General features: G+C 43.2%; 52 protein-coding genes and 3 pseudogenes (1 of these 55 running past the window's edge). 38 read left to right on the top strand and 17 right to left on the bottom strand.

Going from position 1 to position 57,671, the window contains the following annotated elements:
* The 4 genes from cysK to H8S54_RS03645 all read left to right on the top strand — a co-directional run.
* A protein-coding gene (cysK, locus tag H8S54_RS03660) for a cysteine synthase A (RefSeq protein WP_021925264.1) crosses the window boundary here: on the top strand, positions 1 to 508 show its 3' portion. It extends 422 nt beyond the left edge of the window; the window shows 508 of its 930 coding nt (coding positions 423-930); its start codon lies off the left edge, out of view; the stop codon is at positions 506 to 508.
* A 268-nt stretch (positions 509 to 776) separates the two neighbouring features.
* On the top strand, positions 777 to 1,601 hold the full coding sequence (gene larE, locus H8S54_RS03655) for an ATP-dependent sacrificial sulfur transferase LarE (protein ID WP_186900948.1): 825 nt from the start codon (positions 777 to 779) through the stop codon (positions 1,599 to 1,601).
* Positions 1,602 to 2,040: 439 nt separating this feature from the next.
* Positions 2,041 to 2,694 carry a type 2 periplasmic-binding domain-containing protein gene (locus H8S54_RS03650; protein ID WP_178105247.1) on the top strand — a complete coding sequence of 218 codons (654 nt, stop codon included), beginning with the start codon at positions 2,041 to 2,043 and terminating at the stop codon, positions 2,692 to 2,694.
* 232 nt (positions 2,695 to 2,926) lie between these two features.
* On the top strand, positions 2,927 to 3,874 hold the full coding sequence (locus H8S54_RS03645; protein WP_186900947.1) for a sensor histidine kinase: 948 nt from the start codon (positions 2,927 to 2,929) through the stop codon (positions 3,872 to 3,874).
* A 149-nt stretch (positions 3,875 to 4,023) separates the two neighbouring features.
* Here H8S54_RS03645 and H8S54_RS03640 read toward each other — a convergent pair whose 3' ends face one another.
* Positions 4,024 to 4,593: a TetR/AcrR family transcriptional regulator gene (locus H8S54_RS03640; protein WP_021925260.1), complete on the bottom strand. Its 570-nt coding sequence runs from the start codon at positions 4,591 to 4,593 to the stop codon at positions 4,024 to 4,026.
* Positions 4,594 to 4,746: 153 nt separating this feature from the next.
* On the opposite strand from H8S54_RS03640, the gene H8S54_RS03635 reads away from it, so the two are divergent.
* The 9 genes from H8S54_RS03635 (at position 4,747) to H8S54_RS18070 (ending at position 16,819) form a co-directional block, all read left to right on the top strand.
* Positions 4,747 to 7,308, top strand: a complete 2,562-nt coding sequence (locus H8S54_RS03635; RefSeq protein WP_330385726.1) for a glycoside hydrolase family 3 C-terminal domain-containing protein — start codon at positions 4,747 to 4,749, stop codon at positions 7,306 to 7,308.
* 42 nt (positions 7,309 to 7,350) lie between these two features.
* Entirely contained in the window at positions 7,351 to 7,854 is a 504-nt protein-coding gene (locus H8S54_RS03630; protein WP_021925258.1) for a GtrA family protein, read from the top strand.
* 351 nt (positions 7,855 to 8,205) lie between these two features.
* The gene (locus tag H8S54_RS03625; RefSeq protein ID WP_173767079.1) at positions 8,206 to 9,597 is read left to right on the top strand and encodes a S1C family serine protease; all 1,392 of its coding nucleotides are present in this window, start codon (positions 8,206 to 8,208) and stop codon (positions 9,595 to 9,597) included.
* Between the two features lie 203 nt (positions 9,598 to 9,800).
* The gene (locus H8S54_RS03620) at positions 9,801 to 10,508 is read left to right on the top strand and encodes an HAD family hydrolase (protein ID WP_186900946.1); all 708 of its coding nucleotides are present in this window, start codon (positions 9,801 to 9,803) and stop codon (positions 10,506 to 10,508) included.
* 194 nt (positions 10,509 to 10,702) lie between these two features.
* Positions 10,703 to 12,688, top strand: a complete 1,986-nt coding sequence (locus H8S54_RS03615) for a diguanylate cyclase domain-containing protein (protein ID WP_173767081.1) — start codon at positions 10,703 to 10,705, stop codon at positions 12,686 to 12,688.
* 42 nt (positions 12,689 to 12,730) lie between these two features.
* Positions 12,731 to 14,212, top strand: coding sequence for a sensor histidine kinase (locus H8S54_RS03610; RefSeq protein WP_173767083.1), 1,482 nt, complete (start codon positions 12,731 to 12,733; stop codon positions 14,210 to 14,212).
* Positions 14,209 to 15,240 carry an ABC transporter substrate-binding protein gene (locus H8S54_RS03605; protein WP_021925252.1) on the top strand — a complete coding sequence of 344 codons (1,032 nt, stop codon included), beginning with the start codon at positions 14,209 to 14,211 and terminating at the stop codon, positions 15,238 to 15,240. The genes H8S54_RS03610 and H8S54_RS03605 overlap by 4 nt, the downstream gene beginning before the upstream one ends.
* Entirely contained in the window at positions 15,215 to 16,372 is a 1,158-nt protein-coding gene (locus H8S54_RS03600; protein ID WP_243176621.1) for a response regulator, read from the top strand. The genes H8S54_RS03605 and H8S54_RS03600 overlap by 26 nt, the downstream gene beginning before the upstream one ends.
* Positions 16,373 to 16,819: a helix-turn-helix domain-containing protein gene (locus tag H8S54_RS18070; protein ID WP_330600073.1), complete on the top strand. Its 447-nt coding sequence runs from the start codon at positions 16,373 to 16,375 to the stop codon at positions 16,817 to 16,819. It abuts the gene before it with no gap.
* Positions 16,820 to 16,825: 6 nt separating this feature from the next.
* Here H8S54_RS18070 and H8S54_RS03595 read toward each other — a convergent pair whose 3' ends face one another.
* Positions 16,826 to 17,917 (bottom strand): GntR family transcriptional regulator, encoded by a 1,092-nt coding sequence (locus tag H8S54_RS03595; protein WP_021925250.1) that lies wholly within the window; start codon positions 17,915 to 17,917, stop codon positions 16,826 to 16,828.
* 483 nt (positions 17,918 to 18,400) lie between these two features.
* Between H8S54_RS03595 and H8S54_RS03590 the strand changes: the two genes are divergently transcribed.
* The 4 genes from H8S54_RS03590 to H8S54_RS03575 all read left to right on the top strand — a co-directional run bounded on the left by H8S54_RS03590 (position 18,401) and on the right by H8S54_RS03575 (position 23,125).
* Entirely contained in the window at positions 18,401 to 19,384 is a 984-nt protein-coding gene (locus tag H8S54_RS03590) for an ABC transporter substrate-binding protein (protein ID WP_173767087.1), read from the top strand.
* A 146-nt stretch (positions 19,385 to 19,530) separates the two neighbouring features.
* A complete protein-coding gene (locus tag H8S54_RS03585; RefSeq protein WP_021925084.1) occupies positions 19,531 to 21,048 on the top strand; it encodes a sugar ABC transporter ATP-binding protein in 1,518 nt (505 codons plus the stop codon).
* Entirely contained in the window at positions 21,048 to 22,109 is a 1,062-nt protein-coding gene (locus H8S54_RS03580) for an ABC transporter permease (RefSeq protein WP_186900945.1), read from the top strand. The genes H8S54_RS03585 and H8S54_RS03580 overlap by 1 nt, the downstream gene beginning before the upstream one ends.
* Complete coding sequence (locus H8S54_RS03575) at positions 22,106 to 23,125, top strand: ABC transporter permease subunit (RefSeq protein ID WP_186900944.1); 1,020 nt, start codon at positions 22,106 to 22,108, stop codon at positions 23,123 to 23,125. Before H8S54_RS03580 ends, H8S54_RS03575 begins: the two co-directional genes overlap by 4 nt.
* A 105-nt stretch (positions 23,126 to 23,230) precedes the next feature.
* On the opposite strand, the gene H8S54_RS03570 is transcribed toward H8S54_RS03575, so the two are convergent.
* A complete protein-coding gene (locus H8S54_RS03570) occupies positions 23,231 to 23,782 on the bottom strand; it encodes a prolyl-tRNA synthetase associated domain-containing protein (protein ID WP_186900943.1) in 552 nt (183 codons plus the stop codon).
* Between the two features lie 245 nt (positions 23,783 to 24,027).
* Between H8S54_RS03570 and H8S54_RS03565 the strand changes: the two genes are divergently transcribed.
* The 3 genes from H8S54_RS03565 to H8S54_RS03555 all read left to right on the top strand — a co-directional run bounded on the left by H8S54_RS03565 (position 24,028) and on the right by H8S54_RS03555 (position 27,129).
* On the top strand, positions 24,028 to 24,588 hold the full coding sequence (locus H8S54_RS03565; protein ID WP_021925080.1) for a TetR/AcrR family transcriptional regulator: 561 nt from the start codon (positions 24,028 to 24,030) through the stop codon (positions 24,586 to 24,588).
* Between the two features lie 156 nt (positions 24,589 to 24,744).
* On the top strand, positions 24,745 to 26,712 hold the full coding sequence (locus H8S54_RS03560) for an oleate hydratase (protein WP_186900942.1): 1,968 nt from the start codon (positions 24,745 to 24,747) through the stop codon (positions 26,710 to 26,712).
* 273 nt (positions 26,713 to 26,985) lie between these two features.
* Complete coding sequence (locus tag H8S54_RS03555; protein WP_243000115.1) at positions 26,986 to 27,129, top strand: AlbA family DNA-binding domain-containing protein; 144 nt, start codon at positions 26,986 to 26,988, stop codon at positions 27,127 to 27,129.
* Between the two features lie 114 nt (positions 27,130 to 27,243).
* On the opposite strand, the gene H8S54_RS03550 is transcribed toward H8S54_RS03555, so the two are convergent.
* The 3 genes from H8S54_RS03550 to H8S54_RS03540 all read right to left on the bottom strand — a co-directional run bounded on the left by H8S54_RS03550 (position 27,244) and on the right by H8S54_RS03540 (position 32,644).
* The gene (locus H8S54_RS03550) at positions 27,244 to 30,672 is read right to left on the bottom strand and encodes a glycoside hydrolase family 3 protein (protein WP_117849536.1); all 3,429 of its coding nucleotides are present in this window, start codon (positions 30,670 to 30,672) and stop codon (positions 27,244 to 27,246) included.
* A gap of 134 nt (positions 30,673 to 30,806) precedes the next feature.
* Entirely contained in the window at positions 30,807 to 31,973 is a 1,167-nt protein-coding gene (locus H8S54_RS03545) for a HAMP domain-containing sensor histidine kinase (RefSeq protein ID WP_243000114.1), read from the bottom strand.
* Positions 31,970 to 32,644 (bottom strand): response regulator transcription factor, encoded by a 675-nt coding sequence (locus tag H8S54_RS03540; RefSeq protein WP_173716471.1) that lies wholly within the window; start codon positions 32,642 to 32,644, stop codon positions 31,970 to 31,972. The genes H8S54_RS03545 and H8S54_RS03540 overlap by 4 nt, the downstream gene beginning before the upstream one ends.
* Positions 32,645 to 32,820: 176 nt before the next feature.
* Here H8S54_RS03540 and H8S54_RS03535 point away from each other — a divergent pair, with 176 nt between their 5' ends.
* Genes H8S54_RS03535 through H8S54_RS03525 form a run of 3 tightly spaced genes read left to right on the top strand, consistent with a single transcriptional unit; the run spans position 32,821 to position 35,077 of the window.
* Positions 32,821 to 34,062 (top strand): TlpA family protein disulfide reductase, encoded by a 1,242-nt coding sequence (locus H8S54_RS03535; protein ID WP_186900941.1) that lies wholly within the window; start codon positions 32,821 to 32,823, stop codon positions 34,060 to 34,062.
* A gap of 18 nt (positions 34,063 to 34,080) precedes the next feature.
* A complete protein-coding gene (locus tag H8S54_RS03530) occupies positions 34,081 to 34,230 on the top strand; it encodes a CD1871A family CXXC motif-containing protein (protein WP_117849533.1) in 150 nt (49 codons plus the stop codon).
* 4 nt (positions 34,231 to 34,234) lie between these two features.
* On the top strand, positions 34,235 to 35,077 hold the full coding sequence (locus H8S54_RS03525; protein ID WP_021925574.1) for a 4Fe-4S binding protein: 843 nt from the start codon (positions 34,235 to 34,237) through the stop codon (positions 35,075 to 35,077).
* Between the two features lie 127 nt (positions 35,078 to 35,204).
* On the opposite strand, the gene H8S54_RS03520 is transcribed toward H8S54_RS03525, so the two are convergent.
* Positions 35,205 to 36,161 (bottom strand): L-lactate dehydrogenase, encoded by a 957-nt coding sequence (locus H8S54_RS03520; RefSeq protein WP_186900940.1) that lies wholly within the window; start codon positions 36,159 to 36,161, stop codon positions 35,205 to 35,207.
* Positions 36,162 to 36,389: 228 nt separating this feature from the next.
* Here H8S54_RS03520 and H8S54_RS03515 point away from each other — a divergent pair, with 228 nt between their 5' ends.
* The 4 genes from H8S54_RS03515 to H8S54_RS03500 are packed head-to-tail and all read left to right on the top strand — an operon-like array spanning position 36,390 to position 39,449.
* Positions 36,390 to 36,809, top strand: a complete 420-nt coding sequence (locus H8S54_RS03515) for a Fur family transcriptional regulator (protein WP_186900939.1) — start codon at positions 36,390 to 36,392, stop codon at positions 36,807 to 36,809.
* 11 nt (positions 36,810 to 36,820) lie between these two features.
* Complete coding sequence (locus H8S54_RS03510; RefSeq protein ID WP_021925373.1) at positions 36,821 to 37,897, top strand: metal ABC transporter substrate-binding protein; 1,077 nt, start codon at positions 36,821 to 36,823, stop codon at positions 37,895 to 37,897.
* On the top strand, positions 37,894 to 38,607 hold the full coding sequence (locus H8S54_RS03505; RefSeq protein ID WP_186900938.1) for a metal ABC transporter ATP-binding protein: 714 nt from the start codon (positions 37,894 to 37,896) through the stop codon (positions 38,605 to 38,607). The genes H8S54_RS03510 and H8S54_RS03505 overlap by 4 nt, the downstream gene beginning before the upstream one ends.
* The gene (locus tag H8S54_RS03500; RefSeq protein ID WP_186900937.1) at positions 38,604 to 39,449 is read left to right on the top strand and encodes a metal ABC transporter permease; all 846 of its coding nucleotides are present in this window, start codon (positions 38,604 to 38,606) and stop codon (positions 39,447 to 39,449) included. The genes H8S54_RS03505 and H8S54_RS03500 overlap by 4 nt, the downstream gene beginning before the upstream one ends.
* A gap of 301 nt (positions 39,450 to 39,750) precedes the next feature.
* Here the strand turns inward: H8S54_RS03500 and H8S54_RS03495 are convergent, their stop codons facing one another.
* Positions 39,751 to 40,521: a sulfite exporter TauE/SafE family protein gene (locus H8S54_RS03495; protein ID WP_117849526.1), complete on the bottom strand. Its 771-nt coding sequence runs from the start codon at positions 40,519 to 40,521 to the stop codon at positions 39,751 to 39,753.
* Positions 40,518 to 40,970, bottom strand: coding sequence for a MarR family winged helix-turn-helix transcriptional regulator (locus tag H8S54_RS03490; protein WP_186900936.1), 453 nt, complete (start codon positions 40,968 to 40,970; stop codon positions 40,518 to 40,520). The genes H8S54_RS03495 and H8S54_RS03490 overlap by 4 nt, the downstream gene beginning before the upstream one ends.
* A gap of 178 nt (positions 40,971 to 41,148) precedes the next feature.
* On the opposite strand from H8S54_RS03490, the gene H8S54_RS18065 reads away from it, so the two are divergent.
* Both H8S54_RS18065 and H8S54_RS18060 read left to right on the top strand, forming a co-directional pair.
* Positions 41,149 to 41,688 carry a hypothetical protein gene (locus H8S54_RS18065; RefSeq protein WP_243176620.1) on the top strand — a complete coding sequence of 180 codons (540 nt, stop codon included), beginning with the start codon at positions 41,149 to 41,151 and terminating at the stop codon, positions 41,686 to 41,688.
* Positions 41,689 to 41,704: 16 nt separating this feature from the next.
* The gene (locus H8S54_RS18060; protein ID WP_243000112.1) at positions 41,705 to 42,115 is read left to right on the top strand and encodes a hypothetical protein; all 411 of its coding nucleotides are present in this window, start codon (positions 41,705 to 41,707) and stop codon (positions 42,113 to 42,115) included.
* A 69-nt stretch (positions 42,116 to 42,184) separates the two neighbouring features.
* Here the strand turns inward: H8S54_RS18060 and H8S54_RS03480 are convergent, their stop codons facing one another.
* The 4 genes from H8S54_RS03480 to H8S54_RS03465 form a co-directional block, all read right to left on the bottom strand.
* Positions 42,185 to 42,331, bottom strand: coding sequence for a hypothetical protein (locus tag H8S54_RS03480; RefSeq protein ID WP_173767099.1), 147 nt, complete (start codon positions 42,329 to 42,331; stop codon positions 42,185 to 42,187).
* Positions 42,321 to 42,923, bottom strand: a complete 603-nt coding sequence (locus tag H8S54_RS03475; RefSeq protein WP_186900935.1) for a sugar O-acetyltransferase — start codon at positions 42,921 to 42,923, stop codon at positions 42,321 to 42,323. The genes H8S54_RS03480 and H8S54_RS03475 overlap by 11 nt, the downstream gene beginning before the upstream one ends.
* An 11-nt stretch (positions 42,924 to 42,934) precedes the next feature.
* Positions 42,935 to 43,537, bottom strand: coding sequence for an HDOD domain-containing protein (locus H8S54_RS03470; RefSeq protein ID WP_117849523.1), 603 nt, complete (start codon positions 43,535 to 43,537; stop codon positions 42,935 to 42,937).
* Between the two features lie 88 nt (positions 43,538 to 43,625).
* The gene (locus tag H8S54_RS03465; protein WP_186900934.1) at positions 43,626 to 44,537 is read right to left on the bottom strand and encodes an AraC family transcriptional regulator; all 912 of its coding nucleotides are present in this window, start codon (positions 44,535 to 44,537) and stop codon (positions 43,626 to 43,628) included.
* A 172-nt stretch (positions 44,538 to 44,709) separates the two neighbouring features.
* On the opposite strand from H8S54_RS03465, the pseudogene H8S54_RS03460 reads away from it, so the two are divergent.
* Positions 44,710 to 44,811, top strand: a pseudogene (locus H8S54_RS03460) (TnpV protein); the annotation flags it as partial.
* A gap of 606 nt (positions 44,812 to 45,417) precedes the next feature.
* Here H8S54_RS03460 and H8S54_RS19280 read toward each other — a convergent pair.
* The 3 genes and pseudogenes from H8S54_RS19280 to H8S54_RS03450 form a co-directional block, all read right to left on the bottom strand.
* Positions 45,418 to 45,870 carry a DUF4143 domain-containing protein gene (locus H8S54_RS19280; protein ID WP_408610254.1) on the bottom strand — a complete coding sequence of 151 codons (453 nt, stop codon included), beginning with the start codon at positions 45,868 to 45,870 and terminating at the stop codon, positions 45,418 to 45,420.
* A gap of 72 nt (positions 45,871 to 45,942) precedes the next feature.
* Positions 45,943 to 46,230, bottom strand: a pseudogene (locus tag H8S54_RS19275) (ATP-binding protein); the annotation flags it as partial.
* A gap of 168 nt (positions 46,231 to 46,398) precedes the next feature.
* Positions 46,399 to 46,611 (bottom strand): annotated as a pseudogene (locus tag H8S54_RS03450) (SAM-dependent methyltransferase); the annotation flags it as partial.
* A gap of 264 nt (positions 46,612 to 46,875) precedes the next feature.
* Here H8S54_RS03450 and H8S54_RS03445 point away from each other — a divergent pair.
* The 5 genes from H8S54_RS03445 (at position 46,876) to H8S54_RS03425 (ending at position 52,869) form a co-directional block, all read left to right on the top strand.
* Positions 46,876 to 47,022: a hypothetical protein gene (locus tag H8S54_RS03445; RefSeq protein WP_173767103.1), complete on the top strand. Its 147-nt coding sequence runs from the start codon at positions 46,876 to 46,878 to the stop codon at positions 47,020 to 47,022.
* Positions 47,023 to 47,172: 150 nt separating this feature from the next.
* On the top strand, positions 47,173 to 48,129 hold the full coding sequence (locus tag H8S54_RS03440) for a PDDEXK nuclease domain-containing protein (RefSeq protein WP_243176618.1): 957 nt from the start codon (positions 47,173 to 47,175) through the stop codon (positions 48,127 to 48,129).
* Positions 48,130 to 48,311: 182 nt separating this feature from the next.
* The gene (locus H8S54_RS03435) at positions 48,312 to 49,601 is read left to right on the top strand and encodes an IS110 family RNA-guided transposase (RefSeq protein ID WP_186900933.1); all 1,290 of its coding nucleotides are present in this window, start codon (positions 48,312 to 48,314) and stop codon (positions 49,599 to 49,601) included.
* Positions 49,602 to 50,358: 757 nt separating this feature from the next.
* Complete coding sequence (gene ltrA / locus H8S54_RS03430) at positions 50,359 to 51,654, top strand: group II intron reverse transcriptase/maturase (protein WP_186900932.1); 1,296 nt, start codon at positions 50,359 to 50,361, stop codon at positions 51,652 to 51,654.
* A 357-nt stretch (positions 51,655 to 52,011) separates the two neighbouring features.
* On the top strand, positions 52,012 to 52,869 hold the full coding sequence (locus H8S54_RS03425) for a reverse transcriptase domain-containing protein (RefSeq protein ID WP_330385722.1): 858 nt from the start codon (positions 52,012 to 52,014) through the stop codon (positions 52,867 to 52,869).
* A gap of 115 nt (positions 52,870 to 52,984) precedes the next feature.
* Here H8S54_RS03425 and H8S54_RS03420 read toward each other — a convergent pair whose 3' ends face one another.
* A complete protein-coding gene (locus H8S54_RS03420) occupies positions 52,985 to 54,343 on the bottom strand; it encodes an MATE family efflux transporter (protein ID WP_117849520.1) in 1,359 nt (452 codons plus the stop codon).
* 651 nt (positions 54,344 to 54,994) lie between these two features.
* Here H8S54_RS03420 and H8S54_RS03415 point away from each other — a divergent pair.
* From H8S54_RS03415 to H8S54_RS03405, 3 genes are all read left to right on the top strand, one after another.
* Positions 54,995 to 55,864, top strand: coding sequence for an IS701 family transposase (locus H8S54_RS03415; RefSeq protein WP_243176616.1), 870 nt, complete (start codon positions 54,995 to 54,997; stop codon positions 55,862 to 55,864).
* A complete protein-coding gene (locus H8S54_RS18055) occupies positions 55,849 to 56,463 on the top strand; it encodes a site-specific integrase (RefSeq protein ID WP_243176613.1) in 615 nt (204 codons plus the stop codon). Before H8S54_RS03415 ends, H8S54_RS18055 begins: the two co-directional genes overlap by 16 nt.
* Before the next feature lie 449 nt (positions 56,464 to 56,912).
* On the top strand, positions 56,913 to 57,380 hold the full coding sequence (locus tag H8S54_RS03405; RefSeq protein WP_117849513.1) for an Hsp20/alpha crystallin family protein: 468 nt from the start codon (positions 56,913 to 56,915) through the stop codon (positions 57,378 to 57,380).
* The last annotated feature ends 291 nt before the right edge of the window (positions 57,381 to 57,671 follow it).

Raw genomic sequence — 57,671 nt, 5'->3', positions numbered from 1 at the left:
CTTTATCCCAGGACAGTTTGTGAACCCGGCGAACCCGGCTGTACACAAAGCTACCACAGGTCCAGAGATCTGGAAAGATACTGAAGGCAAGGTTGATATTTTCATCGCAGGTGTTGGTACAGGCGGAACCCTTACCGGAACTGGTGAGTATCTGAAGGAGCAGAACCCGAATGTGAAGGTCGTAGCTCTTGAGCCTGCTACATCTCCTGTATTATCCGAGGGCAAAGCTGGCCCGCACAAGATCCAGGGAATCGGAGCCGGATTTGTTCCGGAAGTTCTGAACACCAAGATTTATGATGAAGTTTATAAAGCAGAAGCTGACGAAGCATTTGCAACAGCGAAACTTCTTGCTCACAAAGAAGGAATCCTTGTAGGAATCTCCTCCGGTGCTGCATTAAGCGCTGCAATAAATTATGCAAAGAAACCTGAGAACAAGGGCAAAGTAATCGTAGCCCTCCTCCCAGACACCGGTGACAGATATTATTCTACACCGCTGTTTACTGAGTAAATTCCGGATTGCCGCGCAGCGGTCTTAACGGAACATTATAAAAGCGAATAAACATAAGGACTGTCGTAACGGATATGTTTGAACAAAGCATTTCACCGCGGCAGTCCTTTTTGTCAATAGCGAAACACTATACTTAAACCCAACTATAACTAATCCCATTGACATACTAGGGTATTTCATAGTAACATAAACCAAATTGTTATTTCGCGCAGGGAGGAGGCCTTCCAGTGTGATAAACAGCATCAAACTTCCATAGGAGGATAATCAAATGAGTGAAGCAACTGCAACTAAAGAACAGCAGATCAAATACGAGAACCTGAAAGAATACTTACGCAGCCTTGGAAGCGTAGCCGTAGCTTTTTCAAGCGGCGTAGACTCCACCTTCCTTTTGAAAACTGCCCATGATGTACTGGGGGACAAATGTCTGGCGATTACTGCTATGTCCTGTTCTTTTCCAAAGAGAGAGCTGGAAGAAGCCAAGGCCTTTTGTGAAAAAGAAGGTATCCGTCACATCACAGTAGAGTCCGAAGAACTGGAAATCGAAGGCTTCTGCCAGAACCCGACCAACCGCTGCTACATCTGCAAGAAAGAATTATTCGAGAAAATCTGGGAGATTGCCAGAAAAGAAGGATTAAATGCAGTAGCAGAAGGCTCCAACATGGACGACAACGGCGACTACAGACCAGGACTTCAGGCTGTAGCAGAGCTTGAGGTAAAGAGTCCGCTGCGCCACAGCGAATTATATAAAGAAGACATTCGCGCCCTTTCCAAAGATCTTGGCCTTCCAACCTGGGAGAAACAGTCCTTTGCCTGTCTGTCTTCCAGATTTGTATACGGAGAGACCATCACCAAAGAAAAGCTTGGCATGGTAGACAAAGCCGAGCAGCTTCTCCTGGACCTTGGCTTCCACCAGCTGCGCGTCCGCATCCACGGCACCCTGGCCCGAATCGAAGTACTCCCGGACGAGCTCCCAAAAGTACTTGAAAACCGCGAGCAGATCGTAAAAGCCTTTAAAGAATACGGATTCACCTACGTAACCATGGATCTCCAGGGATACCGTATGGGAAGTATGAACGAGACTTTGAAGAAATAAAATTCACTTTGAAAAATATGCAAACAGGATTACAGCGTTTCATATGCGCTGCGATCCTGTTTTTTATGCCCAAATATCTATTCATGTCACAAATTGGCGAATAAACAAGGTTGTAATTGGATTCCTGAAAGGAGTATAATCTTTAAAGGTTATAATGAAAAAATAATTTGATTTTTGTAGAAGGGTTAGGTATTGAAATATGTTAAATATTTTATTTCGCGAAGACGAAAGAGAAATAAGGTAAGAACCAGTCATGGAAACAGTAATCTTTCCAAGTATGCAAAGAAAGGAATTACTTTGATTGGAGATGGTGCTGCAATAGGACCTTATATGTATGATTTAATGCTGAGCAAAGCGGAGCTGTTTTTACCGGAATGTTTTGAATGGCTGTTATTACATTCACCTGTATTTGCGGAAAACAAAGAGGTGCAGGAGCAGCTTGCTCATACATCACAAGCTTGCCGATCTTTCCCAGTATTTCACAGAAGATGAGCTGTCTAAATATGTAGATTCCTACATTCAGGAAGGCTACTTTAACCAGGATGGAGCCCTGTATCTTTTCCCTGTGGCCAAATCCACTGAGATCACTATGCTCAATAAGACCGACTGGGAGCCCTTTGCAGAGGCTGCTGGAACTACTGTAGATGAGCTTGCCACCACAGAGGGAATTGTCCAGGTGGCGCAGCGGTATTATGAGTGGACGGACGCGCAGACCCCGGATGTCCCGGCCGATGGAAAAGCCTTTTACGGCAGAGACTCTATGTCAAATTATTTTCTTATCAGCATGAAGCAGATGGGTAAGGAACTGTTTGAAGTAAAAGACGGCAAAGTAACCCTTAACACAGACAAGGAATTGGTTCGCCGTATCTGGGATAATTATTACGTGCCGTTTATGAAAGGCTATTTTGCTTCATTGGGAAAATTCCGTTCAGATGATGTGAAAACAGGAGATGTTATCGCTTATACTGGTTCTACTTCATCTGCAGTGTACTTCCCGGATTCTGTAGAGACAGAAGACAGCAGCTATCCAATTTTTCCAGAAAACCTGTTTTTATACTCCTGGAAATTTTGCAAATGGTTACAGTACCCGTAAAATTCTGGATTATTCTCTGTCTGACAAAGCAAAAGCTGATAAAGCAGTTCTGGAAGAAGCTGTTGCAGGCGGTCAGAGTAAAGAAGAGGCACTGGCGCAGTATCTCACCGATGAGAATTTCGAGAGCTGGTATGAGGAATTCTGCAATAGTTTAAATGCAGCAGCAAACTCATAACCATGAGATGTGATGGAAAGGCGGTGAGACGGACTGTGAAGCGGAATCCGTACAAGCATGGAGGACACGGTGATTGGCCTGGACAGCCACACTGTAGAGAACCGCAAGGTAGTCCTGGAAAATGACATGATCGAGCAGTGGAGCAGCGTAAATAAAGAAAGTGACGGGCTTTATGCTGCACTGGCCAGGCTCCTGGATGAACATGAGATGGATATTCAGGGATTTCTGGGTTCTGACGATGTGCAGGAGGAATATCTGGAAGCTGTTTTCTATGATATGGTAGAGGTTTTGCAGTACAATTCCACTTCCGGAATCTTCCTGGTGCTGGGAAATGATAAATCCACGGAGGAAGAATGTGAATACAATGGTTTCTGGGTGCGGGATTCTGACCCAATGACCAAAACGGCTTCTCACGCAGATCTGCAGATGGAGCGCGGAAGCAAGAAGCTTTCCCAGAGTATGTCCATTTCACTGGATACACCATGGCGTACAGATTTTCGGTTCCAGGGAAATGGAAACCGAAGTGCAGATGACTTTTTCTATCAGCCGTACGTGACTGCAGGGGATTATGTGGATGCTAATATTAACATGGCAAATCTGGGATACTGGTCCAAGCCATTTATTCTGGAAGACGAACGCCTGAAAGAAATGACTCTTTCTTCCATTGCACTGAACCTGTTTGACAGGGAAGGAAATACTTCGGTAGTGCTGGATATCCTGGCGTTGAAACTGCAGCAGCTTCTTCTGACCGGGGAAACAATGGAAAACGAGCCGCTGATCCATCCTTTTGCCAATGGGAACCAGGATCTTGTATTCCATATGGCAGACAATGGACAGCACTCTTCCGCATATCTTCTTGGCCTGATCAACGACATTCTGGATATGTCCAAAATTGAAAGCGGAAAGATGCGTCTGGTGGAGGAAAAATGCAACCTTCTGGAACTGGTTCAGGGGCTGCAGCCGCTGCTGGAATCCAAGATCAAAGAGAAGCAGCTTCAGCTTTAACATCAGGCTGCGCCCGGTAAGCCCGGATGAGAGAAAGGAAGCTGTGCCGGAAAAGGCCCTTCTTTTCCCGGGAAAACGGATTCTGGTAGCAGAGGACAATGATCTGAATATGGAGATCATCTGCACCATTCTGGAAGAGTACCAGATTATCACCGAGCAGGCTGCCAACGGCAAGGAGGCTGTTCAGTGCATGGAACATTCAGAATCTGGGCGAGCTGTTGGGGCGTTTCCTGATATCCGTTGTAAGCCCAGGAGAAATAAACATTATACAGAGCACCTGCAAAGGCGGACAGCCGGTAATACTGGCTGGCATCCTGGCAGGTGCTTTTCCATTTCCAGATAATGTATCTGGTAAGGTATTCCAGGAAAATATTGCCGAAGCCGCAGTGGATAAGACCGTCAAAAAAGTCCCGGTACTGGTACCAATATTCGAAGCAGTGGATCATGTGGGCGCGGTCATAGTAGATTCCCTGCAGATTCTGCTTGCGGTCCTCTTCCTGATATTTCTGCAGAATGTCTTTCAAATGGGAAGAAAACACTTCCTCTTTGGTGGAGAAATTCCGGTAAAACGCCATTCGGGAAACGCCTGCCAGCTGGGTAAGCTCCGTTATGGTAATGGTGGACAGCGGCTTTTCTTTAATCAGGGTGAGAAGGGCATTTACGATTTTCTCACGGGTCTGCTGGTTGGGTGTGTTTTTTGAAGATTTCTGTTTTTCCATGGTGAAGCTCCTGTTAAAAATAACTCTGTAGTACGGATGCAAAAAGCAGCTTGTGTTACAAAGAGTAACGTTTTTAATAAGGGTTAGTATAACGTGAATTTGCGGGTGAGGCAAGGAGATTTTTGCGTGTTCTGGAGCAGTGGGAACTAAAAAATGTACATCTTGCGCAATAAAATGACAGTTTATGATAACCCCGTCTTTTTCAGGCGGGGTTGTGCTATAGTAAACTCAGAAAAATGGAGTGAAACAGAAACAACAGAAAGGGAGATTTTACAGGAAATGAAGTATCAGAATATTATAGAGAACATGACCCTGAAAGAAAAAGCCGCGTTCCTTAGCGGAAAAAGCGAGTGGCAGACAAGGGAATTTCCAAGACTGGACATTCCGGCAATCTTCTGTTCAGACGGACCAAACGGTGTGCGTAAGCAGGCTGGCGCAGGAGACCATCTGGGAATCAACCCGTCCGTTCCGGCAACCTGTTTTCCAACAGCAGCAACCATGGCAAACAGCTGGGATGAAGAACTGGAGCAGAAGGTAGGAGTTGCACTTGGAGAAGAGTCCATGGAAGAGGAAGTAAACGTTCTTCTCGGACCGGGACTGAACATTAAAAGAAATCCTCTTTGCGGACGTAACTTCGAGTATTTTTCCGAGGATCCTTATCTTTCCGGAAAAATGGCGGCAGCATTTATCCGCGGCGTACAGAGCACTGGTGCAGCAGCGTGTGCAAAGCATTTCGCAGTAAACAGCCAGGAGCTTCGCCGTATGGCTATGAATGCGGTTGTAGATGAGCGAACACTTCGTGAGATTTACCTTACAGGCTTTGAAATTGCCATTAAAGAGGGCAATGCCAAAACCGTAATGAGCAGCTACAACGAGGTAAATGGCGTTTATGCCAACGAGAATGAGCATCTTCTGAAGGATATTCTCCGTGACGAGTGGGGGTTTGACGGCTCTGTTATCACAGACTGGGGCGCGTCCAACGATCATTCCCTTGGTGTGAAAAACGGTTCCACTCTGGAAATGCCTACCCCAGGTCTTGACGCAGCAAGAGAGCTGATTGCAAGCGTAGAGAGCGGAAAGATCAGCGAGAAGGATATTGACGAGCGTGTAGATGAGCTTCTTGATCTGGTACTTACTACAACAGAGAATGCAAAGCATTACAAAAAAGCGGCAGACAAAAAAGCATTGCATGAAGAGCATCATAAGCTGGCACGCCGGGCATGTGAGGAAAGTGCTGTTCTTCTGAAAAATGAAGGCGGAATCCTTCCAGTTGGGGAGAAGGTTCAGGCAGCCGTGATCGGTGATTTCGCATTCGAGCCAAGATACCAGGGTGCCGGTTCCTCCATGGTAAACTCCACAAAAGTGGATTCCATTAAGGACATGCTGGAGTCCTGCGGAATTTCCGTAACCGGAATCGTTCACGGATATCAGCGTGACGGCAAGGAAGACGAAGCCATGAAAAAAGAGGCTGTGGATCTTGCACGCCGTTCCGATGTGGTCCTGTTCTTCTTCGGACTGAATGAGAAGAGCGAGACAGAAGGTCTTGACCGTAAGCACCTTCGCATTCCTCAGAACCAGATTAACCTGATCCAGGAGCTTGCAAAAGCAAACGCCAACATGATCGGTATTATCAGTGCTGGCTCTGTCATTGAAATGCCATGGCATCACCATTTCAAGGCGCTGCTTCACACAGCACTGATGGGACAGGCTGGTGCAGGCGCGGTTCTGGACATTCTTTCCGGTAAGATCAATCCGTCCGGAAAGCTGGCAGAAACCTATATCAAGAAATATGAAGATACTCCTTCCTACAATTATTATCCGTCTCAGGAGCGCAATTCTGAGTACAGAGAGGGAATCTATGTAGGATACCGTTATTTTGACACTGCAGGAGTTCCGGTAAATTATCCATTTGGATATGGACTTTCCTATACTACCTTCGAGTATGAAAATCTGCAGGTAAAACCGGATGGCGTTACCTTTACTATCCGCAACACTGGAAAATACGACGGTGCAGAAATCGCACAGCTTTATGTAGGACTTCCGGGAGCAAAGGTTTTCCGTCCGGTAAAAGAGCTGAAGGGCTTCACAAAAGTGTTCTTAAAGACTGGCGAAGAGAAGACCGTTACCATTAAATTCGATGACAAAACATTCCGCTACTGGAATATGAAAACAAACAAATGGGAAGTGGAAGGCGGCGTTTACAGCATTATGATCGGTGCAAGCTGCGCAGATATCCGTCTTCAGGATACACTTGCTATTATCGGAACCACTGAGATAATGCCATATTATACCAATCGCGTTGCTTCTTATATGGACGGAAAAATCCAGAAGGTTGGAAACGAAGAATTCGAGACCATTCTGGGACATTCCATTCCAGACGGAAGCTGGAGCGGAGAGCTTGGCATGAACGATGCCCTCTGCCAGATGTATTATGCAAAGAGCGGAATTGCCCGTTTCATCTGCAAGAAGCTGGGCGAAAAACTGAAGAAGAGCGAAGCTGCCGGAGTTCCGGATCTGAATACTCTGTTCCAGTACAACATGCCTTTCCGTGCCATCGCGAAGATGACAGGCGGCATGGTTTCCATGGAAATGGTGGAAGGTCTTGTAAGAGTAGTAAACGGCCACTTCAGCGGACTTGGAAAAGTGATCAGCGGATTTTTCAGAAACCAGAAGCTGAACAAGCAGTATGAGAAAGACCTGGAAGAGCAGAAATAAGAAATCATACAGACAGAAAAATAAAGAATAAGGAGTATTATCATGGGAAAAATCAAACAGTTAATCGCAGACCATCCGAATATCTGGGAGTTCATTAAATTTAACGTATTATCAAACTGCGCAACCATCACAAACTTTATCATTATGTGGCTGTGCACAGGCTTTATCTTCAAAAGCTTTGCAAACACACCATTTAAATTCCTGGTGTTCAACTACGCAGACAACATTGAGTCCAACCTTGGATTATGCGGATTCTTAAGCTTTTTGGTTGCGACTGCAGCAGCACAGACCGTAAATTTTTTCGTACAGAAGAACCTGGTTTTCAAATCTAATGCAGCGTTTGAAAAAGCAGTTCCGAAATACATTATACTTGCTGTTGTGCTAGTACTTGTTTCCGCAGCACTTCCGGCTTACAGCCAGAGCTTTTTCATTAACATCGGAATTTCCGAAGCACTTGCACCAACTCTTGCAAACGTGCTGAACATTCTGGTTCAGGTAGTTCTCAGCTACCCAACCATGAAATTCTGGATCATGCCAAACAAGTAAAAATTGGTTGCTATTCTTGCCCGATATAGTGACAGGCCAAAACCCGGATTGCCTTGCAGTCCGGGTTTTTAAATGGTAAGATAAAACAGGATTTAACAAATTAAACACATTTTTCCCACAAAGAGAACACAAATTGTCTCTATACTGTGAACTATCAAATGAAAGAGGTAATTGTTCAGTACCTTCACAATTACCGCTCCGCGATGCACAGAAATCATGCAAAGCATGATTTCGCGCCGCAATTCTCGGGTTTTCTGTGAACTACGTTCACAAAAAACACCTCGCGGAATAGTAACTGCAGAATAGTTACTGAAAGAAAACATAACAGAGTTTCTAAAGGAGGCTTTTATCATGAAGAATAGAAATGAAGAATTAAAGAGAAAACTGAAAAAGGCAGCAAGCATTAGTCTTTGCGCAGTACTGGCAGGTGGTCTTGCAGCAGGAACATATACAGGAGTGAACTATCTGACAGGTTATGAGCAGAGCGTACAGGCAGCTAGCAAGGAGCAGGTTACATTACTGAAATCCGACAAGGAATCAGATGATTCCGATTCCAAGGAAGAAAGTACAGCAAAGGGAAGCCTGGATGTATCTGATATTGTAGAAGAGACAATGCCAAGCATTGTTTCCATTACAACTAAATCTGTAGAAGAGGTTCAGAGCTACTATGGAATGTTTGGTCAGTACGGTGCTTATTCTCCTGAGCAGAGAGAGGTTCAGGGAAGCGGTTCCGGTATCATCATTGGTAAGAATGATACAGAGCTTCTGATTGCGACCAACTACCATGTAGTAGATGGTGCAGAGACATTATCCGTTGGTTTCTGCGACAGTACAGCATGCGAAGCTAAGGTAAAAGGTTATGACAGCGAGAAAGACCTTGCAGTTGTTGCAGTTTCCCTGGACGATATTGACAGCGACACAATGGATGCAATTTCCATCGCAACAATTGGTAATTCAGATAACCTGAAGGTTGGTGAGCAGGTTGTTGCAATCGGTAATGCCCTTGGTTATGGCCAGTCCGTAACAACCGGTATTGTAAGTGCTAAAAACCGTCAGCTGAATTCTGATGATACGGTTGGTGATTATGACAGCGACAGCAATTCCGCTACCAATCTGATCCAGACAGATGCAGCAATCAATCCTGGCAACAGCGGCGGTGCTCTTCTGAACATGAACGGTGAGGTTGTTGGTATCAACTCTGCAAAGCTTGCTTCCACAGAGGTTGAGGGTATTGGTTATGCAATCGCAATTTCTGATGTAACAGATACTATTGAGAGTCTGATGAATGAGGAGACCAGAGATAAGGTTGAGGATCACGGTGTTCTTGGAATCACAGTTCAGACTGTTGACAGTGCGGTAACGGAAGCTTACGGTGTTCCGGAAGGCGTGCTGGTAAGAGAGGTTACTGAGGGCGGTGCAGCAGATGATGCTGGTATCGAAGCAAGATCCATCATTACCAAGTTCGCAGGCAAGACCGTAACTACCAAAGAACAGCTGGTTGATTTCCTTTCCTACTACGAGCCAGGCGAGGATGTTGAGCTTACCATTGAAGTTCCAGACGGAAAAGAATACAAAGAAGAGACTGTTACCGTAACTCTTGGCAAGAGCGAGGATACACAGAATGCAGACTCCAAGGATTCCCAGAATCAGGATGGTGCAACCGATGAGGACGGAAATCTCTTAGAAGACTGGCAGAACAATGAAGGCGGTGCCGGACTTCAGTATGGCGAAGGCTGGAACTAAAGAACAAAAATAAAATACAGTTTGAATTTGGAATTCAAGACTGATTCCGGGTTTGGATTTGAAACTGTAGAGACTCATCTATAACAGGTGGGTCTCTTTTTTTTGCGCCTTTTGCGCTCAAAGAATCCATTGCATATCCTGACGTAAAACGGTATAATTATTGAATCACGTAATGTAGAAAAGTGTAGAAAAGAGTCGATTTGATGAACAAAGAAATTTCTCTGGTTTTTGATATAGATGACACGCTGTACAGCCAGATGGAACCGTTGCTTACGGCGTGTGAATTTAGTCTTGGAAGAGCGCTGCCGGATCCGGAGCTGTTTTACCGGATCTTTGGGAAAAGAAGCGCGGAAATGTTTCTGTTCAGCGAGAGCGGACAGGTTTCTATCCACGAGTCCAGGCTGTACAGAATTGAGAACACCATGAAGGATATGGGTATCCCTTTTACCCGGGAACAGGCGGAAGTTTTTCAGGCAAGATATAAAGAAAATCAGTCTCATCTTCATGTGTCCGATACCCTTGCGGGAATGTTAGATACATGCCAGGAAGCCGGCGTGAAAATGGGGGTGATCACCAACGGCCCTTTTGCCCACCAGGTGCAGAAGTTTCATACATTGGGACTGGACAAATGGTTTACAGAGGATCAGCTGATCGTATCCGCTGGCGTAGGCGTAGCTAAGCCTGATGTGCAGATTTTCCGGATAGCAGAAGAGAAGTGGGGAATGAATCCTGCCAATACCTATATGGTGGGAGACTCTCTGGAGAATGATATTACGGGGGCCAAAAATGCCGGCTGGAAAACCATCTGGATGAATCACCACAGATATACAGTATCACCTGGTATGGCAGAACTGGATTACATCGCATATACAGAAGAAGAACTAAGAAAATTAGTAGAAAAATTAATCTGAATTCTATTTTTGCGTGTATGTTAGGCGAACTAAAGATAGACAAATAACGTTTGGTTGATTATAATAAACATATTAGTAAATTAGATGATGCCATCTGATTTGCAGCTGGCGCTGACCGTATAGCCCGGTAGTGACTGTGGCTGTGCGGTCATTTTTTTGCATCACAGGCTTCACGATGAAGAGGAAGATAAAATATGGATTCAGATTACAAAATTACAATGGAACAGGCAGAAACAGAAATGGCCTGTTACCGCAAGGTTTTCGATGATGTGTGGCTTTACGACGAAGCGGCCGTAGACGCATTGAAAAAAGAGGATGATTGTGGAGAGGAACAGCATCCCACGCACCAGTGCATGGGACATGTGGCCGTGGATGCTTTTTACAAAAAAGAAGAGTTATCCAAGCTGGAGTTCATCGGTGATGATATTTACCAGATCATGGCGAAATATCTGGAGATTGACGGCAAGCCATATGTGATGGAACTGCTCAAATCCATGGATAAGAATTACCTGGTTGCACAGGGCGACCGTGACCGCCTGATCCGCAGTCTTTCCGGCTACAATGAACGGCTGTACAGTGATGTGCTGACCAAGGTTTATAACAGACGCTATTTCGAAGAAGAACTGAAGAACCAGAAGGGTCCTGCCGGAATTGCAATGATCGATCTGGACGACTTCAAGCTGCATAATGATACATATGGACACAAGGCAGGCGATATGGCCCTTGCCACAGTAACCCAGGTGATCTCCAGATACATTCGTAAGACCGATATTCTGGTTCGTTACGGCGGGGATGAATTTCTTCTGATCATTCCCAATGTGAAAGAGGCAGAGTTTACCCACAGACTGCAGGAGATTCTGGACAGGATCCATGCAGCTACCATACCGGGATATGCCAGAATCCAGCTCTCTGTAAGCATTGGAGGTACCATTGCCAGTGCGGATGAGACCATTGAAAGTGTTGTGGGAAGAGCGGACCGCTTTATGTATCAGGCGAAGACACATAAGAACCTGGTAGTGACAGAGACGAATGAAATAAGAAATCAGGATGAGGACGGTACAGAGGTTGACCGTAATGAGCTGAAGCAGCAGATTCTGATCGTAGATGATTCTGAATTGAACCGTGAAATACTAGCGGAGATCCTGCACCCTGATTTTAAGACTATGGAGGCCTGCAGCGGGGAGGAGTGTCTGTCAATGCTGCGGCAGTATGGCGCAGGAATCTCGCTGGTATTGCTGGACATTGTTATGCCTGGTATGGACGGTTTCGCAGTTCTGGATGAAATGAACCGAAATCACTGGCTGGAAGATATTCCGGTCATTATGATCTCCAGTGAAGAGACAGAATCATATATACGCCGTGCTTACGAAATGGGAGTCTCTGACTATATCAGCCGTCCATTTGATTCCAAGGTTGTTTATCGGCGTGTATATAATACCATTAAATTATACGTAAAACAGAGGTACCTAATCACACTTGTAACGGATCAAATTCGGGAAAAAGAAAAAAATAGTCAGATTCTGGTAGATATTCTCAGCCATATCGTAGAATTTCGTAATGGAGAGAGCGGACTTCACGTTCAGCACATCAAGACGCTCACCGGACTTTTACTGGAGAGACTTGTGCAGAAGACGGATAAATACCATCTGCAGTGGTCGGATCAGTACATGATCACAGTGGCATCTGCCCTTCATGATATCGGCAAGGTGGGAATCGACGAGAAGATCTTGAACAAACCGGGCAGACTGACCAAAGAAGAGTTTGAGGAGATGAAGAAGCATACTCTGATCGGAGCCTCCATGCTGAAGAGCCTTGGCGTATACCAGGACGAGGAGCTTGTGAAGGTTGCTTATCAGATCTGCAGATGGCATCATGAGCGCTACGATGGAAAAGGCTATCCGGATGGACTGAAGGGCGAAGAGATCCCCATTTCCGCCCAGGTAGTTTCTGTAGCGGACGTATATGACGCACTGACAAGCGAGCGTGTATACAAGAAAGCCTTTACCCATGAGAATGCAATGGAGATGATCCTTGCCGGAGAATGCGGAACCTTCAACCCGCTTCTTCTGGAGTGTCTGAAGGATATTGCAGGAAATATTCCGGTAGAGATGGCGAAAGCCGCTGAGCAGCCCACCTATTCCCAGGGAAGCCATGCAGGGAAGCTGCTTGAGAGCATATAAAAAAATACGGGATTTTGAATAAAGGGAGGTACGCTCTGCTTTATGAAAAAGAAAATTCTTACATTAGCGGCAGTGGTAACACTGCCGTTTATTCTTCTGGTAATGTATCTGCTTGCTTCCATGGCAAGCTACAGCAACACATATTCGGAGATTGTAAGCAACATGACAGTTGCCAACAATTATAACCTGAATTTCAAAGAGGAAATGGATGAAAGCCTTTATAAACTGGTAGTTGGCTATGTGACGCTGGATAACATTGAGTCGGACAAAAGCCTGAAGAATCCATATGTCCTGATCGAGGAACTGCGCAGTGAGTTTACCAGACTTACGGCAATCACTACAGAATCAGAAAGTAAGCTGTGGCTGGAGAGTCTTTTGCGAAACATCAATGCTCTGGAAAAAAGAGTGGATGATATTGTGGACAGCATCGATGCCGGAGGCCGGTACAGTGAGAATATCGAGATGCTGGATAACAATATCTATATTCTTACAGAGCTGATCCAGGATGACATCCAGTATTACATTTACTATCAGACCCGGTACATGGAAAAGGTTACAGACACCCTGCAAAAACAGATTGGACGCTTTATGGTGGTGTGCAGCATTCTGATCGCGGTGCTGATTGCAGTAGTGGCTGTCAGTGCGGTGATGATCGTTTCCGGAATCCTTCAGCCCATCCGGCAGTTGAATTCCGTGACGGAGAAAATTGCCCAGGGAGATTTCAATGCCAGGGCACAGGTGAATTCTGACGATGAAGTTGCGGAACTTGCGGTGAGCTTTAATAAGATGGCGGGAAATATGCAGTCCCTGATCGACAAGGTGAAGGAAGATGAGCGCAAAATGCGAAAGGCAGACCTGCGCCTCCTCCAAGAGCAGATCCAGCCGCATTTCCTTTACAACACACTCGACACCATTGTGTGGCTGATCGAATCCAATGAGCCAGACGAAGCAGTGACAATGGTTGTTACCTTGTCGGACTTTTTCCGTGAGATTCTCAGCAAAGGCAAGGAGTTTATTTCCATTAAGGAAGAGGAGAAGCACATCAGCAGCTATCTGCAGATCCAGGAAATGCGTTACCGGGATATTCTGGAATATGACATTCAGCTGGATCAGGTAATTTATAAATATCAGATCCTGAAGCTGACACTTCAGCCGGTAGTGGAGAATGCGCTTTATCATGGAATCAAATATAAGCGTGCCAAGGGATGCATTCACATTCACGGGGAAAAAGAGGGGGATATTATCCGCCTGACTGTCCGGGATGACGGCGTGGGTATGGATGAGGAAGAACTTGCGCAGCTTCGCCAGCAGATCGAGAAGCCTTGTCAGGAGACGGAGAAGGGCTTTGGGCTGGCAAATGTAAATGAGCGTATCCATATGTATTTCGGTTATGAGTACGGCATGAAGATTGAGTCTGAAAAGGGCAAAGGAACTACGGTGGAGATTGTGATTCCTGCTATTCTGGAAGCCCCGGCAGAGAATGCCGCAAATGTACAGCCACAGCAGGAGGGGGCACGCTTATGAGACAGTTTATAAAGAAAAACATCTGGGCTGTGGCGCCGGTTGTATTTGTGCTGGTAGCGCTGGTTCTTCTTGGAAGCCCTTTTGGAAGCGGCAATGTGCAGGAAACTCCTGCAGAGGATGACAACTTAATCGTAGTGGGCGTTTCCCAGGTAGGAAGTGAATCCGTGTGGAGAACCGCACACACCCAGTCTGTTCAGGATGCTTTTACCAGAGCCAATGGCTATCTGCTGATTTTTGACAATGCCAGACAGAAACAGGCCAACCAGATCAAGGCAATCCGAAGCTTTATCTCCCAGCAGGTGGACTACATTGTGCTTTCGCCCATTGAGGAAACCGGTTGGGACACTGTGCTTCAGGAGGCGAAGGATGCAGGGATTCCGGTGATCCTTATGGACCGTACTGTGGAGGTAGCGGATGATTCCCTCTATACCACATGGGTAGGCTCTGACTTTATCCGGGAAGGACAGGATGCGGGATACTGGCTGGAGGATTACCTGAAAGAACAGGGAAGAGATGAGGATGAAATAAACATTGTGGTTTTGCAGGGAACCAAAGGGGCAACTGCTACCATTGGAAGAACCAGAGGGTTCAATGAGACTGCAAAGATCCAGCATAACTGGAATATTCTGGAACAGGTAGACGGAGAATTTACCACAGCCAAAGGCAAAGAAGAGATGGCAAGGCTTCTGGAGAAATATGAGGATATTGATGTGGTGGTGTCCCAGAATGATGACATGACGTTCGGAGCCCTGGAGGCTATTCATGCTGCTGGCAAAACAACTGGCGTAAACGGCGATATCACAGTGATTTCCTTTGACGCGGTAGATGCTGGAGTGGAACTGGTAAGAAACGGTGAAATCAACATTGACGTCCAGTGTAATCCGGACCAGGGAAAATATGTGGAACAGGTTATAAAGGATATGGAAGCAGGTAAAGAAGTAGAAAAAGCGTATTATGTTCCGGAACGGGTATATACGCAGGAGAATGCAGGGGAGGATGAAGATGCTGCTGAAGGTATTTCTGGTTGAAGATGAGACTGTGATCCGGGAAGGTCTGCGTGACAGGATTCCCTGGGATCAGTTTGGATATCGCTTTGTGGGGGAAGCTGCTGACGGAGAGATGGCGCTGCCTCTAATCCGAAAAACAAGGCCGGATGTGCTGATTACAGACATTAAGATGCCTTTTATGGATGGGATTTCTTTAAGCAAAATTGTAAGCAAGGAATTTCCGCGGATGAAGATCATCATTGTCAGCGGATACGATGATTTCGAATACGCAAGACAGGCGATAGAGGTAGGAGTGGATCAGTATCTGCTGAAGCCGGTAACCAGGATGAAACTGAAAACCGTTCTTCTTGAATTGAAGGATAAGATCGAACAAGACCAGGAACAGGAGGATTACCGCACCCAGTTTCAGAATGAGATCCAGGAGTACGAGCAGTTTTCCAGACGCCGTTTTATGGAGAAAATTTTGGAAGGGGAACTTTCCGTTAAGGAGATTTACGACGAGGCAGACCGCCAGTCCATTGAGATTACCGCAGCAGGGTACAATCTTCTATTCTTATATCTTCAGGAGAAAAATAAGGACAAGATGGAAGGCTTCCTGAAAAAACAGGACGAAGTGCTTCACTATTTTCTGCGCTATCCGCAGTATCTGCTTTTCCGCTGGAATGTAAACAGCTATGGCGTTCTGGTGAAAGGAGAAATGTCCCAACTGGAAGAGCTGACCGGGAACTGTGTGGAATATATGGAAAGAACCTGCGGAGACCAGGATCAGCTGGAGTGGTATGTGGCTGTGGGAAAACCAGTCGAAAGGCTGAGTCTGCTTTCCCAGTGCTATCAGAGTGTGAACCACTATTTTGCATACCGCTTTATGGTGCCAGGGCTGCATGTTCTTACGGAAAAGACTTTGGAGAATTATGTAAACTCACAGGGAGAGAACCGGCTGGATGGAGTAGATTCTTCTCAGCTGAATCCGGAAGTCATAAAGGATTTCCTTACCAAGGGAACCAGCTGCGAAATCCAGGATTTTGTCCAGGGGTATTTAAGCGGTATGAGCAAGGCTCTGGAATCCAGAATGTTCCGGGATTACGTAGTGCTTCACATTCGTTTTACGACTATCATGTATCTGGAATCTCTTGGCGTTGCCAAGGAAGAATAAGTGGGCCGGATTGATGAGAAATATGAGGAAACATGCCTGAAAGCTTCCCAGGTGGCGGAGTATTGTACGGATATGCTTCAGGCAGCAGTGGACATCCGAGATGAGAGAAGTGAATCCCAGGGGACCAGTGCCATGAGAAAGGTCCTGGATTACATTGATGAGAACTGCTGCAGAGAGAGCATTTCCCTGAACGAGGTTGCGTCAGCTGTAAATATGAGTGCCAATTATTTCAGTGCTATTTTCAGTCAGAAGATGCAGAAGACGTTTGTGGAATATCTGACTGGAAAAAGAATGGAGCGGGCGAAGAAGCTCCTGCGCGAAACGGATAAGTCATCCGGGGAGATTGCGCAGGAGGTGGGCTATAAGGATCCTCATTATTTCAGCTATGTGTTTAAGAAAAATATGGGCTGCAGTCCAAGGGAATACAGAAGCAAGGGCAGCGCATAATCGTTTTTATTTGGGCGGCAGCAGCTGCAATGGGACTTCCTGTGAAGAGACAGGGAGTCCTTTTAATTTGTCTGCAATCATCCGGGCAGCCATCTGGGCGGGCTCATGGGTTGGACTGGTCAAAGTGGCGGCGCGCAAAAGCCCGGAAGCGGTGAGATAACTGGTATTGAAGGCCGACAATGCCAGTTGGGAGATGCTGCCAGAGGGCTGTGTTTCCATAAATGGAGCAGAGGAAGAGAGGGAAAGCTTTTCCCACAACAGCCAGGCAATAAAGTCATCTTCGCAGACGATTGCAGTACAGTCAGCAGTGAGTTTTTCCAGGAATTTCTGCAGAAAACGGATATCCCGATTCTGCCTGAAATCATCCAGATCTTCTGTGGTAAACCATCCAAGGTTTCGGTCCGGAACCAAGAGCCCCTGATTTTCCATGGCGTTCAGAAAGCCCTGGCAGTGCTGATGTCCCCGCAGGTCATCCATCTGGAAAATGCCTGCAATGCAGGTATGGCCTTTGGCAGCCAGATCCTGTACCAGCAGGCTGGCTCCGTAATCCGGATTGCCGGAAAGAACCGGAACCTGTGAAAGGCCAGGGTAGGCACAGCCCAGGAAAAAGACGGCAGTTCCCTTTTGAAGAAGCATCTGATAAAGCTCGGTGTTGAGAGTGGGCAGCGCGCTTTTTACAGGTTCTGCAAGAATGGCACGAAGAGGATTTTTCAGGAGAAACTGGAGAATCTGCCGTTCCTGATCCTGATGACCGTAGGTGGGGAAAACTTTGCAGGTATAGCCGTAGGCTGCCAGGGCTGTGCGAAGGTTATTTACAAAAGCGGGGTATTGGTACTGCTGTTCATCTGGGATTAGGACACCGATCACGTTGCGGGATTCCTGGTCGGAAAGTCCGGTAATATAGGAGCCGCTGCCCTTTATCCGGCGGATTTCCTGAGATTCCTCCAGGACTGCCAGTGCAGCCCGCACGGTCTGGCGGCTGACCCGATAGCGGGCGCATAATTCCTGTTCTGCGGGCAGCCTGTTCCTTCCATTTTGAATATATTCCTGAATCAAGTCCCGCAGCTGTTCGGTGAGCCATTTATATTTGATTGCCATAGGTTCCTCCTGAATAGATGTGCCGTTTTTCCGGCAGCGTTCTTATAAATGAAAAAATTATTTACTGTGTTAAAAAAATCTCATAATTTTTCCTACCGTAAAAAATTATAAATAGAAAATTTCCTGGTTTTTTACCAAAGAAAATCTTACTTTCTTTTCGGGAAGTTAAACTTTTTTATACGTTGTTGGACAGTTTGCCGCAGTGAAAAACGGGGAAAAAAGAGGAATATTTCTGGGATATCTTAAGAAAACAAACGTTTTTCCTATATAATCCGTAAAAAATTCCACCTTTTGCAGGTTAGGAATCATTATAATACAAATCTGTATTTATTTCACTACTAAAATAACAAAATCTGTATTGGATGAACTGACGAAACTGCCAAAAACACGGAAAGTAATATTGAATTTTATGTTGATTTCAGCTAAATTATAGACATCAAGAAAAACGTAAAACCTTTAAAAAGAAAGAGAGGAACAAACACTATGAAAAAGAAATTAGCAGTTATGGCACTCGCAGCAGCAACACTCAGCATGATGGCTATGCCAGTATATGCAGATGATCTGGTAACAGTTGGATATGCACAGGTTGGACATGAGTCAGACTGGCGTACAGCAAACACCCAGAACTATCAGGATGTTTTCTCAGAAGATGCTGGATACAGCCTTGACCTTGTAGACTGCGACAATGACAATGCTGCACAGCTTGAAGCTGTTCGTACTTTCATCAGTAAAGATATGGATTATATCGTAATTGCTCCGATCCAGTCCGCTGGCTGGGACACCGTTCTTCAGGAAGCACAGGATGCCGGAATCCCGGTAATCATTGCAGACCGTGAAATCGAAGCAAGCGATGACTTATATGACGCATGGGTTGGAACAAACACCACAAACGAAGGTATCACAGCAGGAAACTGGCTGGCTGAGTATCTTGGCGATGCAGACGCTAACATCCTTGTAATCGAAGGTTCCGTAGGAGCTTCCGCAACACTTGGACGTACAGATGGATTCAATCAGGTAGCTGGCGAGCATGACAACTGGACAATCCTTGATTCCCAGTCCGGTGACTTCACACAGGCTGGCGGCCAGGAAGTTATGGAGTCCTTCATCAAATCCTACGAGGGACAGTTCAACGTAGTTATCTGCCAGAATGATAACGAAGCATACGGCGCAATGGATGCAATGGATGCAGCAGGTATCACCTATGGTGTAGACGGAGATGTAACTCTTATTTCCTTCGATGCAACACATGACGGACTTCAGTACACATTAGATGGAAAGATCAACTGTGACGTTGAGTGTAACCCAATCCAGGCTGAGACCGTTAAGGGCGTTATCGAGAAAATGCAGGCTGGCGAAGACTATGAGAAGACAACACTTGTTGAGGATCAGGCATTCGTAGCACCTGGAATCGAGAGCGAATATGCAACAACTATGACTCAGGAAGTTCTGGACGGACGTGCTTACTAATTAGAAAAGTGTGAACTTACAGGGGGAGGAAAGTCCCAGGGTGGATTTTTCCTCCCCCTTATCATTGAACAGGACTGTGGCGCAGTCCTGCTGGCAAATGAGGAGAATGAAAAAATGTTGCTCGTAACGGGAAGGGAGGAATCGCGTTGGAGGCAGGAGTAGTATTGAAAATGCAGGGAATCTGCATGACATTCCCAGGTGTAAAAGCACTGGAAGGCGTGGACCTTACATTGAAAAAAGGTGAAATCCGTGCGCTGATGGGAGAGAATGGCGCGGGTAAATCCACACTGATCAAATGCCTGACTGGCGTAAATAAATTTGAAGCCGGAGAAATCTATCTGGAAGGATTTGATCATCCCATCGTAAATAAAGATACCATGGATGCCCAGAAAAAGGGTATCTCCACTGTATATCAGGAAGTAAACCTCTGTCCGAATCTTTCAGTGGCAGAGAACCTGTACATAGGCCGTGAGCCTTTAACAAAGCTTGGCACGGTCAACCGAAAGGCCATGAACCGTCAGGCAGCAGCACTGATGAAGCAGCTGGAGCTTGACATTGATGTAACACGTAATCTTGAAGAATATTCACTGGCATTGCAGCAGATGATCGCAATTGCCCGTGCTGTAGATATGGATTGTAAAGTGCTGATCCTGGATGAGCCCACTTCTTCACTGGATGACCGTGAAGTAGAAAAGCTTTTTACCATGATGCGCAGACTGAAGGAAAAGGGTGTTGGAATCATATTCGTTACCCATTTCCTGGAGCAGGTATATGCGGTATGTGACGGAATCACAGTTCTTCGAAATGGTAAGCTGGTAGGAGAATATGACATTGCAGACCTGCCGAGAGTAAAGCTGGTAGCAGCTATGATGGGAAAAGATTTCGATGATCTGGCATCCATCAAACCGGAGACTACTGGAGATAAGAGAAAAGAGCCGATGGTTATTGAAGCCCGCGGATTAAGCCACGCTGGTACCATCAAACCGTTTGATCTTGATATTCACAAAGGAGAGGTTATCGGACTGACCGGACTTCTTGGAAGCGGACGAAGCGAGCTGGCCCGTGCCATTTACGGAGCTGACCGTGCACAGACCGGAACCCTGAAGGTAAAAGGCCAGGAAGTAAAAGTAAAGAATCCAATTGATGCTATGCATCTTGGAATGGGACTTCTCCCTGATGACCGTAAAGCAGAAGGCATTATTGCAGACCTTTCTGTAAGAGAAAATATCATTCTTGCCGTACAGGCAAAACAGGGCATTTTGAAAAAGATTCCTATGGCAAAGCAGTGTGAGATCGCAGACAAGTATATTGATCTTCTCCAGATCAAATGTGCAAGCCGTGAGACTCTGATCAAGCAGCTTTCCGGTGGAAACCAGCAGAAGGTTATCCTGGCAAGATGGCTTGCCACAAATCCAGATTTCCTGATTCTGGATGAGCCTACACGAGGTATTGATATCGGTACCAAAACAGAGATCCAGAAGCTGGTTCTGAAGCTGGCAGATGAAGGTAAGAGCCTGATCTTCATTTCTTCTGAGATTGAGGAAATGCTTCGTACCTGCAACCGTATGGCGGTTCTTCGAGACGGCCAGAAGGTTGGAGAGATTGATGAGCAGGATATGAACCAGATGAACGTAATGAAAGCAATTGCAGGAGGTGACAAGTGATGAGCAGCATAAAAAAATTAACGCAGAAACGCCTGTTCCTTCCGATTTTCAGTATGATCCTGGTTATGCTGATCAACGTAGTATATGATATTGCAACAGGCAGTGCACCCCTTGGATTCTTTATGATTTCCATTAAAAACGGTGTGCTTTACGGACGTCTCATTGACATCCTGAACCGTGGAAGTGAAATTGCAATTCTGGCAATCGGTATGACTTTGGTTGTATCAGCTTCCGGCGGTACTGATATTTCCGTTGGTTCTGTTATGAGTCTTTACGCAGGTGTCTGCTGTATGATCCTTGCAGGATATGGAAATGTAAATGTTCAGCAGTATGCACATCCGCTGCTGGTTGGTATCGGGGCAGGTCTTCTGGTAACTTTGATCTGCGGTATGTTCAACGGCTTCCTGGTTGCGTATATGAATATCCAGCCTATGGTTGCCACACTGATCCTATGGTCGGCAGGCCGTGCGGTAGGACTTCTTCTTTGCAACAGCCAGATCGTTTATGTACGTGTACCATCTTTCCAGAAGCTCGGCGGTTACTGCGGAATTATCCCCACACCGATTATTGTTGCTGCAGTTTGTGTGGCAATTGCATCTATTGTACTTCGGTACACTGCACTTGGAACTTATATCCAGAGTGTTGGTATTAACAAAAAAGCTTCCCGTATCGCAGGCTTTAATTCCTCAAAGATCATCCTGATGTGCTATGCGATCTGCGGTCTTTGTGCAGGCATTGCAGGTATGGTTGCAACCTCCAGAATTTATTCCGCTGATACCAATAACATCGGTCTGAACATGGAGCTGGATGCTATCCTTTCCGTAGCACTTGGTGGAAACAGCCTTGGCGGCGGTAAATTTTCCCTGGCAGGTTCCATTATCGGAGCTTACACCATTCAGGCGATTACCACAACCCTGTATGCACTTGGTGTTTCCTCTGCACAGGCGCCGGTATTTAAGGCAATCGTTGTTATTATCATCGTAGTTATTCAGGCTGAGCCAGCCAAAGCATTCTTTAAAAAGCTGACAAAGAAATCCGGAAAGGAGGCAGCTCGGGCATGAAAAAGAAAAAGATAAACAGCAATAACCTGTTGCTGCTGATTACCATTGTTTTATTCTTTGTAATGTATGCTGCAGGATGTATCGTATATGCGGACAAAGGTTTTACCCGCTTCCAGACATTCCTGAATATCCTGATCAATAACGCTGGTCTGATCTGTATTACAGCAGGTATGACATGCGTTATGCTTACCGGCGGAATTGATATTTCCGTAGGTTCTGTAGTTGCTATGGACTGTATGATCCTTGCGGTTGGTATTGAGCAGTGGGGCTGGTCCAGTCCGGTGCTGATGCTTTTCATCCTTGCAATTGGTATCGTGTTCGGTGTTGTCCAGGGCTTCTGTATTTCCTATCTGGAAATTCAGCCGTTTATTGTAACTATGGCTGGTATGTTCTTTGCGCGAGGCATGACAGCTGTGATCTGTAAAGAGCAGGTAAGTATTGTTTCCGACAAGATTTTTACCACACTTTCCAGTTACAAGATTTCCCTTCCTTTTGGGGGATATCTGAACAAGAAAGGAATTATGCAGTATCCTTATCTTCGTGTAACGGTTGTGGTAGCGCTGATCGTAGTACTTGCTATTTATCTGATGCTGAAATATACACGTTTCGGACGCAGCATTTACGCAGTGGGCGGAAACCAGCAGTCAGCAACTTTGATGGGACTTGATGTTAAGAAAACTCAGATGAAAGCTTACATACTTTCCAGCTTCCTTACCTCTATCGGCGGTATCTGCTATTGCCTGAACACAATGGCTGGTACAACCACACAGGCAACCGGACTGGAAATGGATGCCATTTCCTCCGCAGTTATCGGCGGTACCCTTCTTACCGGTGGTGTGGGAAATGTGCTTGGATCTCTGTTCGGAGTATTGATCAACGGTACTATTTCTACATTAGTTAAGACCAATGGTAAGCTGATCAGCTCCTGGTCAAACATTGTAACAGCGATTCTGCTTTGCTTCTTTATTGTGCTTCAGAGTGTGTTTGCACTGGTGAAGGAGAGAAAGAGTAAATAAGGATTAGAAGTGCGGCATGAGGCTGCATGGAAAATAAAAGAACTGCTGGACATCCCGGAATTTAATTTCCATGGATGTCCAGCAGTTCTTTTATTGGGAAAAAAATTATTCTTCCTGTCCCAGCTTCACAAAGATCGGTTCGTGCTCCATTGCCGGGATAATTTTTTCCATCATATCTTTCATGTCAATTTTCAGGCTGGAGGTGTTGATGCAGGGATGGCAGCCGATATAAGGCTCTTTCAGGAGATCCTCGTCAATAAGCAGCTGAACGTGATGCTCCTTGTCATTCATCAGACCGAGGACGCTTACAGAGCCAGGGGTGATGTCCAGGTATTTTTCCATATAAGTCTCATTTCCAAAGGAAAGTCTGGCTACGCCAAGCTGAGAGGAAATTTCCTTGGTTTTGAATTTTTTGTCTCCGGGAAGAAGGAGAAGGTAGAAGTTGGTCTCCTGGCGATTGCAGAGGAACAGGTTCTTGCAGATGACAGCGTCCAGGATTTTGTCTACATCTTTGCAGGCTTCGATGGTCATGAGAGCTTCGTGGTCGACTCTCTGATACGGTATATTCAGGGAATCCAGAAAATCATATACGCGTATTTCTTTTTCAAGCCTTCCGGTGGTATCGGAAGGACGTCCGGTTTCAAGGGTTAATTCCATAGTGATTGTGCTCCTTTTATGATAGCTGCGGCGCATAGGTGCGCTGAACAGCTGAATTTTTTGGCTGGGTTTGGGGTTATTGTAGCATGGTGCAGTTTTACTGTAAAGAAGGAGATTGGTTTGCATGATTCTTAAACTTTTCTAAATTCTTTGAAGAGTTTACCGGGAAGCAGATTATTTATGGTAAGATAGGGATATGCAACTGAAAGGAATGATTACAGAATAATCAGGAGGAGCATATCTGAATGAACAATATTACAAAGAATGCACTGGAAGAATCTTTGAAGAAATTTCTGCTGCAGAAGCCGCTGGATAAGATTACCATCAGTGACCTGACAACAGATTGCGGCATTAGCCGGATGGCGTTTTATTATCACTTTAAGGATATTTATGATCTGGTAGAGTGGGCATGCATCGAGGACGCCTCCCGGGCTTTGCAGGGGAAAAAGACCTATGACACCTGGCAGGAGGGGCTTCTTCAGATTTTTGAGGCAGTGCTGGAAAATAAGCCGTTTATTTTAAATGTATACAGGTCCGTCAGCAGAGAGAGGGTGGAGAATTATCTGTATGCCCTTACCTATGAATTGATCGAGGGCGTAGTAGAAGAACAGAGTGAGAATCTTATGGTCACAGAAGAGCAGAAGAAATTTATTGCAAACTTCTATAAATACAGCTTCGTAGGTGTCATGCTGGACTGGATCAAACGTGGAATGAAAGAATCCCCGGAAGAAATGGCAGGTTTGATTACTGTGACGATGCACGGAAATGTGGGGAATTCTTTGCGGAATATGGAGAAAAATAAATAACATACTTTACAAAATCAGGCGGATGATAAGTTTTTTGTCATCCGCCTTGTTTTGTAAATTGAGGAAAATTTATTTTCGACGTAGAATACACTCAGAAACAGGAAATACTAAGAAATAGAAAATTATAAATAGTCTGAATGAAAGGTGGTAATTTTTATGTCAAAGAAGAAACATTCCGTATTAGGTATGGCAGCACTTGCCGCAGCTGGTGCAGGAGCAGCAGTTCTGGCAAATAAGAGCCGTGAGGAGAAACAGATCACAGAAGCACACGTAGACCCGAATTACCGCAATACAGAGCGCGGCAAAAACGAGAAAAACAGCAAGGGCATTTATTATACAAACGGTAATTACGAAGCATTTGCCCGCCCGGAGAAACCGGAAGGCGTAGATGACAAGCATGCATATCTGGTAGGAAGCGGACTTGCTTCCCTGGCAGCAGCTTGTTTCCTGGTAAGAGACGCACAGATGCCGGGAGACCACATTCATATTCTGGAGGCAATGGACATTGCAGGCGGTGCATGTGACGGTATCTTCGATCCAATGAGAGGCTACGTAATGAGAGGCGGACGTGAGATGGAGAACCATTTCGAGTGCCTCTGGGATCTGTTCCACAGCATTCCGTCTCTGGAGAAACCAGGCGCATCTGTACTGGATGAGTATTACTGGCTGAACAAGCATGATCCGAACTACTCTCTTTGCCGTGCAACTGTAAATCAGGGAAAAGATGCTCATACAGACGGCAAATTCAACCTGAGCCAGAAGGGCTGCATGGAGATCATGAAGCTGTTCTTTACAAAGGATGAGGATCTTTATGACAAGACCATCGAAGATGTATTCGATGATGAGGTACTGAATTCTACATTCTGGTTATACTGGAGAACCATGTTCGCATTCGAGAACTGGCACAGCGCACTTGAGATGAAGCTTTATATCCAGAGATTCATTCACCACATTGGCGGACTTCCGGATTTCAGTGCTCTGAAATTCACTAAATACAATCAGTATGAATCTCTGATTCTTCCAATGCAGAAATATCTGGAGGCAGCAGGTGTTGATTTCCAGTTCAACACAGAGGTTACCAATGTACTTTTCGATATCCACGATGGAAAGAAAGTGGCAACAGCCATTGAGTGCAAAGTAAAAGGTGTTGAGAAGGGAATCCTTCTTACTGAAAATGACTATGTATTTGTTACCAACGGAAGCTGTACAGAGGGAACTATCTACGGTGACCAGAACCATGCTCCAAACGGAGATGCTGAGGTTCGTACAAGCGGTTGCTGGAGCCTTTGGAAAAATATTGCAAAACAGGATCCGTCCTTTGGACATCCGGAGAAATTCTGCTCTGATATTGCAAAGACAAACTGGGAGTCTGCAACTGTTACTACACTGGATGACAAGATCATTCCTTATATTACAGATATTTGTAAGAGAGATCCAAAGAGCGGAAATGTTGTTACCGGCGGAATTGTAAGCTGCCAGGATTCCAGCTGGCTGTTAAGCTGGACTATCAACCGTCAGGGTCAGTTCAAGGATCAGGATAAAGATAAAGTCTGCGTTTGGGTATATGGTCTTTTCACAGATGTACCTGGCGACTATGTAAAGAAACCGATGAAGGAGTGTACTGGTAAAGAGATTACAGAAGAGTGGCTGTATCACATGGGTGTGCCGACTGATCAGATTGAGGATCTGGCTGAGAACAGCGCGGTTTGCGTACCGACTATGATGCCATATATCACAGCATTCTTCATGCCGAGAGCAAAAGGCGACAGACCGGACGTTATCCCGGATGGCTGTGTGAACTTCGCATTCCTTGGTCAGTTCGCAGAGACTCCAAGAGACACTATTTTCACAACTGAGTATTCTGTACGTACTGCTATGGAGGCTGTATACGGACTTATGGGTGTTGACCGTGGTGTTCCGGAAGTTTGGGGCAGTGTTTACGATGTACGTGAACTTCTTGATGCCAGTGTTAAACTGATGGATGGCAGATCACCACTTGAAATTGAGCTTCCTGGACCGCTGAATCTGGTAAAGAAACCTCTGCTGAAAGCAATTAAGGGAACCTTAGTCGAGAAGGTACTGAGAGACCATGATGTGATTAAGGATTATATGCTGGAGAAATAAGCGGTGGTGAAAATTTTATAGTAACATATGGAAGGATGTCAAGTGAAGCCCCTGGCTGCGGGAAATAATCTGCCGTGATAAAGTAAGTCAAGCGGATATTCCAGGTCCGCTTCGCTACTTGCTCATAGCAGAACAATTGCTTCGTAGTTTATCAGGAGGAGCACAAACAATAATTGAAATCAATCAAAAAAACAATCGTAAAAAAATACGATTGTTTTTTTGCGCGTTTTTGCATATAATAATAGAAATATAATTGAAAAGGAGCTGAATCGTATGAAGGAAACACGAACAATAGAGTTTAAAGAAAATGTTACAAACACTTTTTTGAAAACTGTTAGCGCCTTTTCAAATTACGATGGCGGTATGATATTTTTTGGCGTTGACGAGTATGGGGCAAAAAGGCATTATAATGGTTGAGGGCAGAGGCAGAGGTACGAAATATATTATAAGATAAGCATGTCTTTACACCGGGGAGAGCCTTGCCGCAGAAGCATTATAGCTTTTGCAGCAAGGCTTTTTTAGACATTTATTTTAATTTCCCTGAACCGTGTAAATCTGTGTATCTGCATTCTTAAATACCAGATAAACATCATGTGTTCCGGAAACTTCGGAAGTCAGCTCAGCTTCCACATTTGTATAACCAAGCTCATGCACTTCATAATCTTCAACTGCATCCACCGTATAAGTATTCACGTCAGTCGCACCAAAGTTAAATTCTGCAACCTTTTCGCCATCTGGAGAATCCAGGTGAACTTCGATTCCGGTTTCGCCTTCGCCATCGTAAGCAACAGAAGCAGTCAGTTTGGTAATGCCGTCTAGAATTACGCCATTCAAGGCTGTCCATGCGCCTTCGTTTCTTGCCATAACAGTTGAATATCCGCCAACCAGCACATCATTTTTCAGGTTTTCAGCGGTGTGAGCTTTGGAATACTCGTTATAGGTCAGATTAGAAGCAGCAAAGCTCTTGTCATATACGCAAACTGGTTCACTGATATCAAGACCATCAAAATCAGATCCTGTGATTTCAGCCTGTGCAGTTGCTTTTACATCCTGGCTGGAAGCACCTGCTTCGAAAGTATAAGTTCCAGCTTCAATTTCATATTCATCGGTGTTGCTGTTCCACAGTGCCATATCTTCACCAGAAACCTTTAAGGTCACTTCCTTTGTCTCTCCGGTATCAAGCTCAATTTTTTCAAAAGCAACCAGACGTTTCTTAGGAGCATAATTTTCATAGGTAGAATCCGGATTGGAAGCGTAAAGCTCAACGATCTCTGCCCCAGCCTTGTCACCCGTATTTGTTACGGAAACGGTAGCTGTAAAATTGCCGTCAGTGTCTTGTTCTCCGATGCTCAGTTCGCCGTATTCATAAGTAGTATAGCTCAGTCCATAACCAAAATCATAAGTAACAGGTGCGTTTGTATACTGGTAAGTAAGTCCGGTCGCTGCTGCGTCTGCCTGGGTAATATCAACTGTATATCTTGGGGCAATGCCGTTCAGATCAGTAGTGTTGTTGGTTCCGTCTGGAATGCTGTAATCATCCAGAAGTGGGAATGCAGACATATCTGCGTACCAGGTGGAGGTCAGTTTTCCAGTAGGAGTTACATCACCATAAAGAACCTGTCCAGTTGCATATCCGTCATATTGTCCGGCATATGGAGCGTATACAATTGCTGCAACATTTTCATTATTTTGAATTTCTTCTGCAATTACAGGGAAAACGCTGTTGATCACAACAATTGTTTTGCCAGGATAAGCAGCAGAAATATTGTCAATCAGTTCGTACTGGTCTTTTCCAAGGTAAAGATCACTTCGATCGCTTCCCTCGCCAGCACTATGACGGGTAGGAGCACCTACGACAACTACTGCATAGTCAGCACCTGCATTTACCGTTACACTTCCTGTTTCCTGAACGGTTTCTACGGTAAACTGGTTTTGTGTTTCGGCTGCAAGGGTGGTCTGGCCGTCTTTGTCCACGATTTGGTCAGTATATCCTACAGTGCCATCTTCTGCAGTTGTGAGAAGACGGGTGTTTTTATAATAAGTGCTCTCTGCGCCGAAGAAGGATTCACTGTAGCAGTTGAGAAGAATATTTGAAGAACCGTCATCATTTGTGGCAATGCTGATTCTAGATGGAAGAGTTGCAGTGTAAGAAGTTGCAGAAAGTCCGGTGTCAGCAACGTTCAGTTCTTCTGTTCCCACTACTCCAAATTCAATATTTCCGTCTCTGTCTTCAGAGAATTTCAGCCATAGTCCGTTATTAGAATTGTTATCTACACATTTATAGCTGTAGCCGTTGCCCTGTCCCCAGGAATATGCCTCGAATTTGGATGCCTCATCGGCAGTGTCCGCAGAAGCGGTAAGTATTCCGTTTTTGTCAGCCACCACATATTTTCCATTCTGGGAAGCTTTCAGCACAATAATATTGCCGTCGGAAGTCATTGTAATAGTATCTTCTCCTGCAACGGCCATCATACCGCGGCCGATTGAAAGACCTGCATTTTCCAGATCTGGGGTCCGTCCAACCGCATAAGTGGTTTTGAAACGTGCATCCGATATCGGTCCGGCAACTGCAACATTTGCGTCCTTGGCAAGTGGAAGAATATTGTTGTCATTTTTCAGAAGGACAATACTTTCCTGAGCAGCCTGAAGTGCAACTGCCTGGTGCTCATTATTTGTGTAGTCATATGCGGTGTCACTTGCGCCCATAGATTCTGAAATGAATGGATAGTTGACAGGATAACCGTTTTCGTCGCGTTCGTTAAATATGCCATTTCGAATCAGCGGAATCACCTGTGCCCGGGCTGTTTTTTTAATATCGCCAAGAGAAAGACCGGAGGTGCCGTTTTCCAGCTCTGCCATAACTGCGTCCTGATTTTCTGTGTTTGGCTCTTTCAGAGTGGACTGGTCGTTGGCTGCGCCCTGTCCGGTGCGCGCCATAAGCATAAGGGAAAGGGCATCAGAGTAAGTTGGAACATAGGAATTGTCATATCCATTTCCCATGCTGTTTTCAGAGTAAAGCTGCCAGTCAGAGGAGTAGTCAGTTACTACATAATTTCCACCGTCCTCACCCCAAGGGGCAAAACTCTGAATCCACTGTACCAGTGGAGAAAGGCTGTTAGGAATACCGGCAGTACGTCCGTAGCTTGTCATAAAACCGCTGACGGAACCGTCAGAAATACCTTTTTTGATATTTTTTGCCTGCTGTTCCATAACACTTCTCAGACTGTTTGCAATGTTGGCAGAACGTCTGAACTGTTGTCCGGCATAGTCGGTGTAATGCTTTGTGGTTACAATACATTTTGTCCAGAAGCCATCCTCATTTTCTTCCTCTTCAATTCCGGAAGCACCTGTCGCCATTGCATCAACCATTTCCGAAACGAGGGTTCCGTCTTCACCAAAACCTTCATCGTAGCGTCCGCTTAACGGATTTACACGAAGATCCTGCATTGCAGTACAGGTGACCGCATTAAAGTTACTGATGGTATCCAGAAAATCACAGGTGTTCAGGTTTTCAGTTCCAATTACTTTACCTACTTTTTTAACAAGTTCCTTGTTCCAGGTCTGACCGAGTGCAATGATTGCCGGGAAATCTGTAGAAACACCTTGCACATGATCGCCGAATAGTTCTGAACCTGGAATGATATTTCCGGCATGTTCGCCAAAGCGCAGCTGGTAATCGCCACGGTAGCCAAGGGCGTAGCGAACCATTCCTTCAGTTCCGATGTAATCCATCAGCACATCCAGATATGCATCCAGGTGGGCCGGGATACCATCAAACAGTGGAAGTCCTTTGTAGATGGAGTCCTCACCAGCTGTTTTAAATTCAATCTTTTCAGCAGATTCCTGTGCAGAATTGTCTGATGCATAGATTGCAAGAGGTGCATTGATAGTTGACATAACCATGGTTGTAGCTACTACAGAAGAAGCAAATTTGCGGCATTTTTTTAACTTTTTTTTCATTTTTATATCCTTTCGTGCTGAGAGTTGGTGAAATGGTCTGCCTGTTTTTCAAACATGCTCTAAGTATCTGCTTCAGTTTTTTTGTCTGAAATAGTTAACATAAAAATTACCTCTAAACTTTAATAAAAAAAGTTTCAGGAATTATCCACAGGCAGCATAAGCACTATCGTGCTCCCTGCGCTGCTGCTTTCCAGTACCTTCACGGTTCCCCGGTGCTCTTTAGCGATAGAGTCAACCAGTGCCAGCCCCAGTCCGGCACCGCCCATGGCTCGGCTGCGAGATTTGTCTACACGGAAAAAAGGATCAAAGATTTTTTTCTGATTTTCAGGTGAAATGCCGATGCCGGTGTCCGTTACCAGAACCATAGCCTGTCCGTTTTCCTGTTTGACAGAAACTGAGACAGAACCATGGGGGCGATTATATTTAATGGCATTTTCCACCAGATTGTAGACAGCACGATAAAGAAGTACATAGCTGCCGGTAACATCGGTATGCAAATCCTGATTGGAACTGTCATTAAAATGGATAGAAATTCCTGCTTTTTCTGCAATTGGATCCAGGTCGCAGAAAACCTCATCTACAAGCTCTTCCAGTGAAACCTGATCGGTTCGTGGAACAGATTTCAGGTTCGTCATGTCAAGAAGGGTTCCGACTAGCTGGGAAAGCCTTGCGGTCTGTTCTTTGATCATAGTGAAAAGCTGTCTGTACTCAATCATTTCCGGTTTCTGTTTTTTCTCAAAAACTTCCAGGTTGGTCTGCAATACTGCAAGAGGTGTCCGCAGCTCATGAGCTGCATTTGCAGAAAACTGCTTTTGTGTACTAAAGGCATTGTCCAGCCTGGTCAGCATTTCATTGAAAGAGCTGGTCAGCTGTGCAATTTCATCCTTTGAATTTGGAACTGGAAGCTGGGTGGAAAGGTTCTGAGCCTGAATCTGACTGACTTCGCTGGTTAGCTTCTGCAGTGGTGTAAGGGCCTTTTTCGTAAGAAAATAAGTACACACACTGGAAAGAAGAATAATGATCGTGGTGGCAATAACACTTCGAAGAAGAAAAGACTCTTTGGTTTCCTGGATTTCCTGCTCAAACTGAGGAAAAAGAGCTTTGGGATCTACATTAAAGGTAATAGGTGAATCTCCATCCTGTGGGTCTACCTTGATCATGTAGTTCTGCAATCCATCCATTCCCGATACGGCAGAATGGCTGATGAAGAAGTACATAAGAACACAGGAAACAATCATCAGTAAGGACAGCAATAAAGTAAGCTTCAGCTGAAGCGAGGTGTGGAAATGTTTTTTCGTCATCTGTATTCCTCCAATATATAGCCCTGGCCGATTTTATTCTGAATAGGGTCAAATCCAATTGCTGCCTTTAGTTTTTTTCTCAGAGATGAAATGTGCACACGGATGGAATTGCTGAAGGTATTTACGCTTCCGTCCCAAATATGTTCAATCATTTCTTCTGGTGAAATGACTCGGTTCTGATGGAGCAGGAAATATTCCAGAAGGCTGCTTTCTTTCCTGGTAAGGGAAAGCGGCACTCCATTTACAGAAGCTTCTCTTGTTCTGGTATCAAAGGTGAGCTGATTCCATTTCAGGCATACATCCTCCTGAACAAATTTCCGTCGGGTAAGGCTTCGGATTCTGGCTTCCAGCTCCTGAAAGTGAAATGGCTTGGTAAGATAGTCATTTGCTCCCAGATCCAGACCGTTTACTTTATCTTCAATCTGATCCCGGGCGGACAGGATTAGAACCGGGGTATTGGTATTGTGTTCCCGGAACTGGCGGAGAATTTCCAGACCGTCCGTGCCGGGAAGATTCAGATCCAGCAGGATCAGGTCATAATTTTCTGTCATACACAGGCAAAGCCCTTCGTCTCCATCGAAACAGATATCTGTTTCATAACCGTCTATGCGAAGTCCCTCTGCAACAGAACGGCAGAGCTGCTCTTCGTCTTCTATAATTAAAATGTGCATATTGTCTCCTTCCATAATGTAATTTTGTGTAAATAAGATACGAGTGCTAAAAGACATTCTGATACTCATTTTATATTATCATATTTTGAAAAAAATAAAAATCTTAACACAGATTTTATAGGAAAGATGTTAAAATACGTTCAGATAAATAAAAAACGCTGAAAGGAAAATTAAAAATGATGAATAAAAAAAGACTTATGGCAATTCTGGCAGCAGGAGTTCTGACAGCAACATCTTTCAATCCGGTTATGATCAAGGCTGAAAGCGTATCAGCAGAAGAAGCTGGTATGGCAGTACCAGCAGATGCAGCCGGAGCTGCCGTTTCCGCAGACGAAGCTGGAGCAGCTGTATCTGCAGATGAAGCAGGCGTAGTGGTAGCTGGTGATGGCTCTGAGACAGCTGTTTTCTCCGAAGATGGCACACCTGTGAAAAAAACAGTAAAAGCAGCAGATATTAATATGAATGTTCAGGATTCCTATGATTTCCCATTCCTTGGATTAAAGGCAGTCCTTCCGGAAGAATTGAAGAAACAGATGGAAACTTCTGATATGCTTATGGTCACAGAGGAAGAATGGAATGATGACATGACTGGCTTTAAGTATGCCTTTTTCCACTGGAATAAGCTTACTGAGGAGCAGAAGAACGAAGATGTAAATCTCCTTGGAACCGGTTATGATGACTGGCTTAAGAGCATCGAAAGAGTTGGTACACTTGGAGTTTACAGCAAGGATGTGATCGATGATCTGGATTCCATCACTGGCTGCAACGAGCACAAAGAGCTGGGAACCAGCGAGGATGGAAATTACAAGTATTATCTGAGCATTAATAAAAATGCAGAGTCTGATTTGACAGACGAGATTGAAAAAATTGAAACTACAATCACAGAAATGACAGCATTTGATCCAAGCAAATCCGTATTTGATATGCCGGCAGAAAATGCAAATCCAGATGCAGAAAATGTAGGTGCATTTGAGACAACTGATATTGACGGAAATGCCTATACAGAAAAAGTATTCAGCGACTATGATCTGACTCTTGTAAACTGCTTTACAACCTGGTGTTCTCCATGCGTAAATGAAATGCCAGACCTTGACAAGCTTTATCAGGAAATGAAAGAGAAGGGCGTGGGTGTAGTAGGAATGGTTATCGATTCTGTAGGTGAGGACGGAACTACAGATGAAGATACTGTGAAAAAGGCTCAGATTCTCAAGGAAAAAACAGGAGTTACCTATCCGCTTCTGATTCCGGATGCAGGAAATATGAACGGACGTATCAGCGGTCTCAGCAGTTTCCCGGAATCCTTCTTTGTAGATAAAGATGGAAATATTGTAGGAGAACCGATTATGGGCAGCAAAAGTCTGGAAGACTGGAAGGCAGCTGTAGAGAAGCAGCTTGAGGAAATTAAGGCAGGCAAATAATCAAAAATGGAGTAACCTATGAAAAAATTAGTAGATTCAAAGTGGTCAGGCATTGCTCTTGCAGCGGCAGGCATTCTGATGATGATTTATGGGATCAGCCGCGGAGAGATGGCGGTTGTCTTTACAAAGGCTGTAAATATTTGTATGGAGTGTATCGGAATTGGATAAAAAAATGAATATAAAAAACTGGCCCAGACATACCATACAGGCACTTTGGGCACTGCTTACAAATTCACATATATCCGGATTTGTAACTGGAAAAATATACACAGGAAAGCTGAAAAATGCCTGTGTTCCGGGACTGAACTGCTACTCATGTCCCGGAGCAGCAGGAGCCTGTCCAATTGGTTCCTTACAGGCTGTGGTTGGAAGCTGGAACTTTAAATTTGCCTATTATGTAATCGGATTTCTGATTTTCGTAGGCGCGATCCTGGGAAGACTGGTGTGTGGTTTTCTCTGTCCATTTGGTCTGATCCAGGACCTGCTGAATAAGATTCCTTTTCCAAAGAAAATCCGTACTTTTAAATGGGACAAAGTACTTCGAAAACTGAAATATGTGATTTTCCTGGTATTCGTAATTTTGCTCCCACTATTCCTTACAGATATAATGGGACAGGGAGCTCCTTATTTCTGTAAACTGATCTGTCCGGCCGGAACGTTGGAGGGCGGACTTCCGCTGGTGCTTTTGAATAAAGCGATGCGCGGTGCCATTGGCTGGCTGTACATATGGAAAAATACGATTTTGATCGTAACGATTATTTTGTCCATTATTATTTACAGACCTTTCTGTAAATATATTTGTCCCCTTGGAGCTTTTTATTCCATATTTAATAAGGTATCCATTTACAGATACAGTGTAGATATGGATAAATGTATCCGCTGTGGAAAATGTGCAAAAGCCTGTCAGATGGAAGTCAACCCTGTGGAAAACCCTAACAGCCCGGAGTGTATCCGCTGCGGAAGATGTAAACAGGCCTGTCCGGTACATGCCATTGCGAGTGGGTGCAAGAGATAACAGGAATGCTTCTACCATTTTTATAGGGATTAACTTTAGGTATGTTTTATAAGAAAAAAAGCTTACTGCAATTTAGACATGGAAAAATGTATGTTTAAGTTGTAGTAAGCTTTTATTGTTTATGGTGTCAGGAAATACTCTCGATTACATTACGAAGATACTCGTAGCAGATCTTAAGATTTTTCTCACCTTCTTTATCCAGCGGAATCTGCAGTGTGCGTTCCACGCCATTTCGTGAAATAACGCATGGAAGGCTCATTGCGATTCCCTCTAAACCATATTCACCTTCCAGAACAACAGAAGCCGGTACAACTGCACGTTCATTTCGCATAATAGCTCCTACAAGACGGCAGACGCTGAGGGCGATGCCAGAGCTTGTGTAGCCCTTCAGTTCTACAATGTCCAGACCGCTGACCTTCACCTCGTGAAGCAGCTTCTCACAGTCAACAGGCTCTTTCAGGCCAAACTGCTTCTGAAAATCATGAAAAGGAATTCCTACTATATTAACTGCATTCCATGGAATAAAGCTTGTGCCGCCGTGTTCGCCAAGAACGAACCCGGTGACATTTTTTGCATCTACACCACACAAGTCGGCAAGCATTTTATTAAAGCGGGCAGTGTCCAGGAGAGTACCGGTACCAATCAGAAGATTTCGAGGATAGTTGAATTCCGTCTGTGCAATATAGGTAAGAATGTCCATAGGATTTGAAACATTAATAATAATAGCAGACCGGGTGTAAGCAGTGATCTGTGTCATGATTTCTTTCATCACCTGCACATTGGTCTGCAGCAGCACCATACGGTCACGGGAGTTGCCAGGCTGAATGCTGGGACCTGCAGTGTTGATAATAATTTGGGCGTCCTTACAGTCTTCGTAGGTACCCACGCGGATGTTTGCATTGGCACTGTATGCAAAGGCAGTGGTGTGGCTGGCATCCAGTACGACCCCCAATGCTTTTTTTTCATTTCTGTTTATGACAACAATCTCATCTGCAAGATTCATTCGCAGAAGAGAATCCAGAATTGCAGATCCCACATGACCTGCACCAATCAGAACAATTTTTCCATAACTTATATTTTCCATAATAGTAGTCTCCTTTGAAAGAGTGGTTACGGCTCATGATTTGATTAGTAACCGCTTTAATGTATTAACTTGCGAATAGAATAGCACTTGTGTGTGGTAGAAACAAGTGTATTTTAGATTGCACTGTAAAAAAATAAAGTATGTTAAAAATGAAAATGATTTTCATATTGACTTTAAAAAAGAACCTGTTATAATATGAAAATGATTTTCAAATTGGAGGCGCAAGCAATGAGCGAAAAAGCACAATATCGTACCAGGCAGATTACAGAGCTGGAGAATTATCTGTGCTCTATGAAAGGTAAACATGTTACGGTCAGTGATATATGTAAATACTTTAAAAGTCAGGGAAGTTCCATTGGAATTACAACGGTTTACCGCCAGCTTGACCGGATGGTGGAACAGGGCCTGGTTGCCAAATATGTGGTGGACGGAACCAGCAGCGCGTGCTTCGAATATCTGGGACATGATGAGCATTGTCATAAGCATTTATGCTTTCATTGCAAATGTGAAAAGTGCGGAAAGGTGATTCATCTGGAATGTGAAGAGATGACACATCTGGGAGAGCATATGCTGGCAGACCATGGATTCCAGTGGGATTTTACCAGGACGGTGTTTTATGGAATCTGTGAGGAGTGTAGAGAAAAATAATGAGGTTGATTATGCACAAATTAACAAATAAATTCAGAAAGTTACTTTTGTCAGCTGTCACAATAGGCACTGTAGGTCTTCTTGCAGGATGCGGTGTAAGTGCGTCTGGGGTGGAAGCTGACAATTCTGGTGTGACGGAAAGCCAGAGTGAGGCTAATGGAAGCGGACAAAATTATGCCGGTTCAGATAGTCAGAAGCTCCAGATTGTAGCCACCATTTTTCCGGAATATGACTGGGTAAAAGAAATCCTGGGTGAACAGGCTGACAATGTGGAGCTTACCTTGCTTCTTGGCAATGGAACTGACATGCACAGCTTTCAGCCTACCATGGAGGATATTTTGAAAGTATCTACCTGTGACATATTCATTTATGTAGGAGGCGAATCTGATGCCTGGGTAGCTGATGCGCTGAAAGGCGCCGGAAACCCGAACCGAAAGGTCGTCAATCTGATGGAGGTGCTGGGAGATCAGGTGAAAGAGGAAGAAATTGTGGAGGGGATGCAGGACGAAGATGGACACGCCCACGAAGACGGACACACCCATGATGATGATCTGGAATATGACGAGCATGTCTGGCTGTCTTTGAAAAATGCGTCTCTTTTCTGTGACACCATTGCCAGTATCCTTGCCGACGCTGATCCAGAGCATTCAAAGCTTTACCAGCAGAATGCAGATACTTATGAGGAGAGGTTGGCGGTCCTCGATCAGGAATATAAGACAACTGTAGAACAGTCTCAGTTTAAAACAGTCCTTTTTGCAGATCGTTTTCCATTCCGCTATCTGACAGATGATTATGAGCTTACCTATTATGCTGCCTTTACAGGATGTTCTGCGGAAACAGATGCAAGCTTTGAAACCATTACATTTCTTGCCGGAAAATTAGATGAGTTGAAGCTTCCGGTGGTATTCACTATAGAAAACTCAGACCAGAAGATTGCGAAAGCAGTGATTGAAAATACGAAAACCAAAGATCAGAAGATTTTGTCTTTAAATTCCATGCAGTCTGTTACAAAGAAGGAAGTAGAAGAGGGAACTACATATCTCTCTATCATGGAAAATAATCTTGAGATTCTGAAGGAGGCATTATGAAACTGATCACATGTGAAAATCTGACTCTTGGCTATGAGGGAAAAGCTATTTTGTCAGGACTGAACTTTACCGTAAATTCCGGAGATTATCTTTGTATTGTAGGAGAAAACGGATCAGGGAAATCTACGTTAATGAAAACTCTTCTTCATCTGCAGTCGCCTATGGCAGGAACCATTACCATGGGGGATGGACTGAAAATCAATGAGATTGGATATCTTCCTCAGCAGACAGCTCTTCAGAGAGACTTTCCGGCATCTGTAGAAGAGATTGTTATGTCCGGCTTTCTGGGCAGAATGGGACTTCGCCCGTTTTATACCAAGGCCGAGAAGAAGGAAGCCAGAGAACTCATGGAAAAAACAAGAATTACCGATCTGGCTGATCGTTGTTACAGAGAGCTTTCCGGTGGACAGCAGCAGAGAGTGCTTCTTACCAGAGCCTTATGTGCTACGAGAAAAATTCTTCTTCTGGATGAGCCGGTTTCCGGCCTGGATCCGGTGGCAACTGCGGATATGTATCAGATTATCAGTGAATTAAATAAAGAAGATCATGTAACAATTATTATGATTTCACATGACATTGGGGAAGTGGCAAATTACGCCAGTCATGTGCTTCATATCGGACACAGACTTTTCTTTGGAACAAAAGAGGAATATATGAATAGTAAGATTGGGAAACATCTTGTGACTGCAGGAGAGGAGGCAAAAGCATGAGCGGAATTATTGAAAAGCTGACATTTTATTTTCAGTATCCATTTGTGTGGTATGCGCTGATCGTTGGAATTCTCATTGCGTTGTGCTCTTCCCTGTTAGGCGTTACTTTAGTGCTTAAGCGATTTTCTTTTATCGGTGACGGACTTTCTCATGTGGCATTTGGTGCTATGGCCATTGCTTCAGTACTGAATTTCAGTAACAACATGCTGTTTGTAATGCCTGTGACAGTAATCTGTGCTGTGCTGCTTCTTCGAACCGGTCAGAGCACAAAGATAAAGGGAGATGCAGCAATTGCAATGATTTCAGTGGGAGCGCTGGCTGTGGGATATCTTTTGATGAATGTATTTTCCACGGGTGCCAATATTTCCGGAGATGTGTGCAGCAGTCTGTTTGGCTCCACTTCTATTCTTACATTGACGAGAACGGAGGTATGGCTTTGCGTAGTTGTTTCTGCCATTGTGGTGATTTTGTTTGTGGTTTTTTATCACAAGATATTTGCAGTAACCTTTGATGAAAATTTTGCCAAAGCGACAGGAACAAAAACAGATGTGTATAATTTGCTGATTGCGGTGATTACGGCGGTAATTATTGTACTTGCCATGAATCTGGTAGGCTCTCTTTTAATTTCTGCGCTGATTATTTTCCCAGCATTGTCAGCTATGCGGCTCTATAAGCGCTTTCGGGCTGTGATTATTTGTTCAGCAATTTTGTCCGTGCTGTGTGCGTTTTTTGGAATCATTATTTCTATACTGGGAGGAACCCCAGTTGGCTCTACTATTGTGGCAGTAGACATAGCCGCATTTTTTGTAACAAGCATTATAGGAAAAATATTGGAAAGATAAAATGATATCAGGGGCAAAAGATCAAAAAGCCGTTCGTGCTTGCACGATAAGGCGTTTGAACTTGGGACCCGCCGAACATGAGGAAGTAGCGATTTACGCAGTAAATCAGCGGATTCCGAATGTTTGAGAATTGCGGGAGCAGCTTTGCTGCGGAGCAATTCGTAGATATCAAGTTAGGGGCAAAAGACCTTTTGACCCTAACTTCATAAAATAGCAGTAACAAAAAGGACAGACAAAACAGTGTTTAAAAATACTGAGTTGTCTGTCCTTTTTAGCAATTAATGCAGGTGTAATCTGGCTGCTACTGGAAAAATTTTACCGCCAGGATAACTACGCCAAGAACGGTAAGCACAACGCCAAGTGCACGGTTCAGTGTTTTGGCAGATGCTTTGTTCGCAAATACAGCAGCAAGGCGGGCAAATACCAAAGTGCTTACAGCACAGAGAACCAGAACGGTAATGTCTGGCATACCGCCCAGATAAAAGTGACTGGCAGCACCTGTAAATGCGGTGAAGGTCATGATAAAGACACTTGTTCCGACTGCGGTTTTCAGTTCGTAACCAAGTACGGAGGTAAGGATAAGAAGCATCATCATTCCACCGCCGGCACCTATGAAACCACAAATCAGACCAATTACAGTGCCGCAGAGGATGGACTGGATAATGCGGGTTTTTTTGTCAACAGCCATCATTTTTTCCTTGGTGGTCATAACTGGTTTCACAATAAACTTAATACCGAGAAGCATAGTCATAAAAGTGGAAAAGCTTCCCATAGTATTTCCTGAGATAAATTTGGAAAGAAAGCTGGCAATAAAGGTAAAAATCATGACAGTGAACATCATTACCAGACCGTTTTTGATATCCAGGTTTTTGTTCTTTCCATATTCATAGGAAGAAACTGCACTGGCCAGTACATCACTGGCAAGCGCAATTCCGATTGCCTGATAAGGGTCCATTCCGAGAAACGTGATCAGCATAGGGCTGATTACCGCAGCTGCACTCATTCCGGCGAAGCCTGTGCCAAGTCCTGCACCAAGTCCGGCAAGAATACAGACAATGACAGTTGTAATCATAATAATTCTCCTTTCTTATTGTGGGTAATTGCAAGAATATTTTCTTTGAATTTCTGTATGATTTGTGTATAAGCTGCAAGCTCTTCTTCTGAGATACCATGAGTCAGGCGCTTTCCAAATTCCTGCTGAACAGCCCGACCTTCCTGAATGATGGGAGCACTTTTTTCTGTGATGAGCAGACGCCAGATTCGTCGGTCTATGTCATCTGGCTGTCGTAGCAGATAGCCGTTTGATACCAGAAAATCAACTGCTACAGACGCAATTCCGGTGCGAATTCCGCGAATTTCGCAGATATCTCTGGCTGTGTTGTATTTTGGGTTATTTGCCAGAAACATAAGTACATCAAAGCTGGTCTGATTCAGCTGGAATTTTTTGCATACAGGCTGACAAAAGGCTTCGTATGCCTTCATGGTTTTGGTACTAATGAAGATAAGGTCGATTGGATTCATGATGTAGTGTCACCTTCTTTGCGATTATTCTAAAATTAAACATTCTAATATTAGAATAAATTTTGCAATATGTCAATATGTGATAGTAAAAAAAGGAAAGTCTCTACATAAGGATATACAAGTTCACAAATTCTTCACAAAAAATTAGCACTCACCTCTTGATAATGGAAGTCGATTTTTGTCCTGTCTTGTGTATCCCGAAAGTGGCTGTTTTACAGGCTTTCCGGGGCATCAGTCATTTTGTCTGGTCCAGGAAGATGACGGATATTATTTCAGTGCAGATTCCTTTATAGAAGAAATGAGAGCTATTCAGTTTACTGGAAGCTGTCAGAGTGCCTATCATTATGTGGCTTCCTGTTCAGTGAAGTGGGTAAATGATAAGTTACTGACATTTTTCAAAGACGCTGGTCTTGATGGAAAAGCAGGCTGGCAGTTGTTCAAAGAGAAAGAGTATCTTGGCAAACTGGATAATCAGAAAGAAGTTGAGAAATTACTGGAACAGTATATTCTTCGGTTTGAGCGAGATCCAAAAGAAGAACCGGAACTGAGCTGTTTTCACTTATTTGATGCAAAAGAGAATGTGAAAGGTGTCCGGGATATGGAGATTGTAGATTATCTGGTGGAGAATGTTCAGTTTTTTGTGGTGGGAATCACACCGTATTATTATGAGCATGGTGTTTTCTTGGAAGACCATGATGGGGTAAAATGGATATTATGATCCGGTTACGGGTGAAATGCTGGAACACAATCCAGATTATCTGACAATCAATCAGATACCATTTCCCTATTATCCGGAGGACAGGGAGCAGGTATTGCAGGGTGGAGAAAATATCAAAAAGTATCTTGCATCGTCTCTTCCTAACAAAGAAGAACAGCAGACATTCTGGGAGTATTTTGGATACTGCATGACACAGGATACGCAGTTTCAGAAATTCCTTACACTGAAAGGAAATGGTGGAACCGGAGAGTCTGTGGCAGTATCGCTGATCCAGCATGTAGTTGGAATCACCAATATGTCCAGCATTTCTTTACAGGATTTAAATAAACGATTCTATGCGACTGGAATGTATGGAGTATTTCTGGGGAATGGGATACATTATGGTAGTTCTGTTTGCAATTCTACAGAATGGTGCTTTTCAACATGATTTCATAGATTTTTTCATGACTCCATTCATGTGGTATGTTCGATTTTGTAAATGGCTGGTATATCCAACTTATGATAATGGATTTAACCAGAAAATAGCATATACAGGTGGAGAAGTATGGGTTATCAGGATTCTGGCAATCGTAGCTGTGCTTTTCATAGTGGGAATCTTAATAGTAATACCGTCAATGTCAAAAACAATATGCTTATACTTCATGCTGCCACCTTTCCCTGTCTGTATCAAAATAACGTAGTACCCTGCATGGATTCCCTACTGCAACACAATTAGGAGGGACAGGGCGGGTAACCACGCTTCCAGCCCCTATCACGCTGTTTTCTCCTATAGTGACTCCGGGAAGAAGAATACAGCCGCCGCCAATCCAGACATTGTTTTCTATCTCTATCGGACGTGCATAGGTTCTGAAAAATGTTGTCTTGCGTTCCCTCCAATCCGGCACAAGCCTTTCCTGTGGCAATACAGGGTGCGAAGATGTATACATCTGCACATTTGACGCAATCAATACCCTGTCACCAATTCGGATAGTTTTGTTATCCACAAAGGTACAATTCATATTGATTATCACATCATTTCCCAAAAATATATTTTTCCCATAGTCGCAATGAAAAGGCGTGTCGATTGCCACATTTTCTCCCATTCCACCCAACAGCTCCCGAAGAATGGAAGTGCGTTTTTCCATATCTCCATAATCAGAAAAATAATATTCCCGTGTCAATTCCCTTGTGCGGGCAATCTGCTTTAATGTATCGCTGTCCGCAGTTTCCAAAAAATCACTGGATTCGTAATACATAATATCCCTCCTTAACGAAAACTATTTTCCACAATGCCCGGAAGCAGAGAATAGATAGAACAGCCAATCTGATTTTCAAACTGTTCTTTAATCTCTAAAATCTTTTTCCACCTGTCTATTGTCGCCGTGTGAACGCCGTACCGTATTGTCACGTCTACAAATCGCTTTTCCAAAAGACAGAACCCCGTCGGCATAGCCAATGCGTCACATAACTGTACAAGACGGTCATAATCATCATATACCGCATTTGCAACAAATTCTTTCATAAACAGGTAATCCTCATCACTGACGTCAAACTCACCGATAGATGTGGCAATATCCTGTATCATAAATGCGTGGGATATACATATCTGTGCAGCTTTTTCCCATCCGCGCTCCATACAGTACCGATAGCCGTCTATCAGATGCCTTTCCGAACTCACTCCGGCATAGCGTCCAATATCATGCAACAGCCCGAAAATATATGCCTGTTCAGAAGATAAATCTTTACAATGTGATGCGATGTTTTTACATGCTTCGGCTACAAACCGGGAATGGTCTGCCCATGCTCCCGGATTGGATTCTGACGCTTCCCTTAATGCCAGTTCCGCGGTCTGAATGTTCAGTTTTACCACCTTGCGTTCACCTCCTGTAAATTGTTGATTTTCTTTACAAGTATCATTATAATGCAAAAGACATAGGAAAAATATTTCTTTTCCGCCATTACCTATCACTATTCTGACATTTTTTCCTATATTCTATAGGTGAACAATGTGCATATTCCCGAAAAACCTTTCCAAAATAACTGCTGCTCCCTAAACCACACTCATGACTGATAACAGTAACAGCTTCCTGCCCCTTTGCCAACATCTGACAGGCAACTTGTAAACGGTAAGCTGTTATATACTCTACGGGTGTCATGTGCAGACAGTCATGGAACACTCTATAACATTCCCTTTCGCTTAAATATGCTGCCGCAGCAAGTTCCGGAATAGATATTTTTTCTCTGTAATGTTCATGAATGTATATCATCATCAGCTTTATTTTATCGTTGCTTTTGTTATGTTCATTTTTCTTTTCACGCATAGAACGAGAAAGTTCAAAAAGCATGAGCCATATTTCCGTTAGAGCTTCCCGTAGTTTTATTTCATATCCAAATTCATCACCGGATAAACAAAATGAGGCAGCAAGCAGTTTCAAAATCCTTTCTTCTTCTGCATTGCCCGGAAAAAGCGGGATTACCTCAATCTGCGGGGCTGTTATGACAGGCGAAATATATTTTTGATCAATCCTGCTTCCCTGTTCTCCAGCAAGTAAGGATACGTCGAAAATATGAAGTAACTGTATATTCTTTTCTTTCTGCGATATTGCTTTTGTCATATGGAGTACATTGGGATTTATCATGCCGCCGCTTCCAGCCGGAAACAATATTTTTCCTCCTGGCGTATCATATTCAATGCTGCCGCTTTCCATATAAAAAAGTTCCACTGTCCTGTGCCAGTGCCACGGTACATAACACCCTATATATTTGTCAAGTTCTGCCCTCGAAGCGATATAGGGAAAATCTTTTTCAAAACCGGGAAGCAATTCTTCCTTGCTTCCGGTATAAAATTCAATGCTATGGATATTTTTCATGTCTGATCACCTGTACGTCTGGGATTTTGTATCTGCTTTATGGGTTAAATATACGGGAATAGCTCGGTAATTGTCAATCAATCAAAACAGATGCATTCGGAAGATTATAAAAAATAGTAGCGTCACAAAAAGGCACAAAGCCAGGTCACAAAAGCCTCACAAAATAATTAGCACTCAGGTGATGCTTTTACAGGATACAATTGGAGAACACCTTCTGGAAGTAGATAAGGCAGCCAGAGAACGGGAAGAAGTGATTTTGAAGCAGTGGGCAGAATGAGAAAAATAGGGTAAAATGGGAAGATTTTGGGAACTCATAAGAAATGATTGTGCGGTAAAGTAACTTGAAATGCCAGTTTGGCACTTCAAATGGCAGTGGAACAGAAAATGGTTATGGCGGCAGACGTACGCTACCGTATGTATTTACAGAGCAATATGGAACACACCAGTGTGTGCTTTCGGTAAGGGAATCCTTGTTGAAAGAACTGGGAACAGTGGCTATTATGATTTAGCCACAGTTTACCAGCCCGTGCACGTCAACTATTGAAAGCACCGTATACCGATTAGTTATCCAACAACCATTTCCAAATAGGAATTACCTCAATATTGATTCCATCGCAATCAATAACCGCCTCTTCGCTATTAGTAATGAGAATACATTTGGCGTTGGGGATAAAATTATTTAGCATCACAAAGGCTCTGGTTTCACGTTTTCTTGTATCTATGTTATCCAGAACCTGCATACTGACCTGGATAGCAAGATTGTCTAATGGTACATAAAAGTCAATTTCTACATTATTCTCAAAGAAATAGACATTTTCGGTACCATAACGTCGCATCAGCTCGATTGCAACAAGATTTTCCAGCTGAGCAGATTTGCAGTCTAGCAGTCTAGCAGCATAAGTCCTAGAAGTCCGGTATCCATAAAGTAATACTTAGGAGAAGTTTCTTTTTCTACAAGTTTGGCGGCATAGTTTTGCAGAGTAAAGAGCAGGTAGGAGTCTGTCATATAGCTGACATAGTTTATTACGGTTTGTTTACCGATAGACATTCCACTACTTTTTAATATATTAGTCAGTCGGTTATACGATAAAGGTTTTGTGACAGATTCTGCAATTTTCTTTAGGATTAGCCTTATTGCAAAATTATTGGTGATTTTATTTCTGGTTATAATATCACCGAGATATACAGTTTGATAGATACTGCTTAAAAAAGCTCGTTTATTTCTTATCTCAACTAATTCTGGAAATGCTCCATAGGTTACATATTTGTTATATTGATTTTGGACATCTGCTCTGTCTTTGGTGCTAATAACATCCAGGTAATTCTTTGTCATATTATTTGCAATAAGATATTCAGAGAAAGAATATGGATAAATATTCATAATAACAAAACGCCCACCTAAAGTGGAAGCTATTTCGCTGCTTAGCATTTTACTATTACTGCCGGTAATATTGATTCGATACTTCATATCTGCAATTCTGCGAACGAAATTCTCCCACCCGTTAATATTTTGAATCTCGTCTAAAAATAAATATGGCTTGATATCAGTTTAGGATATTTCTAATCCAATTTCTAAAATGAGATTTAAATCTTCAGCAGTCATTTCCAAAAGACGCTCATCTTCAAAATTTACATAAATAATTTGGGACAAGGGAATTCCATCGGCTTCTAATTGTTTTATTTGTTGATACATCATATATGACTTTCCGGTTCTTCTGATACCAACAAAGCAATAGTTGACATTGGCTTCTAGAAAATATTGTCTTGTGCGCAAGACAATATTATGAATAAGTTGTCTTGTTCAATGAGGATAGAGATATAGATAGTATATGCGTATTGATGGGTATTATAACAGGGAGCCGATTGGCTTGTCAGATAATCCGGAAGAAGCTACATTTTCTTTTGCCCATGCAACCATACCTTTGGATGCGTCTACATGCGTTACGCTTGCTCCGGCAGCAGCTGCTGCAAGTGTTGTACATCCGGTATAGGCAAAAAGGTTCAATGCCTTGATTGGTCTTCCGGCATTTATAATCTTTTCAGAGAACCAGTCCCAGTTTGTTGCCTGTTCCGGAAGGCTGAACAATATCTGTGAACATTCACAATCACAAATCACAAACAATCACAAATTCACAAAGAGTTCACAAAATAATTAGCACTCACCTCTTGATAATGGAAGTCGATTTTTGTCCTGCTTTGTGTGTCTTGGAAGTGCCTGTTTTACAGGCTTTCCGAGGCATCAGTCATTTTGTCTGGTATTGTAAAGCAGTGTCAGATTTGTCGTAAATGTCGTAAATTTGTGGTCAAAAAATGATGAGAAATGGAGAGTGCTAATAAAATGAAATTAACGTACACGAATGTAAATGGATATCTGATCTCGAACCTTACTTATAAGTCAGGTGAACAGATGGTCTGGGTAAGAGCTGCTAATCAACACAAAGCGATTGCAGAAGAGATTATTCTCAAGGAATTGATTTATGTTTAAATGAAGGCGATGAGGTCGTGGATTGCGACATCATTATTATATGTGAACATGAAATAGCAGTAGGCAGAATGAAAGAGTTGGGGTAAAATAAGAACATAGATTTTGGAGATTTAAAGAAATCGTTTTGGGGTGTCAATCTGGAACTTCAAAATGGAAAAGTTGCGACAGTGTCGCAACAATTATCGAAAAGGAGGTTGCTTTGATGGAAAAAAACATTCTGAAAAAGAAAAAACAAGTTTGGATTCACCGAGTCCAAAATTAAATAAAAGTATGATTGCTTATCATGAAACAGGAGATTTATTTGCTGATACATGCGAAATCGTGGAGAGTGCACAAAGTATTGCGTACACGGCTGTCGATACAATTCTGGTTCAAAGGAACTGGTTGTTGGGAAAACGAATTGCTATAGAGTGTCTGAATGAAAATGGAAAAGCGGACTATGGCAAAAAAACTATGAAAAAGCTATCAGCAGAATTAAAAGAAAAATATGGTAAAGGTTTTGATTTTAGTAGTCTGTATAAATATGTGAAATTTCATCAGGAATTTCCTCAAATTTTGGACTCACTGCGTCCAAAGTCTGGGCGTCCCTTGTCATGGACACATTATAGAATTTTGCTTCAGGAAACATCAGCAGAGGCACGGGCATGGTATGCAAAAGAAGCACAGGAGCAAACATGGTCAGTTCGGACTTTGCAACGGAATATTTCTTCACAGTATTATTACCGAATGCTCATGTCTCAAAATGTAGAACCTGTTGAAAAAGAAATGAAAGAACTGACAGCTTCTTATCAGGCTGATAAGCTGGAATTTATCAAAAATCCAGTAATAGCAGAATTTCTTGGATTATCTTCTAATACAGACTTTACAGAAAGCGAATTGGAGCAGAGAATTATCACGCATATTCAAAAATTTCTCATGGAGTTGGGGAAAGGATATGCGTTTGTAGCGAGACAACAGCATATTCGAACTGAAAAAGAAGATTATTACATTGATCTTGTTTTTTACAATTACATTTTGAAGTGTTTTGTATTGATTGATTTAAAAACGTCGGAAATTACACATACCTATTGCTCCATCATTATACAGCTTAAGCAACAAGATGGATAATTCCTTACTGGCTGTAAGGGTTATTAACCATAAATATATTGTAGCAGAAAGGAGCTTCTTGTATAATTTAAATATAAGGAATTCCGAGAAAGAAGGTTGAGAAAAAAATACCTCAGAGTAAAATAAGATTACTGACTTTGCACGGTTAGTAAAAAATCTTATTAAACAGTGAGGTACTTGAAATGAATTATAACACACAGAACGCAAAAATTGCATCTATTACGGAAAAAACTTTAATCATTGGTATTGATGTGGGAAGTGAAACCCATTATGCAAGGGCTTTTAGCTGGCGCAATTATGAGTACTCAAAGAAGCCGTTTGCTTTCAGTAACGATGAAGCTGGATTTGCAGCATTCAAAGAATGGATGGACGATATAGCAGAGAAACACGGAATGGAAGTTATTATTCCAGAAATGGAGCCAACAGGTCACTATTGGCTGAACCTTGGAGCGTACCTGCAGGAACAGGGAATGAAGCCGGTACATGTGAATCCGCATCATGTCAAGAAATCCAAAGAGCTGGATGACAATAATCCAAGTAAAAATGACCGTAAAGATCCAAAAACAATTGCAGGTCTGGTAAATGAAGGAAGATTCTCATATCCATATATTCCAACCGGGATCTATGCAGAGATCAGAAATCTGTCTAACCTTCGAATTCAGACACAGGAAGAGATCACAAGGATCAAAAACAGGATGGCCCGCTGGTTCAGCATTTATTTTCCGGAGATCAAAGACGTTTACAGGAATCCGGATGCAGTAAGCGGACTGATGGTAATCAAACAGGCACCGATGCCCTGTGATATCAGGGAACTTGGAGTGGAAGGTGTAAACAAGATATGGAGAGATGCAAGGCTGAAAGGCGCTGGGATTAAGAGGGCAACGACCCTGGTAACAGCAGCGGAGCACAGCATCGGAAATACGGAAGCACCAAGAAGTGCCAGAAAAGAGATCCGAAACCTGCTGGAAGATTACGAAGGATATAAGAAACGGATGGATGAACTTATGGAAGAGATAGAGAAAACGCTTTCTGAGATTCCCTATATAGATAAGCTGATGAAGATCAATGGGATAAGGATAAAGACGGTGAGCTGCTTTATTGCAGAAGTAGGAGACATTGGACGTTTTGATAATCCAAAGCAGGTGCAGAAGCTTGCCGGTTATGCGATTGTTGCGGACAGCTCCGGGAAACACAACGGAGAAAGCCGGATCAGTCACAGAGGAAGAAAGCGTTTGAGATATGCATTGTATGAATCTGCGATATCCGTGATCGGAAAAAACAAGGAGTTCAAAGAGATCCATAGTTATTACCGGACAAGGGAGAAAAATCCATTGAAAAAGATGCAGTCAGTGATAGCGGTGGCATGTAAGCTGATCCGGATATTTTATACGATACTAACCAAAGGTGTAGATTATGATGGTCAGAAGATGCTGAATGACATCGTAAGACCAGAAATACAGCCAGCAGCATAAAGAGAAAGAAACAGTGTATCATGGCCGGTCTGAGTCCTTCAGAGAGGGAACTGGAAGGCTGAGACCAGCCATGATAGCTGGAATTAAGAAGTAAATGGAATGTAACAGGAAAGCGTCCATCGGAAGGTGCTGTTACAGGAAAGAAGTCAGTAATACAACAAACAAAGAATGAGCCAGTAGTCGGCAGGAATATATTCCAGAGGGCATGACCCTGTAAAGGAGCTGAGCTGACACCCTGGTTATGGACAGGCGGGACGAGAGGTACGCCCAGAAGGGCATACAGATTAATGAGTGGAAATCTCATCCAGTAAGGTGTAGCCGCACCACTGGTAGCGAGTTTTGGGGATACAGAGGTAACGATGTATTCTAAGTGTAAACAGTTAGGAAATAGGGCTGAAAGTGATTGAGCTCCGAAATCTACGTAACCCGTAGGTCGACGTTTTCTTTCGGACGGAAGACAATACGTATGTTTCTGTTTGGGTTAGGAAGCATATGCTACGGCGGAGTCTGAGAGCCAGCCATGTTTTACAATGTCTGTATGTTACCTGGGGAGAACCTATACTTTCCTGTGTTAACAGGTATGACGTACGAATGAGAAAAGGAAATCAAATGGAGTATAGGTAGTCGGATGGCCGAATAGTACTAATGAAGGTGGATAATGCCACTGGAGGGAAGTCGAGAACGGATAACATATATCCAGCCACACGACATCATATCAAAAGGGAAACATTATCTACACTCAGAGGTAGGACAAATAATGACAACAAAACTTGAGAGAATCTCAGAATTATCAAAACAACATCCAGAAATGAAATTTAATTCTATTGGGCATTTGATTAACATTGAGATGCTTAAAGAATGCCACTACAAAATGGATGGCAGAAAAGCGGTCGGGATTGATGGCATTTCAAAAGAAGAATATAACTCAAATCTTGATAACAATCTAAAACAGCTAGTGGAGAAGCTTAAGAATAAAAGCTATCGGCCTAGACCAGCACGTAAAGTGGAAATGCCAAAAGAGAATGGTAAGACCAGACCTCTTAGTATCTATTCATATGAAGATAAACTGGTTCAGGAAGCACTTAGGAAAGTTTTGGAATCGGTCTTTGAACCCCACTTCTACAGTAATATGTGCGGCTTCAGACCAAACCGCAACTGCCATGGAGCTATAAGAATGCTAAATGACATGATTGAAGGACATAAGACGAATTATATACTGGATGCCGATATAAAAGGCTTCTTTGATAATTTGAATCATGACTGGATAATGAAATTTATTTCATCAAGAATTACAGACAGCAGTGTGCTCCGACTGGTAGAAAAGATGCTCAAAGCAGGTATTCTTAAGAATGGAGAATTTTATGTTGACGAATTCGGTGCCGGACAGGGAAGCGTATGTTCACCAATAATTGCGAACATATATATGCATTATGTTCTTATATGGTGGTTTAATGAGAAAATAAGACCACCGCTAAAAGGATATGCAGACATAGTTATCTATGCGGATGATTTTGTGTGCTGCTTTCAATATAAGAATGACGCAGAACTCTTTTATGAACATCTTAAGAGAAGGATGAATCACTTCGGGCTGTCCTTAGAGGAATCAAAGACTCGATTAATTTATTTTGGTCGATTCACTGCTGATAACCTTAAAAGACAGGGGAACAAACCAGAAACATTTGACTTCCTAGGCTTCACTCATTATTGTTCCAAAAGCCGAAACGGTAATTTCAGAGTAAAACATAAAACTGCCAATAAGAAATATCGGAAGAAATGTAAACAGATGAATATCACTATACGCGACATGAGATTTGAAAAGAAGAAATATATTCTTGCAAAAGTAAATCAGATTTTAATCGGGTATTACCATTATTATGGAATAAGTGATAACTATCAAATGATGGATAACTTCCGTAAGAGAGTTATTCAGATTCTTTATTTTTGGATGAATAGGCGTAGTCAGAGGAAAAGTTATACATGGGATGGATTCAATCAATTTTTGAAGGAGCATCCTATAGTAAGACCACGTATTTATGTGAGCCTATATGGATAATCTGAGGCATAAGTGTCGTGAAGAGCCGTATGCCTGAATTGGGCACGTACGGATCTGTGGGGGATATACTTAGTAATAGGTGTTTCTACCCGACAAGTTAGGACTCGGCATAGACTGATGATCCTGGTAGACATGGGAGGTTCGCTGCCGTAGATGGATGGGTACACACAAGGCCATGTAAAACGAAATAAGAAGACGTTTTACTTCGTGCACCCAAAATCCACTATTTTCGTACCAGATACAGAGAAATGTCCATTCCTATGGCTCCTTCTTCTGAGATATTTATTGATGAAACACTAAAAAATCTTTGATTTTCAAGGAAAAAAGACTTGACTATATAGGGAGGAATGACCGTCTATGGCAGAAAACATTGAAAACAATGGCTGTTCGCAAAGAGATAATGCGGAACATGAAGGGTATGTGAAAGCGTCTAGGTCATTCAATCGGATATGGAAAGAAAGAGACAGTGCACAGCCGAGACTTTTGGAAGCGATACTGTATAAAGACAACTTTAACAGAGCATATAAGAGAGTTAAGGCAAACAAGGGAGCGCCGGGAATTGATGGCATGACCATTGAGAAGGCTCTTCCATATCTAAAGGAACATCAACAAGAGTTAACCGACCGCATTTATCGTGGAAAGTATACTCCGTCTCCAGTAAGACGAGTTGAGATTCCAAAACCAGATGGTGGTGTGCGAAAGCTTGGCATACCAACAGTGATAGACCGTACACTTCAACAGGCAATAACCCAACAGTTAGTGCCAATCTATGAACCGCTGTTTGCAGATGGTAGCTATGGCTATCGTCCGAACAGAAGTGCAAAAGATGCAATACTTAAGGTTAAGGAGTATGCCGAACAAGGCTATACATTTGCTGTAGTCCTTGACTTGTCAAAGTACTTCGATACTCTTAATCATGAAATTCTCATAAATCTTCTCCGGAAGAATGTAAAAGATGAACGTGTGGTACAGTTGATAAAGCGCTATCTGAAAAGCGGTGTAATGGAAAACGGAGAAATCCGTATACGGCCTACGATTCCGGATGAATGGTCCTGCTACAGACTGGAAAAAATAAAATGCCAGGAAAAAGAACTGAGCATTATCTATGATAAAACCGGAGAAAAATATCACCGGGAAAAAGGATTCCAGGTATGGTGCAATGGAGAATGTATCCATAAATCTTTGTATCCGGAAGAAATAAAAGTTGCAAGATGATAAAACGGCTACAATGCCCATTGATATGTTATCACATATTTACTGGGTTTGTAGCCGTTTCTTTTGGGGTGAAATCATGTTGTCTTTTGCACTCTGCTGAACTGTCTCAAATGCATTAATTAAGAGGATTGCTATAATTATATTTATGCATCCGCACATAATAGCTGATGCATAAAATCATAGTGGCTCCGCTCCATGCTGCGATCTCTGCAAAGAAAATACCGTCCTGTCCGATGAAATGGGGAAGGATCAGTGCAGCACTGATACGCATGACAAATTCAGCCATACCACTTACCATAGGCATTAAGGTATCTCCCAGCCCCTGAAGTGCAGATCTGTACACGTACAGGAAGTACAAAACCCAGAGCATGGCAGCCATAATAGAGAGGTATTTAAAAGCAATTGCCAGTACCTGCTGTGTCTGCTGTGGTTCACCTGAAATGAAAAGTGAGAGAATATTTTTTCCAAATAAAAACATGGCAGCAGAAATGATCAGTGAGGTAAGCAGGGAAAGCAGCATACTGCTGCGGACACCTTTCCTGATCCTGTCAATCTTTCCGGCTCCCAGATTCTGTCCCACATAAGTAACGATGGCATATCCATAGGAAATAGCTGCCATTTCCAGCAGACCATAAAGCTTATTTGTAGCTGTAAATCCTGCCACAAAAAGGAAACCGTAGCCATTGATCACATACTGGACTACCAGACCGCCCACACCGATGATGATATTCTGGAATACAACAGGAATGCCAAGCTTCATCAGGCGGGCATTCATGCCGGAGGCAGGCATAAAATCTGTTTTGGTCAGATGAACGATATCAATTCTGCGTAAAATCAGGAAACAGTAAACAGCAGAGAAGCTCTGTGCGATTACAGTTGCGATTGCTGCTCCTGCAACACCCCATCCGAAGCCTGCCACAAAAAGGATGTCCAGTGAAACATTCAGCACAGATGCGATGATCATTGCAGTCAGTGGTGTTTTGCTGTTTCCCATAGCCCTTAGGGCAGAGGCAAACATATTATAGGCGGCTGTGGCCGGGATTCCACAGAAAATGATGCGCAGATATAACAGAGACATTCCGATAATATTGGAAGGTGTATGCAGTCCTGTTAATATCAGTGAAGCAAAGGACTGGCTGAGAATGAATACTCCCACTGCGATGAATGCGGTCAGCCGATAACTGTGTGCCAGAGATTTACGCAGATTTTCGAAATTCTTTGCCCCATAATACTGGGAAAGCTGAATGGAAAATCCCTGGGTGAGTCCGGTGGATATTCCTGTGACAACCCACATCAGAAAGTCAACAGCGCCCAGTGCTGCAAGAGCCTCTACACCTGCAATCTGGCCAACGACCATGGTATCCACCATTGTATAAAGCTGCTGACAGATATTCCCCAACATCAGGGGAATTGCAAAAAGAATGATCAACCGTCCCGGCGAACCGGAGGTCATATCCTGAATCCTGGTTTTCATTGGTATAAAAGTTCCTTTCCGGAGCATATTTGAAAAGGATTGAGAATGATTTTTCAAATATGCTCTGATATTTACATTGATAATTTTATATCATTAACGTGAAAAATGAAATATAATATTTCATCCGGATGATATAAATTTATCTGTTATTGTAGATATATTAACTGAATCAGTTAAGTCCCCTGCTTCAATTGCAAAAAGCAATAAATTATGGATGGAGACTTTATATTTGCAGCAATATATTCTGTAGAGACAATGGCTATTTACAAATATGACCACCACTTTACAACTTTTTCATAAAAAAATATCGTACAGGGCTTTCTGATGTATAATGAGTTTGCTCCAAAACATTACAAAGGAAAGTGACCCTGTACGACAAAGACATTATACAACGAAAAGACTCTGACTGGTAGACTTCACAAATATTTTTTGATTTATTTTGAAACTTTTTTTGCTCCAACAGCAGATACTTTGTTTTTACTCGTTTTATCAATACTAACATTGGAATCTGTACATTCCATTCGATTTTTATATCAGCACTTTTTGTCTGGGATTACCACAAAATCCCTCAATACCTTTTACCACGCATGTTCCTATGCATAAGTTGATTATTCCCACTTTATGAATATCACAGCTAAAGTTGCTTTGAGAATGATACCGGATTCACTGGCAACACAGCCGATATTTCTTTGTGTGGATGATACCATGGTAGCAAAGGCAGGAACTCGGTTTGAGAATGTTTCAAAACTCTTTGACCATGCCGCACATAATGGTTCCAATTATCTGAATGGACACTGCTTTGTAAGTATTATGCTTTGCACACCTGTATGGAAGAATGACAGGGTATCTTATCTTTCACTTCCTCTTGGATATCGCATGTGGCAGAAAAAAGAATCAAAGCTGGAACTTGCTGCATCCATGATCCGTCAGGTCATGCCTGAATTTCAGGAGAAAAAGCAGGTTATTATCCTCTGTGACAGCTGGTACACAAAGCGAAATCTGGTTTCAATCGTTGATGAATACCTGAATCTGGATCTTATCGGCAATGCCAGGATTGATTCTGTCATGTATGCTTCTGCACATACCGGCCGCAGAGGACGTCCCGCCAAACATGGGAAGAGACTTTCTGTTGAAACAGATTTTGCTTTTTCCAATGAAAAGATCGGAGATTACTATATCGGAGCACACCGTGTGATCACCAACCTTTTTGGATGTCGGGAAATTCAGGCTTATGTGACCGCTACTGAAAAAGAACACGGTACAAAACGCCTGTTTTTCAGCACCATTTTCCCGGAAGACTTGCAGATTTTCTGTGCCTGGCAGGAAAAAGAACCATTAAACCAGACAGGAAGTGACAGGATGAAATATATTCCGCTGTTTTTGTACTCGTTCCGGTGGAACATAATACCGATATCGGCATTAGGAATATTGAAACAAGCTACTATGAACAGAAAACGTTCTGGTCTTTTTGTAACTATATGGTGCGAAGCTGCAAAGGGATTGAAATGCTTGTCAATCTGATTAACATCAGTTACTGTGCCATGAAGATTCTGCCCTATCAGAACGAACATTTTTCTGAGTATCGTACAAAAAGCGTACAGGAGTTTCGTTTTGAATTAAGTCAGGGCATTCGCAGTCAGATATTTTTTGCCACTTTCGTGAAAAATATCGAAACACATATAAAATCAAATGCTATGACAAAGGCCTTAAAACAGCTGATTCATCAACAAGTCTATGTGGATATGAAGAACCGGGAGATTCATGTAGGTGGACAGCTTGTGTATTATGAAGGCGGTGAAGGATATTGTTTCCATAATTCAGAAACCAAAACGGATGCAGATATCAGAGATATTCCTATGACGCAGATGGTATATGATGCGTTCCGTAAGCAGAGAGAACTGAATCTGATGCTTGGTTTGCAGAGTAATGTGGAGATTGGAGGACGCAGTGGATTCATCTTCAATACAAAGAATGGACATCCGTTTAGCGCCGACCGTAGCGAAGACCATTCAGATGCACAGATCACCATGAATGTCTACAATCATATTGCAGAAAAGTCTCATGTGGAGAATGAAATGTCTAAAATGCACCTGCCGGAAACCGTACCTGCTGTGGTATAAACCATAAGTCGTTGTCGTAAAATGTGGTAAGAAAATCAGACGAATATATTTTTCCAAAGATTTGTCGTAAAAATGTGGTTAAATCAAGAAAATCGAGTGCGAAAGAAAGTGAAAATCCCTGTGAAGCTGTGAGATACGCCATGCACAGCTCGGGAAAGAATTCCCTCGCTGTAGGGCTGTCGCCCTATAAAATAGCAAAAATAAACGCCTTCGCAAGTAAACTTGCGGGGCGTTATTTTCACCATTTTGCATGGCTTGTAGCGTTCACAAAATCTTCACAAAATAATTAGCACTCACCTCTTGACAGTGCTAATAACAAGTGCTATATTACAACTAGAACAAAGGAAGAGGATAAAAAGAGAGAAAAGAAATGAAAGCTCTATGAATTCTCCACCACCTGAGTTCCAGGAAACAAGGTAAATAGCATATATAAAAAGGAGAGATGACTTATGTTAATGCCTAGTATTTTTGGAGAAAACTTATTTGATGATTTATTTAATGATTTTCCATTCTATTATGATGATAAAGCAGTTAAAGACACAGAGAAGAAGCTCTATGGCAAGAGAGCCAGTCATGTGATGAAGACTGATATTAAGGAAATGGACAATGGCTATGAGCTGGTTGTAGATCTTCCTGGATTTACCAAGGATGAGATTAAAGCTTCTCTGGAGAATGGTTATCTGACCATCAGCGCAGAGAAAGGCCTTGATAAAGATGAGAAAGAAAAAGAATCCGGACGTTATATCCGCAGGGAGCGTTACGCAGGTGCCTGCAGCCGAAGCTTTTATGTAGGCGAGGATATTCAGCAGGAGGATGTTAAGGCCGAATTTAAGCATGGTATTCTGAAACTGTTCGTTCCGAAGAAAGAAGCGAAACCAGCAGTGGAAGAGAAGAAACATATTGCCATTGAAGGCTAATGATTTTTCCTTTCGTCGGGAAGTCTGACCCGGGAGAAAAGGTGAAATAAGTGAATAGCTTGGAAGGTGCCGCGGGATCGTTGAAAAATGATTCCACGGCATCTTTTTTTGCGGGAAAAGTTTGGGAAACGACAGTTTGTCATCTTGACAATACATGCTGATTTAGCTATAACCTGACTTTTGCAGGTAAAGTAGGTTAAAAATGGCCGCAATCCAAGTGTTTATGCTGGATTGCGGCTTCTCTGTTTTGTCATTTTTTCATGGTGTTTTTTCTACTTTTTTGTCTTTGCC

The sequence above is a fragment of the Blautia segnis genome, from assembly GCF_014287535.1.
In the GTDB taxonomy this organism is placed as follows: Bacteria; Bacillota; Clostridia; order Lachnospirales; family Lachnospiraceae; genus Blautia_A; species Blautia_A acetigignens.
This window is presented reverse-complemented; position numbering and strand designations above follow the sequence as displayed.

What these genes read in the sequence shown, in the direction of transcription:
- H8S54_RS03495 (WP_117849526.1), bottom strand. Translation starts at nt 40,521, where the DNA reads ATGATTACAACTGTCATTGTCTGTATTCTTGCCGGACTTGGTGCAGGA.
- H8S54_RS03550 (WP_117849536.1), bottom strand. Translation starts at nt 30,672, where the DNA reads ATGAAAAAAAAGTTAAAAAAATGCCGCAAATTTGCTTCTTCTGTAGTA.
- H8S54_RS03525 (WP_021925574.1), top strand. Translation starts at nt 34,235, where the DNA reads ATGAATATAAAAAACTGGCCCAGACATACCATACAGGCACTTTGGGCA.
- H8S54_RS03610 (WP_173767083.1), top strand. Translation starts at nt 12,731, where the DNA reads ATGAAAAAGAAAATTCTTACATTAGCGGCAGTGGTAACACTGCCGTTT.
- H8S54_RS03420 (WP_117849520.1), bottom strand. Translation starts at nt 54,343, where the DNA reads ATGAAAACCAGGATTCAGGATATGACCTCCGGTTCGCCGGGACGGTTG.
- H8S54_RS03630 (WP_021925258.1), top strand. Translation starts at nt 7,351, where the DNA reads ATGGGAAAAATCAAACAGTTAATCGCAGACCATCCGAATATCTGGGAG.
- H8S54_RS03445 (WP_173767103.1), top strand. Translation starts at nt 46,876, where the DNA reads ATGAAATTAACGTACACGAATGTAAATGGATATCTGATCTCGAACCTT.
- H8S54_RS03535 (WP_186900941.1), top strand. Translation starts at nt 32,821, where the DNA reads ATGATGAATAAAAAAAGACTTATGGCAATTCTGGCAGCAGGAGTTCTG.
- H8S54_RS03565 (WP_021925080.1), top strand. Translation starts at nt 24,028, where the DNA reads ATGAACAATATTACAAAGAATGCACTGGAAGAATCTTTGAAGAAATTT.
- H8S54_RS03435 (WP_186900933.1), top strand. Translation starts at nt 48,312, where the DNA reads ATGAATTATAACACACAGAACGCAAAAATTGCATCTATTACGGAAAAA.
- H8S54_RS03645 (WP_186900947.1), top strand. Translation starts at nt 2,927, where the DNA reads ATGGAGGACACGGTGATTGGCCTGGACAGCCACACTGTAGAGAACCGC.
- H8S54_RS03545 (WP_243000114.1), bottom strand. Translation starts at nt 31,973, where the DNA reads ATGACGAAAAAACATTTCCACACCTCGCTTCAGCTGAAGCTTACTTTA.
- H8S54_RS03625 (WP_173767079.1), top strand. Translation starts at nt 8,206, where the DNA reads ATGAAGAATAGAAATGAAGAATTAAAGAGAAAACTGAAAAAGGCAGCA.
- H8S54_RS03405 (WP_117849513.1), top strand. Translation starts at nt 56,913, where the DNA reads ATGTTAATGCCTAGTATTTTTGGAGAAAACTTATTTGATGATTTATTT.
- H8S54_RS03480 (WP_173767099.1), bottom strand. Translation starts at nt 42,331, where the DNA reads ATGAAGTATAAGCATATTGTTTTTGACATTGACGGTATTACTATTAAG.
- H8S54_RS03600 (WP_243176621.1), top strand. Translation starts at nt 15,215, where the DNA reads ATGCTGCTGAAGGTATTTCTGGTTGAAGATGAGACTGTGATCCGGGAA.
- H8S54_RS03440 (WP_243176618.1), top strand. Translation starts at nt 47,173, where the DNA reads ATGGAAAAGTTGCGACAGTGTCGCAACAATTATCGAAAAGGAGGTTGC.
- H8S54_RS03555 (WP_243000115.1), top strand. Translation starts at nt 26,986, where the DNA reads ATGAAGGAAACACGAACAATAGAGTTTAAAGAAAATGTTACAAACACT.
- H8S54_RS03575 (WP_186900944.1), top strand. Translation starts at nt 22,106, where the DNA reads ATGAAAAAGAAAAAGATAAACAGCAATAACCTGTTGCTGCTGATTACC.
- H8S54_RS18060 (WP_243000112.1), top strand. Translation starts at nt 41,705, where the DNA reads ATGCTGGAACACAATCCAGATTATCTGACAATCAATCAGATACCATTT.
- H8S54_RS03540 (WP_173716471.1), bottom strand. Translation starts at nt 32,644, where the DNA reads ATGCACATTTTAATTATAGAAGACGAAGAGCAGCTCTGCCGTTCTGTT.
- H8S54_RS03500 (WP_186900937.1), top strand. Translation starts at nt 38,604, where the DNA reads ATGAGCGGAATTATTGAAAAGCTGACATTTTATTTTCAGTATCCATTT.
- H8S54_RS03465 (WP_186900934.1), bottom strand. Translation starts at nt 44,537, where the DNA reads ATGAAAAATATCCATAGCATTGAATTTTATACCGGAAGCAAGGAAGAA.
- larE (WP_186900948.1), top strand. Translation starts at nt 777, where the DNA reads ATGAGTGAAGCAACTGCAACTAAAGAACAGCAGATCAAATACGAGAAC.
- H8S54_RS03515 (WP_186900939.1), top strand. Translation starts at nt 36,390, where the DNA reads ATGAGCGAAAAAGCACAATATCGTACCAGGCAGATTACAGAGCTGGAG.
- H8S54_RS03475 (WP_186900935.1), bottom strand. Translation starts at nt 42,923, where the DNA reads ATGTATTACGAATCCAGTGATTTTTTGGAAACTGCGGACAGCGATACA.
- H8S54_RS03640 (WP_021925260.1), bottom strand. Translation starts at nt 4,593, where the DNA reads ATGGAAAAACAGAAATCTTCAAAAAACACACCCAACCAGCAGACCCGT.
- H8S54_RS03570 (WP_186900943.1), bottom strand. Translation starts at nt 23,782, where the DNA reads ATGGAATTAACCCTTGAAACCGGACGTCCTTCCGATACCACCGGAAGG.
- H8S54_RS03590 (WP_173767087.1), top strand. Translation starts at nt 18,401, where the DNA reads ATGAAAAAGAAATTAGCAGTTATGGCACTCGCAGCAGCAACACTCAGC.
- H8S54_RS03425 (WP_330385722.1), top strand. Translation starts at nt 52,012, where the DNA reads ATGGCAGAAAACATTGAAAACAATGGCTGTTCGCAAAGAGATAATGCG.
- H8S54_RS03530 (WP_117849533.1), top strand. Translation starts at nt 34,081, where the DNA reads ATGAAAAAATTAGTAGATTCAAAGTGGTCAGGCATTGCTCTTGCAGCG.
- H8S54_RS03505 (WP_186900938.1), top strand. Translation starts at nt 37,894, where the DNA reads ATGAAACTGATCACATGTGAAAATCTGACTCTTGGCTATGAGGGAAAA.
- ltrA (WP_186900932.1), top strand. Translation starts at nt 50,359, where the DNA reads ATGACAACAAAACTTGAGAGAATCTCAGAATTATCAAAACAACATCCA.
- H8S54_RS03520 (WP_186900940.1), bottom strand. Translation starts at nt 36,161, where the DNA reads ATGGAAAATATAAGTTATGGAAAAATTGTTCTGATTGGTGCAGGTCAT.
- H8S54_RS03615 (WP_173767081.1), top strand. Translation starts at nt 10,703, where the DNA reads ATGGATTCAGATTACAAAATTACAATGGAACAGGCAGAAACAGAAATG.
- H8S54_RS03510 (WP_021925373.1), top strand. Translation starts at nt 36,821, where the DNA reads ATGCACAAATTAACAAATAAATTCAGAAAGTTACTTTTGTCAGCTGTC.
- H8S54_RS03560 (WP_186900942.1), top strand. Translation starts at nt 24,745, where the DNA reads ATGTCAAAGAAGAAACATTCCGTATTAGGTATGGCAGCACTTGCCGCA.
- H8S54_RS03595 (WP_021925250.1), bottom strand. Translation starts at nt 17,917, where the DNA reads ATGGCAATCAAATATAAATGGCTCACCGAACAGCTGCGGGACTTGATT.
- H8S54_RS03620 (WP_186900946.1), top strand. Translation starts at nt 9,801, where the DNA reads ATGAACAAAGAAATTTCTCTGGTTTTTGATATAGATGACACGCTGTAC.
- H8S54_RS03605 (WP_021925252.1), top strand. Translation starts at nt 14,209, where the DNA reads ATGAGACAGTTTATAAAGAAAAACATCTGGGCTGTGGCGCCGGTTGTA.
- H8S54_RS03415 (WP_243176616.1), top strand. Translation starts at nt 54,995, where the DNA reads ATGATACCGGATTCACTGGCAACACAGCCGATATTTCTTTGTGTGGAT.
- H8S54_RS18055 (WP_243176613.1), top strand. Translation starts at nt 55,849, where the DNA reads ATGCTTGTCAATCTGATTAACATCAGTTACTGTGCCATGAAGATTCTG.
- H8S54_RS03490 (WP_186900936.1), bottom strand. Translation starts at nt 40,970, where the DNA reads ATGAATCCAATCGACCTTATCTTCATTAGTACCAAAACCATGAAGGCA.
- H8S54_RS03635 (WP_330385726.1), top strand. Translation starts at nt 4,747, where the DNA reads ATGTACATCTTGCGCAATAAAATGACAGTTTATGATAACCCCGTCTTT.
- H8S54_RS19280 (WP_408610254.1), bottom strand. Translation starts at nt 45,870, where the DNA reads ATGACAAAGAATTACCTGGATGTTATTAGCACCAAAGACAGAGCAGAT.
- H8S54_RS03580 (WP_186900945.1), top strand. Translation starts at nt 21,048, where the DNA reads ATGAGCAGCATAAAAAAATTAACGCAGAAACGCCTGTTCCTTCCGATT.